Source organism: Nonomuraea turkmeniaca (genome assembly GCF_005889735.1).
GTDB lineage: Bacteria > Actinomycetota > Actinomycetes > Streptosporangiales > Streptosporangiaceae > Nonomuraea > Nonomuraea turkmeniaca.
In genome coordinates this window covers 1-48,215 of the sequence record NZ_VCKY01000056.1, presented here as the reverse complement: position 1 = coordinate 48,215, position 48,215 = coordinate 1, and the positions used below count along the sequence as shown (strand labels likewise).

Here is a 48,215-nt window from a genome sequence, read left to right as displayed (position 1 = left end):
CCCTCGACGCCGCCCCCCACCTCACGCAGGAAGATCAGCACCGGCACGGCCAGAACCAGCGGTAACGGTTCCGCTGACCACGCCGAGCAGCCCGTCCCCCACAGGTCGGACAGCCGCCGCGGGGACGGCGTAGGCGCGCACACCCGGCGGGTCAGCGGGGAAAACTGGCACCAGTCCTGGCCACGCCGTCGCGGCGTGGCTGATCCACGGCTGTCGCGATCCGGCCTCAGCCCCCAGCCGGGTCAGCAGCACCCCCGGTTGCGGTTCGTGTCGACATCGTGTTCTGCCAGCCGGCTCATGAAGGCGAGCCCGCCGCAGCCGCCGAGGAAGTCACTGCTCCCCCAGGAGACTCAGGAGGCGGGGTCTGGGCGTCATCCACTCCCGTCGGCCAGCGCGTGCCCCACGGGGGCGAACTGCCGCCGCAGCCCCATGTACGTAAGGGAGTTATCACGTACATGACCGATCATGGCGGCACGGCGACCAGGAGAGCCCCTCGCCCGAGCGGTGCGCGCCTCCGGTACGTATCCGGTACATCGCCCAGGCCGGTGCAGCGACCGCCGCCCGGCCGCTGCCCCAGGTCGGCCAGTCTCATAAGGTGGAACAAGCCGAACGGGTGATGAAACTCAACGACGGTGTCGACCGGATCACCGCCGACGTCAGCGGCGCCGCCCGCGATGCTTTTGTCATCGGAATCAGCTGACCACCTGTGCCGAAGCACGAAACCGGGTCAGGTCGGCGACGGTGCCGGGGACGGTGCCGGGGACGGTGAGCGTGGCGGCGGAGGGGATCACCTCGTGGTTCTCGCCGGTCGCGGTGATGGTGCCGTTCGCTCGGGCGCGTCCGGCGCCCGGCGAGTGGTACGGGCCCCAGGTTTGCGGTGTGGCGCCCGCGGTGCGTGCCGGGAACTCGCCACTGAGGCGGTCGCGGGATGCGCGGCCCCGGTGAGGAGTGCCGCCGTGGCGACGGTGATGGTGATGGTGAGCATGTGTCGCTCCTTGGTGGTGGTGGTGTGCGGCGGTGGGTGGCAGGAGAGTGGAGGGGTCAGGCGACGATCGAGACGACCTTCGCGGCGGCGCCGACGACCTGCAGCGCCGAGTCGACCAGGCCGGAGAGGCTCAGGGAGACGCTGTTCTTGCAGCTCCACCGGTGGCTTTGGGAGGCTCGCCAGGCGGCGGGCAGGGTCGCGATGCGTCCGGACTTGTTCCAGTCGTGGTTGCGGGAGCCGGGTTCGAACGTCCCGTGCAGGCGTCCGGAGGATTTGAAGGCGTACGCGGTCCCGGAGGAGAACCGCACGACGCAGACGCTGCTGATGTTGTAGCTGGGGGCGCCGGAGTCGCGCAGGTGCCCCGACCACGTGTAGGTGCCGTCGGCGTGGAGGGTCAGCGACGTCCGGCCGCCCACGGGGATGCCGCCGCCGAACCGGACGTCCCGGTTGATGGTGATGGGCGAGCGGATGGCGCCGGAGGCGCGCCGGCTGGCGGCTGCGGCGTTGTCGGCCCGGGCCTGGGCGCGGACGGCGGGGGTGACGCAGACGTGGTCGCCGGGGAATGCTTCGCGCCACACGTACCCCTGGACGCAGGTGTGCGGGCCGGACGGACCGGGCACCCAGCGTGAGGCCTTGACGCGGTTGTCGCGTCTGGTCTGCTCGCGGACGGCGGGGGTGACGCAGACGTGGTCGGAGGGGCGTGCCTCGCGCCAGACGTAACCGGTCACGCAAGTGTCAGGGGCGCCTGCCGCGGTGGCGGGGGTGGCCGCTACGCGCAGGGCGAGTGCGGCGAGCGTGAGGGCGGCGGCGCCGAGTTTGATGTGTCTCATGGTGTTCTCCTTGGGTGAGATCGGGTGAGATCGGGTGAGATCGGGTGAGATCGGGTGAGATCGGGTGAGATCGGGTGAGATCGGGTGAGATCGGGTGAGATCGGGTGAGATCGGGTGAGATCGGGTGTTGGGTGTGATGGCGGTCATGCGGTGGCGGGGAGTCCGTGGCCGGCGCTCGCCCGCGCCGTGGCGAAGGCGAGGCCGGCCGCGGTCAGCAGCCAGGCGCAACCGTCGAGGAGCGGGTTGGGGGCGATCGTCGCGAACAGCAGGTGCAGCGGTTGCGAGATCGACAGGACGAGGCCGGCCCAGCCGGGCAGGATGCCGCCGCGCCACAGGGCGATGCCCAGCAGCACCACGCCCGCGACGTGGCCAGCCACGAAGATCATGGTGGGGATGGCGACAGTGGGCTCGTCGAGCAGATGCCGCAGCAGGCGGGCGGTGACGTCGGCGGGCACATTCGCGCGCGTCCCCGACTGCGCCACCTGGTCGACGGCGACGATGGCGGGCAGCCCGGAGAAGCCGGCCACCGAGACGACCAGCGCGGCCGTGCCGAGGACGCGGCTGCGGCGGGCGGCGTGCAGGCCGACGGCGATCATGCCGGGGACCAGGGTGAAGCCGGCCAGCAGTGACAGCCACAGCACTGCGGCCTCGGCGCCCGGCTGGGCGGCCACCTTGGCGACGACGGTCGTAGGGGAGTCGTTGGTGCCGTACGGCAGCAGCGTGCGCAGGATGGCGATGCTGAGCGGTCCCAGCAGCACGAGCAGGGTGAGCGCCGGCCGCCGCCCCGCCGGCGGGTTCGCGGTGGGCGGCGGTGTGACCGTGGTCGCGCTCGTCCTGGTCATCATGTCTCCTTGGCGTTTCAGATGCAGCGGATCGGACGTACTGAGCGTGCGGTGCGGGCGTCACCGGCGACCAGGGAGCCGGCGGACGCGCGGCCGGGAGGGTTTCCCGCATGGTCTAGGGGCGCGCACCCAGGACGCGGCGGGGCGTGAGGCCGCATCATGTACTGCATGAGCACCGAACGCGCCGCCGGGCCCGGTGAGGCCGTCCGGCGCGGGCCGCCGCGGGCGCGGTTATGGGCCGTAGCGATGTTCGCCGTGGCGGCCGCCGAGGTCGCTGCCGCCGTGGCGGGCAGCCTGCTCAGCGGCCGCTCGTACGCGGAGGTGCTGGACTCCTTCGTTCCGCTGAACGCCACAATGGGGTTCGCGTTCGCCGCGTGCGGGCTGCTGGTCGCCTGGCATCGTCCGGGCAACGCGATCGGCTGGCTGCTGCTGGCCGACGGCCTCGGGCACGCCACCACGGCGGGCACCGCCTCGCTGGTCCTGTACGGCGGCGCCGGCTGGCCGATGCCGCTGGTGCGCGTTCTGGCCACGGTCGGCGCCTACGCGTGGCCGTGGTCGATCGGGTTGTTCCTGCCGCTGATCCTGCAGCTTTTCCCCGACGGCCGTCCCGCCGGGCCGGTGTTGCGGTGGCTGGCGTGGGCGACGGTGGCGACGGCGCCGCTGTTCGTGCTGGAGATGGGAGCCGGGCCGCAGGCGTTGATCACGGGGCTGACCGGGTACCTGACGCTGCCGGGATACCACGGCCTGGAGCCGCTGTGGTTGGTGACGGACCTGCGCGTCGCCGCGGTCGCGCTGATCGGCTTGGTCGCGCTGGTGATCCGCTACCGGCGGGGTGATGAGGTGCTGCGCCGCCAATTGTTGTGGCCGCTGCAGGCTGCCCTGCTCGTCGTGCTGGTGCTGGTGGTGTGGGGGGTGTTCGAGGCGGGACCGGTCTACCAGTTGCTGGCCGTGCCGCTCATTCCCGCGGCGGTGGTGGTGGCGATCTTGCGTCATCAGTTGCTGGACATCCGGCTGGTCTTCTCACGTACGGTGCTGTACACGTTGCTGACCGGTGCGGTCATGCTCGCCTACGTGAGCCTGGTGGCGGTGCTGGACACCGTCGTGCGGCAGCGGGCCGGGCCGGGCAACTCGATCACCGCCACCGTGCTGATCGCGATCGGTTTCAACCCGCTGCGGGTACGGCTGCAGCGCGGCGTGGACCGGATCCTGTACGGGGACCGGGCCGATCCGGTACGTGCGGTCTCCCGGGTCGGTGAGCGGTTGGGCGCAGGGCTGCCCGGGGTGCTGGAGGCGGTGCGGGAGGCGCTGCGGATGCCGTACGCGGCGCTGCGGACCACCGCCCCCGAAGGCCACGCCCCGCAAGACGGCCATGGCACGGTGGCGGTCTCGGGCACGGCGCCGCAGTCGCTCCAGTCGCTGCACGCCATCCCGCTCGTCTACGGCGATGAGCGGGTGGGCGAGCTGGTGGTCGGACTGCGCCGGGGGGAGAGCCGGCTGGCCGCCGCTGACCGTGCCATTCTGGAGCTGCTGGCCACGCCGCTGTCGGTAGCCGTGCGCGCTCTCGCCCTGTCGCGGCAGTTGCAGCACTCCCGCGAGGCGCTGGTGATGGCCAGGGAGGAGGAGCGGCGGCGGCTGCGCCGTGACCTGCACGACGGGCTGGGCCCTGTGCTCACGGGGGTGACGTTCAAGGCCGACGCCGCCAGCAACCTGATCGCCGCCGACCCCGAGGCGGCGCGCGGCCTGGTCGCCGAACTGAGGGCTGAGACCGCCGGGGCGATCAACGACATCCGGCGGCTGGTCTACGACCTGCGCCCGCCCGCCCTGGATGATCTCGGCCTGGTCGGGGCGATCCGGCAGCGCGCCGCGCACCTGCAACGCGACGGCGTCGCCATCCACGTGGCCGCTCCCGCGGCGCTGCCGGCGCTTCCGGCCGCGGTCGAGGCCGCGGCCTTCCGGATCGTCACCGAGGCGATGACCAACGCCGTGCGTCACGCCAGGGCGGGCAGCATCCACGTGCGGCTCGACGCCGGCACGGAGTTGCGGCTGCGCGTCAGCGACGACGGCGTCTCGCCGCGCGAGTGGAGGCCGGGTGTGGGACTGTCATCCATGCGCGAGCGCGCCGCCGAGCTAGGCGGGTCCTGCACGGCGGGACCGGGCGCCGGTGGTGGCGAGGTCGTGGCCATTCTGCCGCTGGGGGCATCATGATCACTGTTCTGCTGGCCGACGACCATCCCGTGGTGCGCGGCGGCCTGCGCGCGCTGCTCGGCTCGATCGACGGGCTGCGCGTGGTCGGCGAGGCGGCCAACGGCCGCGAGGCCGTGCGCCAGGCCGTTACGCACCACCCCGACGTGCTGGTCATGGACATCCAGATGCCCGATGTGGACGGTATCGCCGCCACCCGGCAGATCGCCCGCGACGCGCCGGGGGTCGCGGTGCTCATGCTGACGATGTACCACGACGACGACGCGGTGTTCGCCGCCATGCGCGCCGGAGCGCGCGGTTACCTGCTCAAGGGCGCCGAGCAGGACGAGATCGTCCGCGCCATCCGGGCCGTGGCCGCCGGTGAGGCGATCTTCGGGCCCGGCGTGGCGCAGCGGGTGCTCGGCTTCTTCTCCGCCCCGCTGCCGGCCGAGGTGCCTTTCCCCGAGCTGACCGGCCGCGAACGGGACGTGCTCGATCTGATCGCCGGCGGCCGCCCCAACGGTGAGATCGGCCGCCGCCTGGGCATCTCAGCCAAGACGGTGGCCAACCACATCTCCAGCATCTTCGGCAAGCTCCAGGTCGCCGATCGGGCCGAGGCGATCATCCGCGCCCGCGATGCCGGGCTGGGCCTTCAGGGGGAGCGGCCGCCGGGTCCTGGCCGGACGAGCACGTGATCGTGGCCGCCGGCGGGCTGTCCTTCCTGGACAGCACTGGGCTGAACGTGCTGCTCCAGGCCGCCGGTATCGCCCAGGCCGGAGCCGTGCTCGGTGCCACGGCGGGCGATGACCGGCTTGACCCCGGTGGCCCAGACCAGCGGTCGGTACTTGTCGTGGTCGTAGCCCCTGTCGGCGTACGGCACGTTAGGGCGTCGGCGGGGCCGGCCGGGCCCCCGCGCACCGGCGGGATCGAGCGGCGGCAGCGGCATGACCTGGGTACGGAAGGGCCATTTCCTGAAGTGAAATGGCTGGCCTTGCGCGGAGCGAGCGCCAGCTTCGGTCTTCGCAGGAAAGATCATCCGGAGTGGGTGGCCTGATGCTGCTGCCAGCGGTGCAGCAAGGTGGGGATCTCCTTAAGCATGAACTGGTAGAAGTCGCGCATCTGCGTCAGCCGTCGATGCGCGGGATCGTTGGCTGTGGTCGTGGCGATGCCGGTCTCGGCGGCGGCGAGCATGAGTTGGACGACGGTGTTCTGGCTGGTGAACAACGTGGCCCAGGCGTCATCGCGGAGCCGGTAGTGCTCGCGGCGGCTGCCGGGCGCGGGCAAGCGTTCGATCAGGCCGACCGACAGCAGGGACTTGACCGAGCCGGAGACCGAGCCGGCGCTGACGCCGAGCCGGTCGGCGATCTCGCCCATGGTGACCGTCTCGGCGTCGGTGAACAGAAACACCGCCAGCGTCCGGGCGGCCATGCGCTGCAAGCCGCCTTCGGTCAAGGTCAGGGCCAGCCGTTCGGCTGCCTGCCACTGCTCGTCTCTGTCGTTCACCCGCCACCTCCTAGGCGACAGGATAGCGAACCTCAGAATTGTTCAGAAACTTCTGAAGATTCGCTATATTGTTGACATCCGCTCCGTTCCGGAGATTCGATGGTGTGCCGGGAAGCCTGGTCGGCGACGTGAGTTCCTCACGTGCCGACGAGGAGATGACCCCGATGACCTTGCTCAGCCGCCTGTTCGGCGTACGTCCCGTCATCCGGCACCCGGTGCGGGTGCAGCGCGACATCGTGATCCTGGCCGCCGACGGGGCGCCCCTGCTGGCCACCCGCCACTACCCGGCCGATCTGGACCGGCCGCCGCTGATCCTGCTGCGCAGCCCGTACGGCCGGGGCAACGCGCTCGATCAGCTGCCGAAGCTGCTGGCCGAGCGCGGCTACCAGGTGCTGTATCAGAGCCTGCGCGGCACGGCCGGCTCCGGCGGCCGCTTCGACGGCTTCACCATCGACCCCGCCGACGCCGACGGCACCCTGAGCTGGCTGCGCGCCCAGCCATGGTTCGGCGGCGCGCTGGCCACCTGGGGTGCCAGCTACCTCGGCCTTGTCCAGTGGGAGCTGGCCGCCCGGCACATCCCGGAGTGGAAGATCGCGCTGATCCAGGACGCGCCGTCGGCCTTCGCCGAGCACTTCATGTACCCGGGCGGCGCGTTCGCGCTGGGCAACGCGCTGGGCTGGGTCCAGCTCGTGGACACCATGTTCAGCGGCAACTTCTCCCTCACCCGGCAATTGCTGGCCACCTTGAGCGCCGGCCGCAAGCTGCGCCGCGCCACCCTCACCCTTCCGCTGGAGCAGGCCGATCGGGCACTCACTGGGCATCGGGTGAGCTGGTTTCAGGAGTGGATCAGCAACGGCCGCGACCAGGCGTACTGGGCCCGCATGGACCACCGCGCCAACACCGAGCGGATGCCGCCCCGGGTTCACCTGCAGGGCGGCTGGTACGACTTCTTCCTGCCCAGCATGCTGGCCGACCACGCGCGCCTGCTGGCTGCCGGGCGCGAGGTGCGGCTGCTGGTCGGACCGTGGGGGCACGGCCGCGGCCTGTACACCCGCGAGGGCATGCAGGACGCGCTGGCCGCCCTGGACGCGGCCATGAACGGCGATGCCGCACCCTCCGGGGTGCGGGTGTACGTCACCGGCGCGAAGCGTTGGCGGGACCTGTCCGGCTGGCCGCCCGCCCACCAGCCCACCAGCTGGTATCTGCACCCGGGTGGGCGGCTGAGCCGTGAGGAACCCGAACGTGAGGCGAATCCCAGCCGCTACCGCTACGACCCCGGCGACCCGACTCCCACGGTGGGCGGGACGGCGGTGAGCAGGTCCGCGGGCCCGAAGGACAACCGCGCCATCGAAGCCAGAGCGGACGTGCTCACCTTCACCACCGCGCCCTTGACCGAGGACGTCGAGGTCATCGGCCCGGTACGGGTCCGCCTGCACGCCCGGGCATCCTTCCCGGACGTCGACTACTTCGCCCGCCTGTGTGAGGTGAGCCCGCGCGGGCGCTCGCTCAACCTGTGCGATGGCATCGTCCGGTTGGACCAGCCCGGCGACCTACGCGCCGCCGACATAGGCGCGATCGACATCGAGCTGTGGCCGCTGGCCCACCGCTTCGTCCGCGGCCACCGGATCCGGCTGCAGGTCTCCAGCGGCGCTCACCCCCGCTACGGCCGCAACCCGGGCACCGGCCAGCCACTGGCCACCGGGCGCGAGCTTCGCGCATCAGAGCACGAGATCTTCCACGACCTCGAACATCCGTCAGCCCTCTGGCTCCCCTTGACTCCTGGAGCGTCATGAAACTGCTCGTTCTCGGCGGCACCCACCACGTGGGCCGCGCCATCGTCGAGGTCGCGCTGGAGCGGGGGACGAGGTGAGCACGCTCAACCGCGGCCTCAGCCGCCCACCGGCTCCCGGTGTCCGGGCGCTCGTCGCCGACCGCACCGACACCGCGGCGGTCGCCGCCGCGCTCGCCGGTCAGGAGTGGGACGCCGTCATCGAGACCTGGGCCTGGGCGCCACGCGTCGTACGCGACAGCGCCCGCCTGCTGGCCGGCCGCACCGGCCACTACGGCTACGTCTCCAGCCGAGGCGTGCACCGCCGGCCGTGGCCTGCGGGCGGGGACGAGGGCGCGCCGCTCGTCGACGGCAACCCCCACAGCACCGATGACGCCGACTACGCCGCCGCCAAGCGCGGCGGTGAGCTGGCCGTCCTCGAGTCCTACGGCGAACGGGCGCTGCTGGCCAGGGCGGGGATGATCCTGGGACCGTACGAGGACGTCGGCCGCATCCCGTGGTGGCTGCGCCGCCTGGAGAAAGGCGGCCGAGTGCTCGCACCTGGCCCGGCTGATGCGGTGGTGCAGTACATCGACGTCCGCGACATGGCGGCCTGGATGCTGCAGTGCGCCGAACGCCGGCTCGGCGGCGCCTACACGGTGACCGGCCGCCCCGGCGCGGCCACGATCGGGCAATTGCTCCAGACGGCGCTGGAGGTGACCGGCTTCGACGCCGAGCTGGTGTGGGCGAGCGAGGACCTGCCGCGCCGGGAAGGCGTGTGGCTGGGCATGGAGTTCGGGCTGCGCTTCCCGCACGACCCGACGCCGACCGGCATGCACGACGCCGACGTCAGCGCCGCCTTCGCCGCCGGGCTGAGCACCCGGCCGCTGCGCGACATGCTCGCCGGCACCTGGGCCTGGCTGCAGGCCGAAGGCGACCCGGCCCCGCGCCCGGACGCCCCCTCACCCGGCACCTGGCTCGACTCCGCCGCCGAACAGCGCGTCCTCGACCAGCTCTGACCCCTCCACCAGCTCTTCAGCAAGGAACCTTCTATGCGCGCCATCATCATCGGAGCCGGCATCGCCGGCCTGGCCGCCGCCCTGCGGCTGTCCCAGATCGGCTGGCACAGCCTCATCATCGAACGCGCCCCCACGCGCCGCAGCGGCGGCTACGGCGTCACCTTCGGCGGCATCGGCTACGACGCCGCCGAACGCATGGGCATCCTGCCCGACCTGCTCCAGCGGGCCTTCATCACCGAAGAGCTCGTCTACCACAAGCCCAACGGTGAGCGGCGCTTCACCCTCACCGGCGAGATCATCGCCGCGACCATGGGCCCCCGCTCGATGAACATCCTGCGCGGCGACATCGAGACCGTCCTGTACGAGCAGGTCCGCGACAGCGCCGAGATCCGCTTCGGCACCACCATCACTGCCGTCGACCAGGACACCCGCGCCGTGCACGCCACCCTCAGCGACGGCACCGTGGAGCACGCCGACCTGCTGATCGGCGCCGACGGCCTGCACTCGGCCACCCGCGCCCTGGTCTTCGGGCCTGAGGAGGACTACCTGCTCGACCTGGAGCACATGGTCGCCGTCTACATGCTCGACAAGCGCCCGGACGCGATCGCCCCCGGCACCACCGGCACCCTGTCCTCGCGCGGCCGCACGGTCGCGGTCATCAACGTCGGCGACGGCCGCACGGTCGCCTTCTTCGGCTACCGCACCGAAGCCGGCACCGGCACCCGCGCCGACGACCCCGCCACGGTGCTGCCACAGGTCTACGGCGACCTCGGCTGGATCATCCCCGAAACGCTCGCCGGCATGGCGAGGACCGACTCGGTCTACTTCGACACCATCAGCCAGGTTGTGGCCCCCACCTGGAGCCGCGGCCGTGTGGTCCTGCTCGGCGACGCAGCCTGGTGCGTCACCCTGTTCGCCGGCTACGGCTCCGCCCTGGCCGTCGGCGGCGCCGACCGGCTCGGCACCGAGCTGGAACGCCACCCCGGCGACATCGCCGCCGCCCTGGCCGCCTGGGAGACGGCTCTGCGGCCGGAGGTGGAGGCGAAGCAGAAACTCGGTCGCCGGGTCAAAGGCGTCTACGCCCCCGCCAACCCGCTGGTGCTGTGGCTGACCCAGCTGCCGCTGCGTCTGGCTGCCCTGCCGCCGGTGCGCCGGTACATGATCCGCCGCTTCATCAAGGGCTGAACCCGCCGGAAACGATCCGGCCCAACTCCCGGGGCGGCAAAGGGCCGCTCCGGGTCAGTGGCGGGTGGTCGGCGACGGCAAGTGCGGCGGCTGCCACCGCCAGGTGGGGTTGCCGTCGGCGGCGATGCCCTTGCGCCACAGCGGTGCGGGCATCAGCCGGATCATGGTCACCAGCGCCCGGTAGGCGGCCGCCGACGTGGTGCGGCGGCCGTCGGCGCGGGCGCCCCGCGCGGTGGCCTGGGTGCGCGGGCGGCGCTCGGCGTCGTAGCGGCGCAGCGCCGCCTCAACCGTGAACGCACCGGCGGGCTCATCAGCGAGGGCGGCAGCGAGCACGACGGCGTCTTCGATTGACTGCCCCGCGCCCTGACCGCGATCGGGGCTCATCGCGTGCGCGGCGTCGCCGAGCAACGCCACCCGGCCGCGAACGTAGGTGGGCAGCGCGTCCAGGTCGCAGATGTCGATATGGATCACCGCCTCGGCCGTGGTGGCCGCGATCAGCGCCGGGATCGGCTCGTGCCAGGAGGCGAGGCGGCGGGCCGTCTCGCTCTTCTCCTTCGGGTAGCGGACGCCGGCCTGGTCGGCGGTGGTGACGTAGGCCCAGTAGGCGCGGCCGCGGCTGATCGGATGGATCAGGAAGTAGCCGCCGGGGCCCATGGTGACGCTGCCGGACAGCCCGTCGGCGTCCGCAAAGGCGCCGGTGCCGACCTCGGCGATGCCCAGCCAGGCGGTGCGGCCCAGGAAACGCGGCGGCGGCGCGTCCGGCCACAGCAGCCGGCGCACCGTGCTGCGGATGCCGTCGGCGCCGATCAGCAGGTCGGCGCTGGCCTGGCCGCCGCTCCAGGTCACTGTCACCGCGTCCTGGTCGTGCTGGATGCCGGTGACCTCCGCGCCGGTGCGCACCCATCCGGCGGGCACCGCTTCCAGCAGCACCCGGTGCAGGTCCGCGCGGTGGAAGGCGGTCAACGGGGTCGGGTCGCCGGGGCGGGCGCGTTGCAGATAGCGGCCGTCCGGCAGGCGCAGGTTGCCGGCGGAGTAGGTGGGCACCCCGGCCGCGCGCGCCTGCTCGCCCACGCCGAGCTCGGCCAGCGCGCGCATGGCGTTCGGGGCCTGGGACATGCCGGCGCCGATCTCGCGCAGCTCGGCCGCCCGCTCCAGCACGACGGCCTGCCAGCCGATCCGGTGCAGAGCTAAAGCAGCGGCTAGGCCGCCGATGCCGCCGCCGACCACGATCGCCCGTCCGGTCATGGTGTCTCCTCATCGTCAAGATCGCCTGCGGGTTCGTCGCCGGCATGGTCGTTGTCGGGGCCCACGTTGGCGAGGTTGGCGGGGTCGGCGTGCAGGGGCGGCGCGCCCTTGAACACGCCTGCCATCCATTCGAAGGTGGCGTGCGCCTGCCGGATGCGCGCGGCCCTCCCGTCGTCCGGGCCGACCAGGTTCAGGCCGTCGCGGGTGATGTCGAGGAAGGAGGTGATGCCGGCGATCTGCTGGCGGGCCACCACCGCCCAGGCGTCATCGGCCATCCGGTAGTAGACCGTCCGCTCGCCCGGCCTCGTGCGCCAGGTCAGGAATCCCATGCCGGTCAGCAGTCGCAGGTTGGAGGTCAGCGAGGCGCGGCTGGCGCCGATCGCCTCGCTGATCTGCCCCGCCGACTGCTCCGGCGGATCGCACACCATTAGCCAGCCCAGCACCCGCCCGGCGATCGGCGGCACCCCGTCGCGCGCCAGATACATGGCGACCCGCTCCACCCACTCCAGCAACGGCTCCTGCTCGGTCACGCGGCTCCGCCTCCTCTTGCAGTTGTTTCAGTATGAGCTAAAGTCGCTGTATCAGGATATGCCCCGGCCGGGGCGTGCTGTGGGAGAGCCGGGAAGTCTGGTCGGCCCGCGACGATCCGTCGCGGAGAAACAGGAGGACTCTCCCCGATGTCATCTCGCACCCTGCCGGTGCTGCTCGGCAGCGGCATCGCCGCCGGCGTCCTGGTGCCGGCGCTGCTGTGGGCCGACGGCGCCACCCGGCCCGGCTACAGCCTGTGGCACCACGGCGCCAGCCAGCTCGGCACCGGCGAACGCGGCTGGCTGCAGACGATCAACTTCGTGCTCGGCGGGCTGCTGCTGGCCGCCTTCGCCGCCGGCGTGCGAGGTACTCTTCGGGGTGGGCGCGGCGGCACCTGGGGGCCGCTCTTGCTCGCGGCGACCGCGGCGGGGCTGCTCGTGGCCGGTCTGGTGCCCACCGATCCCGCACTGGGCTACCCACCCGGGCAAGCCACGGCCATCACCGCCAGCGGCCGGATCCATCAGGTGGCCGGATTCCTGCTGTTCTTCGGTCTCAGCGGGGCCGCGTTCGCCCTGGCCCGGCGGCTGGGTGAGACGAGCCGCGGCTGGGCCGTCTACTCCCGGCTGTCCGGCGCCATTGTCATCGTCGCCGCCTTCGCCGCCGGCATCGCCTACCGCCTGGACATCCTGAACCTGTGGCAACCGGCGCCCGCCGGCCTGCTCGAACACCTTTCCCTGCTGGCCGGCTTTTGCTGGCTCATCGCCGTGAGCATGCGCCTTCGGGGTATGGGCCGCTCTCGTCTGCGTGTCCACACCGGCACGGACAGTTCGGGTGCTACGGGATCGCCGCCCGCGGCGCGGTGAGGGCGGCAACTGAGGAGTCCGGCCGCACGATCGTCGGCGACCGCAACCGCGTGTACAGCGCCACAGCAGATGGAGCGGTAGGTGCACTCGGTCCGAAGCCGACCGCCATGCCGACAGCGCACTCGCGTGCGGGCCGCAGCAGCAGAGCGATGCGGCGCATCCCTCAGTAGTCCGACAACTTCTCCAGGCGGGTGACGGCGGCGGCGACACCGTCCTCCGTCACCAGGCGCGCCGCCAGTGTGTGGGCGGCCGGGGCGCGTTCGGACGCGGCGGCGATGGCGGCGGCCAGCCGCTCTGGCCGGAGCCGACGGGGCAGCGGGGGCGGAGCGAGGCCGAGGTGGTGCAGGCGGGCGGCCCAGAACGGCTGGTCACCGAGGAACGGGCGGACGACCTGCGGGACGCCCGCGCGCAGCGCGGCCGCGACCGTGCCGATGCCGCCGTGGTGCACGGCGAGCGCCACCCGCGGCAGTAGCCAGTCGTGCGGTGCCTCCTCGATCACCAGGACGCCGTCCGTCTGCCGTCCCGGCCGCAGCGCGCCCCAGCCGGTGGCCAGCACGGCCCGCCGGCCCGACATCCGGACCGCCTCCAGCACCGTGGCGGCCAGCTCTTCGGGATCGCCGCCGACCGAGCTGCCGAAGCCGACGTACACCGGCGGGTCCCCGTCGGCCAGGAACCGGGCCAGCGGCTCGGGCGGCGTCCAGACGTCGTCGGCGGGCAACGTCCAAAAGCCGGTCGGGTGGGCCGCGGCGGGCCAGTCGCCGGGGGCGGGCAGCAGATGCGGGCTCCACGCGTGCAGCACCTCACCTGCCCTGACCAGGCCGGCCATCGGCCGGTAGGTGCCCGTCAGGCCCAGCTTCTCGCGACGCCAGGTCCGTACCGTCCCGCGGTAGGGGGCCTCGATGGCCGAGGAGATGCGCCAGCTCGCCCGATTGAGCACGGACGGCACCCGTACCGGAAGGATCGAAGAGGAGAAGGCGGAGGTCGGCAGGTAGAGCGGCAGCAGCAGGCCGGCGAGAGCGGGGACGCCGAGTCTCTCGGCGATGTACGGCCCGCCGAGGGACTTGGGATGGTAGACGACCACGTCGAACTCCCGCCGGGCGGCGAGCTCGGCCTGGTCGTCGAGGAGGCGGCGCAGCATCGGCGTGACGGAGCGGGCGGCGGTGATGGCGGCGCGCACGCCCTGGCCCTTGACGGAGTCCTGCAGGGAGAGCATCTCGTCGTTGAGCGGCGCGAACTCCACGCCGCGCGCGGCGGCGAGCGGCGCGAAGCGGCGGGGCGCGGCCAGCAGCGGCCGATGCCCGGCGGCCAGCAGCCCGCACGCCAGGGCCAGGTACGGCTGGACGTCGCCGCGGCTGCCGGCGGTGATCAGCAAGGGTCTCATCGCAGGGCCTTCAGCTCGTCCCATTCGTCCAGCAGGCGGGGGAAGCGATCCATCATGAACGCGTACATGTCGCGCATGAGCTCCAGTCGTCGCCGGCGCTCCGGGTCGTCGCCGACCGCTTTCAGCCCTTGCTCCGCCAGCGCCCGGAAGCCCTCGAACTCGGCCATCTTGGCCCGGAAGGCGCGGGCGAAGACGTCTTCGGCCAGCCGGTAGCGGTCGCGGCGCTCACCCCGCACCCGGAACCGCTCCACCAGCCCCGCCTGCTCGAGCTGCCGCAGCGCGACGCTCATGCTGCTCTTGGCCACCGCCAGCGCCTCGGCCAGCTCCGGCGCGTCCGCGTCGCCGGACTCGGCGGCCAGCAGCCAGCCCATCACCCGCCCGGCCGTGCGGCTCAGCCCGAGCCGCTCGTAGAACAGCCCAGCATCTTCAACGAACCTGACCACACTCACGACGGCGACTATATCGGATTGTTCGGATCGATCCGAACAAGCATGTGGCCGTTCGTGGCGCAGCCGGCTCTCCGCCGCGGTTGTACTGGCGCAACACCGCCGAGGCGTCGGCACCGACGGTATGGACCTGGTCGACACCTCACTCGGCGGCAGCCGCACCCGCAAGAATCTCGAGCTCAGCTCTGCCCGTCCTCGGGCAGGCGCCCCCGGAGCCGGCGGGCCTTGCCGAACCAGGCCGGGACGTCGCGCTCGTCGTCGAAGCCGCGCGCCACCACGATGTCGGTCGAGGAATGCAGCAGGATCGAGGCCACGATGGTGACGGCGACCAGCTGGAAGACCTGCTGGGCGGCGGCGATGCCGGAGCTGAGCACGATCAGGGCGTACACCACCGAGGCGAAACCCTTCGGCCCGAACCAGGCGACCGCCGCCTGCTCACGCACCGACAGCCCCGAACCGAGGAACGACAGCCAGATCGCCGCCGGGCGGGCCAGCACCAGCGCCAAGATCGCGAACAGCCAGCCGGTCCAGCCGACCGAGCCGAGCAGGGCCGGGGTGATCAGCGCGCCGAAGACCAGCAGCGCGGCCAGCTTGAACAGCTCGGTGATGAGCTCGCCGAAATGCTCGAACGATTCGCGCTGCCGCTCGCCGAAGGTGGCCACCGTGATGCCGGCGGCGAACGCGGCCAGGAACAGGTTGCCGTGCGTGGCCTTTCCGAGCGCGAGAACCAGCAGGCCGATCGCCAGTGCGTTGAGCGGCTCGTATGGGGTGGAGGCGGAAAACCAGCGCGTCTGCTCCAGCTTGATCGCCGCCCACGGCACCGCCACTCCGATCACGACGCCCAGGCCCAGCTCCAATCCCAGCTCACCTAGATGCAGGTCCTGCGACCCGGCGGCGATGGCGAGGAAGACCATGACGAAGGGCAGCGCGAGCCCGTCGTTGACGCCGGACTCGACGTTCAGCAGCCGCCGCAGCCGGGGCGGCACCTTCTCGTTGCCGACCAGCGCCGCGGCGAACACTGGGTCGGTCGGCGCCAGGATCGCGCCGATCAGCAGCGACTCGATCCAGCCCAGACCGACCAGGTAGTGCGCGCCCACCGCGGTGATGGCCAGGGTGAGCGGCAGCCCCCAGCCGAGCGCCCGGCCCGGCAGCCGCCACGCGCTGCGCAGCTCCGCCCAGCCCACCCGCATCCCGTCGGTGAACAGCACGGCGAACAGCGCCAGCTCCGCCAGCGTGCCCACCAGCTCATCGCCGGGCGCCAGCGACACCACGCCGAGCGCGCCGTCGCCGAGCACGAACCCGGCAATGAGGAACAGCGCCGCCGTCGACAAGATCGTGCGGTGGGCCAGGCTGGACAGCAGCACGGCCAGTAACAGCATGCCCGCGAACGCGAGCAGCAGCGAGCCCATCAGACGGCCTCTCCTTCGTCATGGGTCGCGGGAGGCAGGCTCTCCGCCGACCGTGGGCCGGTCGCACTCATCGGCTGCCTTTCGCTCCGGTGGGTCAAGTCAGATCAGGCCAGGTAGCGCAGCCACAGGTACGGCGTCACCAGCGCCACGGTGACGACCGTGACGATCAGGCCGTACTTGGTGAACTGCCAGAAACTGATCGGGTGCCCGTTGCGGGCGGCGATGCCGATCACGACGACGTTGGCGGCGGCGCCGACGGCGGTGGCGTTGCCGCCCAGGTCGGCGCCGAAGGCCAGCGCCCACCACAGCACCTGCCCGGGGCCGTCGCTGCCATTGGCCTGGACCAGGTCGGCGACGATGGGACTCATCGTGGCCACATAGGGGATGTTGTCCACGATCGCCGACAGCCCGGCTGAGGCCCACAACAGCACCATCGTGGTCAGCCCGAGCTGTCCTGAGGTGGCTTCCACGGCCAGCCGGGAGACCTGGCCGATCACGCCGGTCTGCACCAGCGCGCCGACCATGACGAACAAACCCATGAAGAACACCAGGGTGGGCCACTCGACCTCGGCGATGGCCTGCTCGGTGGTCACCTTGGTGGCCGCCACCAGCACTCCCGCCCCGAGGATCGCCACCACCGACGGCTCATAGTGCAACACCGGATGAGCCACGAAGGCCGCCATCACCAGCGCCAGCACCGTCAGGCTCTGCCACAGCAACCTGCGGTCGGCGATCGCCTCCCGCTCATCCAGCGCCATGATCTCCTCGGCGCGGGCGGGATCGTAAACGAACGCCTTACGGAACAGCAGCCAGCACAACGCGACGAACACGACCATCAACACGACGACCATCGGCGCCATGTGGACCAAGAAATCGTTGAAGCTCAACCCGCCCCGGCTGGCGATGATGATATTCGGCGGGTCGCCCACCAGAGTGGCCGCGCCACCGATGTTGGACGCCATCACCTCCGCGATCAGGAACGGCACCACCGGCAGCGCCAGCCGCTCACACACCAGAAACGTGACCGGCGCGATCAGCAGCACCGTCGTGACGTTGTCCAGCAACGCCGACGCGCTCGCGGTGATCACCACCAGCAGCACCATCAGCCGGTACGGCCGGCCGCGGGCGCGTTTGGCCGCCCAGATCGCCAGAAACTCGAACACGCCGGTCTGCTTCAGCACCCCGACGATCACCATCATGCCCAGCAGCAGGAACACGACGTTCCAGTCGACGCCGCTGGTCTCGGAGAAGAACGCCGCTCCGGCGTCGGTCGCGTGGATGGCCAGCATGATTCCGGCCCCGCCCAGCGCGGCCGCCACCCGATGGATCTTCTCCGAGGCGATCAGCGCATACGCGCCGAGGAAGACCGCGACCGACAGCCAGGCCAGCACCGTCATGCGGCCAGCACCCGGTCCAGCAGCGCCTGCAGGGTGACCGCGCCCAGCAGCCGCTCCTGCTCCACGACCGCGACCAGCGGGCTGTGCGTGCGCGCCATCAACGCGGCCAGTTCCAGCACGGTGGCGTCCGGATCGGTGACCGGCAGCTCCCGCCGATCAGGTGGTAGCGCCTGGCGCACGGTCCGGTCAGCCAGTGCGGAGGCGAACGCGTCGGCGTGCGCCTCATCCACCACCCGGGCCAGCGCCGGGTCGTCCAGGCAGTAGCCGGGCACGGCCAGGCGCAGCACCTGGGTGCCGGGCAGGATGCTGACCGGCAGCCCGCGCTCGTCAACGACGATCAGGCCGGGCAGGTCCTGGCCCGCCAGCAGCCGGGCAGCCGCGATCACCGGGGTGTCGGCGGTGACGGTCGGGAAGGCGGCAAGCAGGTCACGAGCGCGCACGGCGGGCCCCATTTTCACGGTCGGCGATAAGACTGCCGACCAGACTTCCCGGCGCACCTGCAGAGAACCTATCAACACGCGTCAAGATCAGACACAGTGGGCGTGTACCGGTCAGCAACGTGGCGACCCTGCGATGACACCCCGCTCGGGTCCGAAGCAGCCTTGACATCGGCATGCCGGGCCGGTGGTCATGGGCCGTCATGAGCGGGTGGATAGAGCCCGGCCTGGCGGTAGACGGCGGTGAGGTAGCGCAGCATCTCGGCGGCGTCCGGCGGGTCGGGCTGCAGCACACGGTAGGTGACCGCGCCGGCCATCATGTCGATCAGCACGTCCAGGTCGGTGTCCGGGGCCAGGGCGCCGTCGGCCTGAGCGCGCTGGAGCATCGCGGCGGCCAGTTTGCGGCGGGGCACGATGTAGTGCCTCCAGTAGACGGCCATCAGCGAAGGGTGGCTCACGGCGGAGCCCATGATGCGGGCGACCAGCGCGCGGAAGGCAGGGCTGGCGGCGGTCTCGGCCGCCGCGGGCAGGACGCGTTCGACGAGGTCGCGCAGCGGCAGGGCGTAGACGTCGGCGGCCGAGGGGGTGACCTCGGTGGCGACCCACTGCTCGATGGCCTGGGCGATCAGGTCCTCCTTGGTGCTCCAGCGGCGGTAGAGGGTCGGCTTGCCCACCCCAGCCCGTTTGGCGACCTGTTCGATGCTGATGCCCTCAACGCCGCGCTCGACGAACAACTCCAGCGCGGCATTCAAGATCGCGGTATCGGTCTGGGGGTCGCGCGGGCGTCCGCGTCCCCGGGTGGCACTCACGCGAGGGCTCCATCCAGCCAGCGGGCCAGGTCGGCGGGGCCGCCCTTGCAGGCCAGGTGCGCGTCCGGGCGCACGAGCAAGGCGGGACTGGCGGCGGCACCGTCGACGGGACCGGCGGCGTGGAGCCTGACCACCCGGTCGCCGAGCCGCTGCCGGGCCGCCTCGAAGGCGGCGTCGCACTCGAGGCCGTCGCCGAGCACGGCCCACCTGCCGCGCAGCTCGGCGTGCAACCGCGTCCGGCTGCCGTCAGGGCGCCGGCAGGCCAGGTCGCCGATACGGTCGCCGGGGCGGGGCTTGCGGCCTCGCCCGCCGAGCGGGCCGCGCCGGTAGCTCACCCACAGCTGCGAGGTGGTGTAGGTGGTCCAGCGCTGGACCCACGCCTGGTTGAACACCCGCACCAGCACCTGGTCACGCAGGAACCGGCCGAGCGGGCTGCCCGCGATGTTGACCTTGGTCGCGGCGGTGCTGCCGCGCAACACGGCGGTGGCCAGCGGGCGGCGTTCGGCCTGGTAGGTGTCGAGCAGGCGCTCCGCAGCCGCGCCCTCGGCGACGCCGTGGACGACCAGCGCGAGCTTCCAGGCGAGGTTCTCGGCGTCGCCGAGCCCGGTGAGCATGCCCTGCCCGCCGAACGGGGCGTGCACGTGAGCGGCGTCGCCGGCCAGCAGGACGCGCCCGTCGCGATAGGCGTCGGCCAGGCGGCGGTGCACGCTGAACAGCGACGCCCAGGTGACGTCGTGCAGGCGGATGCCGGGCAGGCCGGTGCGCTCGGGCAGGATCTGCCGCATGCGCTCGGCGATCTCCTCCTCGCTCGGCTTGTCGGCCGAGAAGGCGGCGTCGTAGGCGAGCAGCCGCCACTGCTCGCCCGGCATCGGCATCGCGCCGAGCACGCCGTCGGGGTGCGTCCAGCCGCTGGTGCCCGAACGGTCCAGGCCAGAGCCTGAGCCGGGGTCAAGGCGGCCGTCGACCAGCAGGAACCGTTCGCTGACCTTGACGCCGGGAAAGCCGATGCCGGCCAGCTTGCGCACCGCGCTGCCGGTCCCGTCGCAGCCCGCCAGCCAGCCCGCCCGGACGGTACGGCCGTCGCCCAGCACCGCGGTGACCCCGTCCGCGTCCTGCTGGAATCCGGCCAGCGCCGCGCCCCATTCCGGCCGGCCGCCCAGGTCCGCCAGCCGCTCGCGCAGGTGCGCCTCGACGCGCGCCTGGGAGATCACCATCGGCGGGGCAGCGGTGCCCAGGCCGGGGTCGCCGAACCGGATCCGCATCATCGGACGGTCACCGGCATAGGTGGTGATCGTCATCGCCCGTACCGACTCCTCGGGGAGGTTGACGAGGGCGTCCAGGCGGTCCAGCACTTCCGAGCCGCGGGCGTGCACGAAGTTCGCCCTCGACGTTGTCGCCGGGCCGGCGGCTTTGTCGACCACGCGGACCGTGACGCCGTGCTGCAGCAGCGCGCACGCCAGCGCGAGGCCGACCGGGCCCGCACCCACCACCAAGACAGCAGTCTCCGCTTCCACGGTTCCGACCTCCTATTTATTTAACGAAACGGGATCGTAAACATATAATGCACTTGGACGTGGTTCTGGTCCAGGGGGAACGACGATGGCAGGTCAGGGCTGATGGCAGCTAACCCCTCATGCGATCAGAGACCGCATGCCGCCGAACGCGAGACCGTGTGAACCGACGGGGCCGAGGGGGAGGGAAGTGTGTTCCCCTCGACGGGTGAAGCCGTTGTACGGTGAACCTGGTGCGCCGGGAAGTCTGGTCGGCAAAGGTCCGATACGACGACCCCGGAGACGCAGATGAGCGGTATCCCGCGACAGCACCGTGCAGACGAGATCACAGACGCCACTGCGACGCGAACGGGCCGGCGTGCACGTCGGCTCACCCCCGTGGGAGAGCGGGGTCTGACCCTGGCCCGCGTTGGGGCGCAGACGGTGGAATACCGGATGCACGGCGACGGCCCCGGCACGGTCCTGCTCTTCCACGGCGGCCACATGCGGGCGCAGCTGGCCCTCGGTGAGGACGTCTTCACCGATGCGGGATTGCGGGTGCTCATTCCCTCGCGTCCCGGCTACGGGCGCACACCCTTAACCGGGCCATCGACCGGGGCTGCCCCCGTGACGGACTTCACCGACACCATGGCCCGCTTGTGCCGGAACCTGGGAGTCGATCAGGTGGCCGCGGTGGTCGGCATCTCCGCCGGCGGACGTACCGCTCTGACCATGGCGGCCCGCCATCCCGACCTGGTGCAGCGGGTGATTCTGCAAAGCCCGGTCGGTTTCCTGCCCTGGCCCGACCGGCGCACCCACCTCGGCGGACGGATCCTGTTCCACCCGGCGGTCGAAGCCGTCACCTGGGCACTCGTGCGCGCGGCGATCCGCTTCGCGCCCGGGCAGGCCCTGCGGCTGCTCACCCGCGACCTGTCCCTGCTGCCCGTCGGCCAGGTGCTGGCGCAGCTGAGCGCCGCCGACCGCGCCACGCTGACCGGCCTGTACACCTCGATGCGCTCGGGCCGCGGCTTCGTCGCCGACATGCTCCCGGTGGCCGACTGCACCGCGCATATCAGCCAGCCCGCCCTGGTCATCGCCACCCGCAACGACCGCTCGGTGCCCGTCGCCCACGCCCAATCCCTGACCGCGGCGATGCCACGGGCCGAACTGGTGGAAAGCCGCGCCGACAGCCACATGATCTGGTTCGCCCCCGACTACCCCGCCATCGCCGCCCAGATACGCGCCTTCCTCCTCACCGACCACCACACCGCTGGCGGGCACGTGAACGCCTAGCGGGGCACCGCAGTCGATCGGCGACAGCAATCGCCGACAGCAGTTGCCGGCCAGGCTCCGGCACACCTGCCGGGCAAGCCATCAAGAAGCGTCAAATCAGGCACACAAGAACGACGGTGGAGCGATGCCGGTCATCGAGGTCGACGGGGTCGTCAAGCGCTACCGCGACGTCACCGCGGTCGACGACGTCAGCCTGCATGTCGAGCAGGGGCAGATCTACGCCCTGCTCGGCCTCAACGGGGCAGATCTACGCCCTGCTCGGCCTCAACGGCGCCGGCAAGACCACGCTGATCCGCATGCTGCTCGGCATGATCGCCCCCACCGCCGGATCGGTAAGCGTGCTGGGTGCCGCCGTGACGGCCGGCGAGCGCTCGGCCTGGGCCAGGGTCGGCTACCTGGTCGAGGTACCCGTCGCCTACCCCGAACTGACCGTACGGGAGAACCTGCACCTCGTACGCCGGCTGCGCCGCCTGCCAGGAGGAACCGACGAGGTCATCGAACGCCTGGCCCTCACCCCGTACGCCGACCGCCGCGCCCGCACCCTGTCCATGGGCAACCTGCAACGCCTGGCCCTGGCCAAAGCGCTCATCCACGCCCCCGACCTGCTGATCCTGGACGAGCCCGTCAACGGCCTGGACCCCGCCGGCGTCGTGGAGATCCGCACCCTGCTGGCCGGCCTGGCCCACCAGCACGGCACCACCGTGCTGCTGTCCAGCCACCTGCTGACTGAGGTCGCCCGCCTGGCCACCCGCATCGGCATCATCCACCACGGCCGGCTGCTCGGCGAGCACGACACCGACGCCCTGGAGCAGCACCTAGGGCGCCGCTTGAACATCACCACCCGCGACGACACCAAGGCCCACGACGTGCTCCACGCCCACGACTACCACCCCGGCCCAGCCCCCGGCGGCGGGCTGCTGCTCACCTGCCTTCGCTGCAGCTGAGCCTGCCGGTGACCCCCAGCCGACGCAGGGAAAGCGCCGTCGCACCCGGGTTGGACAACGTCCCACCGTCGAGGTTGACCGATCCGCGGACCTGGGTGGAGTCCAGAAAGACCTCTCCGTTCGCCACAAAACCCGGTGTGAGCCGCAGTCCGCTGCCGATCTCCATCAGCGGCGCGTTCAGCGCGCGTCTTCCCGGATTGGCGAGGCCCGCCTGCGCGAAACGGAGCGAGCCGGCTACGCGGGCTCCGCGCAGAAGGACTTCACCTTCGGTAGAGAAGCCGTCATCGATGCGCAGCCCGCCCTCGACACTGAGTCTCTCCGCGTTCAGGGCGATGCCGTCCGGGTTGGACAGCTGGGCTCCGCTGAAGACGCACCGGCGCCCTATCCGGGCGTCCTGCACGCTCAGCTCCCCCCAGGAGCGGAAACCGCGGGCACACGACAACCCGCCGTCGATGACGACCCCCTCGGCGGTGAGGCTGAAGCCGCCTGACCGCCCGACCCGTGCGCCATCGAGGGTCATCGTCCCGCCGATCCTGGCGCCAACAACGCGTAACTCACCGTCGATGACGGCGTTCGCGCACAGAAGATCACGGTCGACAATCAGGCCGTCGGCATGGACCGCCTGAAGTGCGTGGATCGCTGCGCCGCTGAGATTCAGTGTCCCGGACACGTGGGCCCCGGTGAGCTGGATCGGGCCGGCCATCTCGCAGCCTTCCAGGCGCAGTGCCCCGCGGATCACAGCGTCTACGGCCCGCAGTCCGGGCGCCCGGGAGGCAGCGAGGTCGACCAGGCCAGTGCGGGCTCCGGTGAAGACCGGCGCTTCCTCGAACTCGCACTTGGTCAAGATCAGAGGATGTTGTACCTCGGCGTACGACAGGTCCAATCGGCCGGTGATCCGGGCGCCGGACAGGTGCATGCCGGGCGTCTGCCCTGCAAGGCGTTCCCGGGCGCCGAGCAGCATCCTTGCGATGATCGCAGCCCGAACGGGGGTGCCGGGAAGATCCACAGGGCGCGCTGTGGGAAACGCCTCCCAGAGGGCGAGTTCCGGCTCGGACAGATCCTCGATGATCACAGGGGCACTCCTGGAAGGTCGCACGCGTCGGCAAGGAGAGCCTCCAAGGTCACCACCTGTCTTAGCAACCTTTATGCCCGGCCCATTCGCGTATTGAAGACCTTCTCGTTCGCCTTGGCCTCGGCGATGATGTCGGCCAGCGTGCGCTCGCCCACCACCGGATACAGCGCCTTACGGACGATCTCCTCCGGCAGCTCCAGCGCCGCAGTGGCCAGTTTCACCAAGATGTTGTTCTTGCCCTGCACCCGCCGGAACTCACCGTTGAGCTCGCCCTCGGCCTTCTTCTCCGCCCGCACGCTGATCTTGTGGACGAGGTGGATCAGCAGCTCGGCTAAGACGTCGGTGATCTCGGCCTGCCGCACGTGGCAAAGCGCAGCCAGCAAGGTGATGCCCATCGGCACCTCCGCCGCCTTGAAGTCGGAGGGGTACAGCTTCATCGCCCGCGCCCGCCAGCCGGCCACGACCTTCTCCGAGACTCCGTCGAACAAGGTGGCCGGCAGGTCGATCGCCTCGACCCGATCCAGCTTCACGATCTCAGCCAGCAGCGTGTCCAGTTGGAAGGAGCCCGGATCCTCCTTCAGCTCCTGCAAGAACGCGCGCCGCCGACCTTCATCAGCGGCTGCTGCGGTGGCGGCCTGAGTCCGTCCCTCCTGCTCAGCAGCGCCCTGGCTTGAGGCCGAATCCTCACAGGTCACAGTGGGCGGAGGCGGGGGCGCGGTGATGACCTCCTCCAACTTGCCCACCGACTCCAGCGACAAGCGCTCCAGGGTGGTGTGGGTGAAGTTCCGCTCGGACATCGCCTCGGCGGTGCTCAGAACGCGTTCGATCCGGGTCGTCTTCGGTGGCTCGATCCGGTCCTCGCGGCAGCGCGTCAGCAGCGCGCCGCGCAGCCGGTCCCGCGACATCTCTACCGGGCAGATCTTGGTGGCCAGCCAGTCGGCGAGCTTGTCCTCATCGCCCAGCGTCGGCTCACGGAAGTCGTGGAACTCCCGGACCTGCGCCCGGTGGTCCTTGATGGTGCGCCCCGACCAGTCGTATGAGGCGAACAAGGCCGCCTCGACCTTGACTTGCCCGGCCATGAAGTCCACCGCGGCCCGCGGGGTGTCCTCGCGCCGGGGAAAGCGCGCCTCCAGCTCGAAGAACTTCAGCATCAACGCGAACCCCAGCCGCGTCGTTCCGGACTTGTTCGCCAGTAAGGCTGACTCCTCCTCATCCAGCGTCCAGCACTCGATCAGGTCCTCTAGCTCCCACTCGCGCCGCATGCCCCGCACCCCTACTTCTCCGCGATCTCGCTGAAGTCAGGAGAAACATGGTTTGTAACCGTTCGGCTACCGACCGGTATAGCGGACCCGCGATCATGACGTACCGGCTTTGAAATGCAACACTCCGTCACATTCCCCTGCATCGGGGCCGGCCATCGGCCTACCAACTACCCAAACAGTGATTACACTGAGTTACTTTGCCCCTGCTGGCGCCGACCCGAGTGAGGGGCCTTGTTTGTCGATGCCTTCTACGACCGGGCAACGGCGTCCAGGTTCACCACGCGGACGCCGCCGTCCTGCGTCCAGAAGATGACACCGCTTCCTGACGGGGGCCCGGACTGATGGAAATCCAACGGATATGGTCCTGACCTCCGGAATCCATGGGACGGGCACGGCCGCGAACGCTCGCGCCACTAGCGAATTCACCGCGCGCTCCTTAACCGGGCTCGCGTTCAGCTTCCTGGAGTTGCTGCCACTTCGCCATCGACCGCTTGATCTCCTCGCGTACGAACGCGAAGAACCGTCGGGTCTCGTCCAGCCGCCGTCCGGCGGGAGAGTCGGGACCCAAGACCGCGATGCCCTCGCCGGCGCCTTCCTGCAGCCGGACCAGCACAGGGTCGGACTGGCTGATGTAGTGGCTCCAGGTGTGCTCGTGGATGCGGCAGAAGTCGTGTCGGCTACCGGGTTCGCGGCCGCGTTCGACCAGCCGCACCTGCACCAGGTACTTGACCGCCCCCGAGATCGCTGACGCGCCGACGCCCAGTCGCTCGGCGAGTTCGGCGGCCGACAGCTTGCCGGAGTCGGTGACCAGCAGCGCGGCGTATACGCGCGAGGCCATCCGGGGCATGCCGGATTCGACCATGATCTGCGCGAACCGTTCCTGGTAGCCGGCAATGGCATTCTCGTCCCCTCGTGTCACCGAAGCTCCCTATCTGCCCTTGATTGTTGAAGTGTCCGCGAACTTCACGAAATTTATGAAATGAGTCTAGTGTAGCTGTATGGGAGACACGGAACTCGTCGGAGTGCAGCAGGCCCTAAGCCCCGTCCTCAAGGCCAAAGCGCTGGACAACCGACTACCGGACCCGATCCTCGGTGACGAGTACGCCGAGCAGGCGATGCGCCGCCTCGACCCCGGCTACGACAAGCGCAGATTCGGCACCAGCCAGATGGGCCTCGTCGCCGTGGTGCGCGCCAAGGCCCACGACGACTGGGCGCGAAGCTTCCTCACCGATCGCCCTGACGCGGTGGTGCTGCACCTGGGCTGCGGTCTCGACGCCCGGGTGTACCGGATCGACCCGCCCGCCACCGTCGACTGGTATGACCTGGACTATCGATCCGTCATCGACCTGCGGCGGCAATTCCTGCCGCCACGCGAGCACTACACCCTGATCGACTCCAGTGTCACCGACCTGACCTGGCTGGAACGCATTCCCCGCGGCCGGCCGGTGCTGATGATCGCCGAGGGATTGGTGCCCTATCTGACCGAGACTGACGTCCGGCGGCTGCTGGTCAGCGTCGTCGATGCCTTTCCCGCTGGACAGATACAGTTCGACACGGTGGCAGTCTGGGCGTGGCGCACCTCGAAATGGGATCCCACGCTGCGCAAGTACGGCGCCCAGTTCCACTGCGGCTTCAACGACCCGGCAGAGCTGGCCGATTGGCACCCGCGGCTCGAATACGTCGATGAGGCGCCGATGAACGACTCGCCGGTGCTGATGGCCAAGGCGCCCGCGAATGTACGCCGCATGTACCGCATCATGAATCTGCTGCCGGGCATGAAGCGGTCCACCCGCATCGTGCGGTTCCGCTTCTGACACGGGCCGCGCCCGTCTGTACGTGTGAGATCGACTCACGGGAGGCTGGCACGATGCGGAAACTGATCTTCGGCATGAACGTGACCCTGGACGGCTACATCGCCGCGCCCGGCGACGACCTCGGCTGGAGCGGAGGGGACGGACCGGACTCATCGCCGAGCGCCGAGCTGTTCCAGTGGTGGTACGAACAGATGCGGGCGAGCGAGCTGTCGCTGTACGGGCGCAAGCTGTGGGAAGCGATGAGTTCCCACAGGCCGACCGGCGACCAGCAGCCCAACGCCACCCAGGCGGAGATCGAGTTCGCGCGCCTGTGGCGGGACATGCCGAAGGTGGTGTTCTCATCGGCGATCGACAAGGTCGACTGGAACACCCGCCTGATCACTGGCGACGCGGTCGCCGAGATCACCCGGCTCAAGGCCGAGGTCGGCGGCCCGATGGACATCGGCGGCGCGACGCTCGCCGGGGCGGCCATGCGGGCCGGGCTGATCGACGAGTACGCGATCGTCACCCATCCGGTCCTGGTGGGCGGCGGCACGCCGTTCTTCACCGCGCTGGACAGCTGGGTGAACCTGAACCTGGTCGAGACGCGGACATTTCCCGGCGGCATGGTGATGACGCGATACGAGAGGAGGCGATGAGCACGGGCCACATGCTCGGCTCGTCAGGCCAGGTCGAAAGCCTTCCTGGCGTGCTCACCGTGACCATCGGCGAGCGTTTCGAGTGAGCTGTTGACCGACTCGCTGAAGATGAGAACAAACGGTGCCGCCTGCCCGTGCGCTGGACTCGTCGACGATGCGTACTTGTCTGATCACAGCGTCGCGGGCAGGCTCAGCCATGGTTTGTCGGTGGCGTCGAATCCGGTGAGCTCGGCGATCTTCCCGTCGACGATGTGCAGGACCGCGATGGCGAACAAACGGTATTCCGGGTCGCCGGGGCTGCGGAGGTACAGCACGGCGGCAGGCATGCGGTTGACCGTCGTGGCGATGCAGCGCCAGTCGTCGTAGCCGCGCTGGAAGAGCCCACTGGAGACCCAGCCGTCCACCGCGTCCTTGGCCGTGACGACCAAGGTGCCCGGATCGGGCAGCATCGTGAAACGCAGGTCGTCGCGCAGCAGGGCCATCAGCCCGTCGAGGTCGTTGCGCTCATGGGCGTCCATATACGACTTCACCACGCTGCGCTCGTCATCCGACAGCTCGCGCGTGGCAGGGCTCCGCCAGTCGAGGCGACGGTCGGGCAGCTGCTCGCGCATCGTCACGCGCGCCCGCTGCAGCGCGCTGGTCACCGATGCGACGGTCAGTTCGAGGGCGATGGCGGCCTTCGACGCCGGCCAGCCGAGGACATCGCGCAAGATGAACACCGCCCGCTGTCGCGGCGGCAGATGCTGCACGGCGACGATGAACGCCAGCTCGATCGTCTCCCGCGCCACCACCGATTCCTGCGGGTCCTCCGGGAGCATCCGGTCCGGGTAGGGCCGCAGGTAGTGCACTTCCGAGCCCCCGCCCGGCAGCTCGGCAGGCACGGGTGTGCGGTCGTTGCGCTTCTCCAGGAAGTCAAGGCAGGCGTTCGTCGCGATCCGGTACAGCCAGGTCCGCAGCGCAGCGTGACCCTTGAACGACTCCCGCTTGTTCCACGCTCGCAGGAACGTCTCCTGCGTCATGTCCTGGGCGTCCTCGTAGTTGGCGAGCATCCGGTAGCAGTGCACCTGCAGCTCACGCCGGTGGCGCTCCGTGATGAGTGCGAACCGCGCCGTGTCGCCTGAGCGGACCGCCGCGATGAACGTGGCCTCGTCGGCGCCCAGCAGTCTGGCGTCGGTCATGGTCATCAATCCTTCCACCGGTGCGAGAGGGCTGACAGAACTGACGGCGTGGCGGAGGATTTCTGATCGGTGAAGCCGCTGACACTGGGCCGTTCGCCAGACCGGATGGGTCGGGGTCGATCCAGGGTACGTGCTCCGGGTCGGGCACACCCTCGATGTCGAGGTGGGGCCAGCACGGCCAAGCGTTGGTTTCGGCGCCTGCTACTTAGGGGCCGCATCGGCGCGCCTCCGACCACGATGCCAAACCAGACGCCGCCTCGGCGAGGTCAGTCACCCGCGCGGCCTCGCCGAGGTCGGACAGGACGCCTAACCGACGGTTCAGACCGGCGGTGGCGCGCTCACAGCGTCGCGCTGAGCTTGGAGTTGCTTCATGTCGGCGCGCTCCTCGGCCTCGCTGGCCGGACTCCAGCTGAGCAGCTCGCGGTCCGACCGCGAGGTCATCGCGCCACCGCCCTTTCCTGGACCACTCTTAGGCTTAGTCTTAGGCGGCACGGCTGGAATCTGCACGACCTGCGCCATTCCCGACTCACCCACGCCGGCGAGGACGGCGCTTCCCCGACGACCGCGTCTGACCGTTCTCACCAATGGGAACCCCGAGCAGCAGCGTGCCAAGCTACGTGAACGCAGCCGCCCTCGCCGGGCTCACCGGCATCTGGCTGGACCGCGGCATCTACTTCGTCACCGGTGGACCATCGCCGACACCAGACAAGACGGTGCTCCGCATCGAACGGCTCACCGACCTCCCCGACCACCTGCCACGCACGAACGCCTGACCGATTTCACGGGCGAGAAGCGGATCTGGCCCTACCTCGCTGCCGACAACGGCCGCCGCTCGCCGCAGGCCAACGTCAGGACAGCGCAGGCCAGACGGCGATGGCCTCGTTGCACGGGAAGATGCCCGACCACGCCGCTGAGGAGCCGTTGTACGACCCGCAGGTGAAGAAGCTCCGCGTCAGCGCTTGCCGAGGACGCAGAACTCGTTGCCCTCCAGGTCGGCCAGGACCGTCCACGGCACATCGCCCTGGCCGACGTCGCTGTTGGTGGCGCCCAGTGCCCGCAGCCGGGTCACCTCCGCCTCCTTGTCGTCAATGGGGTACGGCAGCAGGTCGAGATGGACGCGGCTCCGCATGGTCTGCACGCCGGGGGAGCGAAGGAACTCCAGATACGGCCCGACGCCCTCGGCGGAGCGCAGCATCGCGTGATCGTCGCTCACTTCGTGCAGGGTCCAGTCAATCGCCTGGTCCCAGAACCGGGCCATGGCTCGCGGGTCCGCGCAGTCGACCACCACGGCGGCGATGGGCCCGGTGTCCCGGTAGATCTCCCGAGGCTCCAGCACGCAGAACTCGTTGCCCTCCGGGTCGGCCAGGACCGTCCACGGGACGTCGCCCTGGCCCACATCGGCGGGTGTCGCGCCGAGCTCTTTCAGGCGCGCGACCAACTCGGCCTGATGGGCCGCCGAGGTGGTGGCGAGTTCGAGGTGCACGCGGTACTTCACCGTTTCGGGGTCCGGGACGGTGACGAAATCGATGTAGAAGCCGGCGGGGTCCGGCCAGTCCAAGCCCTCGGGTTCGAGGTTGGTCACGCCGGGTCCCTCGCTGGACATACCCCAACCGAGCGCGTCCGCCCAGAACCGGCCGAGCGTCGAGTCATCCCGAGCCTTAAAGTTCACCTGAACAGGTCGCAGTGCCATGCCGCCCATCGTAGGCCCAGGTAGATGAGGGACCGCGCCTCACCGCGCTCGCCGGGAATCGGGCTGCAGCCATGCTCACGCCCGAGGACTACGCCGCGGCGATGGACCAGCGCGGCCGCCGTGGCCTGGAACGGGCACCTGTCCGCGCTGACCTCGTCACCGCCTGGGCCGGGCGGCGGGAGATCCTCGCCACCAACCCGGAAGGCCGATGGGAGCGGCGTAAGCCCGCCCGCCGCGGCGACTGCTCGATCCCGCGCTCCCGCCTGGACAAGCTGTTCACCGACAACCAGCGCGGTCTGCGCGAACGCGTTCTGTGGCGGATGCTGTACGAGACCGCCGCCCGCGCCGAAGAGATCCTTTCCCTCAACATCGAGGACCTGTAGCTGGAATTCCGGTACGGCCGCGTCACCTCCGAGGGCGGCGCCAACGAGTGCGTGCACTGGGCCACCGGCACCGCCCCATCCTGCCCTGCCTGCATCCCCCGTAGGTTCGTGAATTCTGGAGGGTCGTTGAGCGAGAACTGAAGGGTGCTGAAGGGTGAGGGCCGACGGAAAGCTAATTCGGACGCGCTCGTTGATGATCGATCGGCTGCGGTTCGACGACTGTCATCGTTCCATGCTCGCAGGCAGGCCCGGTGGAGAACCACGAGGGCGTTCGGGCCCCTGCTGGCAGCAGCGTTGCTCCCTTTTGTCCATAATCGCGGGGTCGAATGACCCCTCCCGGGAGCGGGCCGGGCCGGCCGGTCAGGCGTTGAAGATGGCCTCGGATCGGTCGCGGTTTTCGTGCAGGTCCCAGTACAGGGGGGCGATCTGCTCGGGCGTGGCCGTCGGGCTGCCGTCCGGGCCGCCCCCGCCGATCCAGACGTTGATCGCCACGTGCGCGGCGTGCACGCCGCTGCCCGCCAGCTCCTTGTTGAGGTTGATCACCCAGTTGCGCAGAGCTGCTTGGGCCGGATTGACGTTGCCGAACATCGGCACCGGGTCCACAGAACCGCCGCCCGCGGTGAACAGCAGGGTTCCGGCGTCCGCCTCGCGCATCGCGGGCAGCACCGCCTGGGCCGCCGTGATGGCGCCGTAGAAGGCGTACTCGATCATCGGCTGCAGATTGTCCACCGTGACCTCCGAGGGAGCGGCCAGGGTGAGGCCGGGCACCGGTGAGTGCGGGGCCGGCGAGTACTCCAGTACGTCGATGCCGCCGAAGCGCGCCTTGGCCGCGTCCAGGGCATCGGTCAGTGAGGCGCGGTCGAGGATGTCGGCGGGGAACGCGGCGGCCGTGATGCCTTCGTGGCCGAGCTGGGCGACCAGCGTTTCCAGCTTCTCCTTGGTACGGGCGATCAGAGCGACGTCGAAGCCGCGGTTGCCGAAGGTGCGGGCGATGGCCAGGCCCATGCCGGGGCCGGCGCCGACGATGGCGAGAGTGGGCACGTGAGGTCTCTTTCGTGTTGTGACCGCCGGGACATGCGGAGAGCGGACGCCCGGCTGGCGGGTGGATCAGGTGTCTAGATCAGGCGTGGGCGACGTGGTCGGCGGGAACCGCGCAGCCGTCCTGGCCGCAGATCGCCGCGTCGTTGTCGGCGACGAGAACGGTCGGGTGGGTCTCGTCCCAGACCTGGCGCAGGATGCCGAGCAGGGTGTCGGTGTCCTGCGCTCCAGGAAGGGCGTATCGGCCGTCGACCACGATGTACGGCGTGCCGGTGGCCCCCAGACGCTGCGCCGTCTCCATGTCGTCCTGGACCTGCCGCCCGAAGCGGCCCTCGGTGAGCACGCGCCGGGTCTTCTCGCGCTCCAGGCCGATCTCGTCGGCCAGGCCGAGGAGATCGTCGAGGTCGAAGACGGGCCGAGCCTGGCCGAAGTAGGCCCGGAAGATCGCGTTCCACGCGACGCGGTTCTTGCCCTCCGCCGAGGCGTGGGCGAGGAACTCGTGGGCAAGCCGGGTGTTGCCGACCTGATGGTCCAGCACCCGGTAGGGGCTCAGGCCCTCCTGCTCGGCCATCGCCTCGATCTGGCGGGTCGACGCCTCCAGGCGGGCGCCGGCCAGGCCGTACCTCCGCAACAGGACCTCGCGGACGCTGATCGTGCTGCCGACGGTGAAACCGTCGCTCAGCGGGAACGAGCGGTGGATCACTTCCACCTCGGCGCCGTGCTCGAACCGCTCCACGGCGCGGTCCAGGCGGTGGCTGCCCAGGCCGCACCAGGGGCAGGCGATCTCGGACCATATCTCGACTCTCATGGCGCACCTCGAATTCCTACTTTTTGTGCGTAGCGCCATGATGGACCAGTATGGAAGGCCGTACAAAAGGCACATCGATGTGCGTGCCGGAAGGGAATGTGCGCCATGGACGTCGCAGCCCGGTCAGGTGCCGCAGCAGACCGAGGACCGTGCGCCGGCATCCCCGCCGAGCAGATGGACTTCATCCGCCAGGTATTGGACCGCGTCGGGGATAAGTGGAGCCTGCTGGTGATCGCCGCACTTGAGGCCGGCCCGCTGCGCTACACCGACCTGCAGCGCGACGTCCCCGGCATCTCACAGCGGATGCTCACCCTTACCGTGCGCCAGCTCCAGCAGGACGGCTTGGTGACCCGGACCGCCTACGCGGAGGTGCCGCCGCGTGTGGAGTACGCCCTCACCCCCCTGGGCCACAGCCTCCACCACATCGTCACGTCCCTGATCACCTGGGTCGCCGACCACCACGACCAGATCCGCGAACACCGGGCCCACACCGCCACCAGGCCCTGATGCCCGACCCGTTTCGGATGCCTTCGGTGTCATGGGGCACATCCTCCTGATGGTGGGCTCAGCTGCCTGGTGGTGCTGCCGTTCGGCAGAGGTGATGCGAGTGGCGTACACCCGGTAGGCCTTGCGCGGCCGGGTCGGTGCCGTCGACGAGGGCAACGCTTTGCTCCAGCGCTGCGCGGTGGAGCAAAGCGGGGCCGCGAGGCGCACCGAGTGGCCCTGGCCGCGAGGGATGTCCTCGGAAGCGGCGGGATGTAGGCGCTCATCGCGGAGGAGTCGCGCGGCGCGCCGCGTCCGCTCCATCCGCGCCCGACCCCCGCCGCCCGAAAGGCGCTCCAATATCTGCGGGACAAGCACGCGGAGGAACGCCGCGCCGCGGATCACCTCTACGGCGCCATCGGGGTGGCGGCCGCGGCATCCTATGCCGGGGCGGGCTGCTGGTCGACGCCATGGGCGCGCCGTACACGCTGATGGTCGCGGGAACGGGTGGTCTGGCGTCCACATTGCTGGTGGCCGTCATCTTGCCGTGGGCCGTAGGTGCCCATATTCGCCTCCCGCATTCGCCTCCCGCCCAAGCCGGCGCTGGAACGCTCGCAGGCCGAGGAGTGATCCGGCGCCCGGGGGCGGGTCGCGACCGCGATCACCGGCCTGTACGCATGCCCGCATATAGCTAGTCCAGGTCTAACTATAGACTTGGACTAACTTTTGTCTTAGTCTAGGTATGGGAGGCATGATGTCACTGCGCGAGATGAAGAAGGAGCAGACCAGGCAGCTCATCGCCGACACGGCGTGGCGCCTGTTCGCCGAGCAGGGCTTCGACGACGTCACCGTCGCCGAGGTCGCCCGTGAGGCACAGGTCGCCAAGGCGACCGTCTTCAACTACTTCCCGACCAAGGAGGATCTGTTCTACGCGCCGTTCGACGCCTTCGGCACACGGTTGATCGAGGCGATCGCCGGGCGGCCTGCCGGAGAGTCTGTGCTCATGGCCTTCCAACGCTTTCTGCTCAACGCCAACGGCCTGCTCGACCAGGTGGAAGCCGGAGACGAGGCCGCTCTGCAGGCGGCACGGACGGTCGCCCGTGTGATCGCCGGCAGCGCCGCGCTGCAGGCGCGCGAGCAGCAGGCGATGAAACAGCACACCGACTCCCTGGCGCGGCTCCTGGCGACGGAGACCGGGGCGGCGGAAGACGATCCCGGTCCTCAGGTGGCGGCGAACGCGCTGATGGGAGTGCACCGCACCCTGACCGAGCACGCGCGCCGCCGCATCGCCGAGGACCGGACCGCCCGGCTCGGCACCGACATCCGGACCCTTTGTGTGCGGTCCTGCGCCCTCCTGGAACGCGGCCTGGCCGACTATGCCCCGGCCCTGCCCCAGAGCTGAACGTTCGGCGCCGCACACGAACAAGCACCCCTTACCTGTCCCTGGAAATGGAGACGCCACCATGAATCCGCGCGCCTTACCGAGGTTCCTGGCAGCAACGACCACGGCTTTGCTCATCGCGGTATTGGGCACACCCATCCCTGCCGTCGCCGCGCCCGGTCCGGTGATCGAACCGGTACGTGAGTGCGGCGACGAATTGGAGCAGCGTTTCGACCTGCCCGGCGCGACGACCCATGTCACGAGCGCCGAGGAGGTCCAGGCGAACGACCAGAGCGAGCCGGCCTACTGCGACGTGCACGGCTACGTCGAACCCGCGGTGACCTTCCAGCTCAGGCTACCGTTGCAGACGTTCACGGGCCGTTACGTGCAGCATGGCTGCGGCGGATTCTGCGGGCGGATCTCGAAGCTGCCGTTTCCCGACTGCGGAGGCGATCTCGGCGGGGACGTCGCCATCGGAGCCACTAACGACGGTCATGTGTCGCAAGGGCTGGAGGAACAGTGGGCGGCGAACAACCAGGCGGCGCGGAACGACTACTTCTATCGGGCGCCGCATGTGCTGTCGGTGGCGGCCAAGCGGATCATCACCGAGTTCTACGGGACACCGCCGAAGCGGTCCTACTTCAGCAGCTGCTCCAACGGCGGGCGGGAGGGACTGCTACTGGCCCAGCGCTATCCTCACGACTTCGACGGCATCATCGCCGGCGCACCGGCCCACGCCATGGGCCCGCTGTTCGGCGTCTACGCGCCCTGGCTGGCCCGGACGAACACCGCTGCCAACGGTGAGCCGATCATCACAAGCGACAAGCTGCCCGCGTTGCACAAGGCCGTGGTGGCGGCCTGCGATCGGCGTGATGGACTGGCCGATGGACAGATCGATGATCCACGCGACTGCCGGTTCGACCCGGTGCAGGTACAGTGCCCGGCCGGCACCGATCAGCCGCACTGCCTGACGCCGCGTCAGGTCGCGGTCGCCCGCGCCTTGTACGCAGGGCCGAAGGACCCGAACGGGCGCCGGCTGTACCCCGGCTGGCAAACCCACGGCTCCGAACTCGGCTGGGACGGGATCATCACGCCCTCTGCCGGACTGGGCGGTAACTCGTTCGCCGCATGGCTGGGGGACAACTACCTCAAGTATGTCGGATTCCCGATCGGCACCCCGCACTCCTCGCTGGCCGAAGCCTCCTTCACCGCGGCCGAGTTCCACCGGCTGACCGCCGAAGGCGTCAAGGGCAACGCCATGAGTCTCGATCTCGGCGCGTTCCGCCGGGCCGGAGGCAAGCTCATCTTGTGGCACGGCTGGGCCGATCCTCAGCTGCCGGCCACCGCGACGGTGGACTACTACCAACGGCTGTCCGAACGCAACGGCGGCCTGCGGGAGACCCAGCGGTGGGCGCGGTTGTTCATGGTGCCCACGATGTCGCACTGCGGCGGCGGCTACCGGCTGAGCGAGTTCGACCCGCTCCGTGAGCTTGTCGCATGGGTCGAACGGGGCGCGGCGCCCGACCGGGTCATCGCCGTGGGCAGGGACGCGCAGGGCGCGGTCTCCCGGTCACGACCGGTCTTCCCCCATCCGCTGGTGGCCACCTACGACGGCACCGGCAGCATCGACCACGCGGCCAACTTCGTCCCCACACCACCGCGGCGTCCGTCATCGGACACCATCCGCTGGATCGGCAGCCACCTCCACGAGCTGCCCGGACCCGTAGCGCCCTAGCCTGGGCCTCTCCGTCTTGGTGGCCCGGTGCAATCTCCCTGCCGGCGGCACTTCCCTTCGGAGGCAGCCCAGCTGAAGTCCATCTCCCTTGCGTCGCCCTCCCGGACCCCACAAGATGAGGGCCGCAATCGCTGGACCACCCGCTGGCGGGGGAGGGCGAAGCCGCTCGGCCCTACGTATGCGGCTCGATGAGTTCCACCTCAGTGTTGGTCCCTGCCACGGGACCGTTGCCACATGCTCGACTATCACGGCAGCCCGTGGCGGGACACGCATATCTCAAGATCGCAGAGTCACACCGCGATCGCACTACGCACAGCGCCTCTAAAGCCGTTCTAAAGCCCGGAAGAAAGAGACCATGTCAGTCTCCGACGGAAGCACCGGAACCGAACCAAGAAGAGCGAGCGGGTTACAGCTACTACGCGACAGCACTGGATTCCGCTCACTGTGGTCGGCACGAGTCATCTCGGTGGGCGGTGACGCGCTCAGCCTTGTCGCGCTGATGCTCCACGTCGCCGACACCACGGGGCAAGCGATCGCGGTCTCACTGCTGCTGCTCGTCGGCGATTTCGTTCCCTCACTTCTCAGCCCGATCGCCGGCGCGATCAGCGACCGTTTCGATCTCAAGCGGGTGATGATCGCATGTGAGCTGGCGCAGGGGATGGCGCTCCTGCTCATCGCTCTCTCGTTGCCGCCGCTCCCTCTGCTGCTGGTGCTGGTCGGGCTGCGCGCGATTGCGGGACAGGTGTTTCTGCCGGCCTCACGCGCGGCGATACCGGGACTGGTACGAGACAAGGACCTGGAGACCGCCAACGCCACGCTGGGCTTCGGCACCAACTCGGCCGAGGCTCTCGGGCCGCTGGCCGCGGCCGCACTATTTCCCTTCGTCGGAATACGGGGCGTGCTCCTGGTCGACGCCGCCTCCTTCCTGCTTGCGGGCGCGGTACTGCTCAGGCTGCGGTCGCTTCCCCCAGCGCCCTCCCCGGAAGGAACGAAAGCCTCGCTCCTGGCTGATGCGAAGTGCGGGCTCGGCTACATCAGGTCAGCCAAGGTGGTCCAGGTCATCGCCCTGGGCTTCTGCGCCATCGTGGCCTTCAACGGAGTGGACGACGTCGCCTTGGTGCTCCTGGCCACCGAATCATTCGCGGCCGGCGAGTCGGCAGTCGGCCTCCTTCTGGGCGCCGTCGGCATCGGTCTGCTCCTCGGGTACGCGCTGACGGCCCGTTACAGCGCTCGAATGTCGCTGGTGACCCTGCTGGTCGCCGGCTTCGCGGTGAACAGCGCCGGCAACCTCCTCACCGGGCTGGCCTGGGCCGTCGCCGCCGCGTTCACGACCCAGTTCATCCGCGGATTCGGTATCGCGGCGATGGACGTGGCCACCAACACCATGCTGCAGCGCCTGGTCCCTCAAGGAATGCTCGGCAGAGTCTTCGGTAACCTCTATGGAGCAATCGGAGTAGCCGCCGCGCTGTCATATATAGCGGGCGGGTTCCTGCTGGACGCCACCTCAGCACCGACAACGCTTCTCATCGCGGGTGGCGGTGGCCTGCTGACCACCACGCTTGTCGCATTGACGCTGCCAGGAGTGCTGCGCAAGCACACTGCCGGCCAGGACAAGGACGCCACCGAAACACAGGGCGGCACGCAGTGACGATCTGCCGGACCCCGATCGGTGAGCGCCACCTCGCCCCTGTGCGGTGTCGGAACCTCGAAGCCACGAGCGAGCTGCGTGAGGTGACACAGGGCGTGGATGAGGTCGCCCAGGAGAACGCGGCTGCTCTGGTCCGCGCCGTCCGTCATCTGGCTCACCTGGGCTACGACCAGTACGCCGATCTCGGATGCGGGAGGCCGATGCAAGGCATGGACGCGCTCAACCTGCCGGATCTGGCCGATCTCGCCGAGGAGATCCAGTCCGGCTGCCAGTGGCTCGCGCTGGACTGCGATGAGCTCGACCTGGCCAAGCCGCTCGTGGTCTTCCTGGGCGCGGTGCTGCACTTCGTCGTACCTCACGGCCGGATGCTCAGCCGGTTCTGATGCGGGTAGGCGCCAGTCTATTCGATCGACAGCGGCAACCGGCCCAGCTCGCGCACCAGCTCGACTGGCCCGCCCAAACCCTCAGACTCGCCGACGCCCGCGCGCCGGACGGCCCTGATCACACGTCCGGCACAGCTCGCCAGGCCGCGCCCCCACCGGCGCAGGTCCACGACATGAGCACCGTCTGCCCGCAGCGGGACAGGGCGGCACCCCCCGAGCGCTACGACTGCGAGCGCGGTCGGCGGCTGATGACGGCGGCGGCCAACGCCGTGGTGCAGGGGGGTCGACGCCAAGCCCGCGGCCGAGGTGATGATGGCCGACGCTCACGGCCCCTACCGCAACATCTTGCCCGAGCACCTGGACCGGCGGACCCGGCTGGTCCGCGGCAAGCCCTGCGAGCTGGTTATGATCGCGGACGGTGGCCAAGATTGGGCAGGCATGGGTGATGGTGTCCGGTTGCTGCCGTTCCTGCGCGCAGATATGGGCTGGGTTGCGCAGAGCCAGCTGGTGACCTTGCGAACCGTTGGTGGAGCCGGCTGTCCGGGTACGGCCGCGCCGCGCCGTGTCCGTCCACCCAGTAGCCGGCGGCGCCGGACCGTGAGGCCCGGCGCCGCCGCGGGTGGCCAGGTCAGTCGCGCGTGGAGCCGCCCGTGGCCGATGTGTTCAGCTGCGCGCTCGTCCGGCCGGTGAGCTCCTCGAGGGAGACGTTGTGCCGCGACCCGTCCTGGAGGATTGCCGTGACGCTCTTGACGCCGCCACGAGGTGAGGCGTTCTCGCGCTCCTCCGTCGTCGGCGCGTCCGGCCACCAGGCCGCGAAGTAGCCGCCGGTGACGGTCGCGGTCACGCTGCCTTTCGCCTCCGTGGAGAGCTCCAGACCCAACACGCCGGCACCGACCCGGCCGGTCACGATACGCACGCTCTCCTCACTCGTGCTCATGACCGCGCCGAGGGCGGCCCGCGCCGACCCCGCCGGAACCGGCGGAAGCGGTTGTGCGTCGGGCCCCGGCGTGCTGCCCTGCGAGGCGATGAGGTCGCCATCGCGGAGCAGGCAGGTGATCTCGGCCAGGTGGCTGCTGCCGTCGTTGACGTAGACGAGCGTCCATGGCCCCCGGCCCTCGGTCACCACGGGGCGGAAGCCGAGCTCGCGCCCGGTTGTCCTCTTGGCGGTGTCCTGGGCGCTGTCGAGGCACTTCTCCTGGGCGTCGGCGGCCCGGTCACCGCTCACCATGTGCGGAGTCGCGGTCCACGCGGCCATCGCCGAGCCGCCGCCGAACACGCCGGGCAGCAGTAGCGCTGCCGCGATGCCGGCGGCCACCCCTCCGCCGACAGCGGTGACACGCCCGGCGGTGAGCAGGCGAGGGCTGCTGCTCGTCGGTGCGGGCGCCTCCATCGGGTCGGTGGCCACCACCCGGGCCAGCAGGGCCCGAGCCTTGGGGTCGGTGCTGGTGTCCAGGTCGGTGGGGGTGACGGCCGGGTCGAGGTCGCGCAGGGCGTGGTCGAGGGTGTCGTTCATCGCATGCTCCGGGAGTCCACGGTGGCGGTCGCCACGGGCTGGGTTGTAGTGGCGGGGGCCGCGTCGGCGTGGTGGCGCAGGGCACGCCGGGCCCGGGTGAGCCGAAGCCGGAACGCGACGGGGGAAATGCCGAGCACCCGCGCGGCCTGTGGGGCTGTGAGGCCGTCCCACACGGCCAAGGCGAGCGTCTCCTGGTGGCGCGGGCTGAGCCGCCGCCACGCCTGGACGAGGTCGAGCCGGCGTGCCACCAGCTCGGGGTCCAGCCCGGCCGCCGCGGCGCCGGTCAGCTGGCGGTCGGCGATGCGGACGGTGAGCGCCTGCCGCCGCTGGTCGGCCCGCAGCCCGTTGCGGAGAGTGCGGTGCGCCACGCCGAACAGCCAGGCCCGCGCCTCGTCCGCCGCCAGCGGCACGTCGTCCAGGCGCCGCCAGGCGACGAGGAACACGTCGGCAACCACGTCCTCGGCGTGGGAGGGGTGGACGCGACGCTCGACGAACCGCAGCAACGCGGCATACGTCTGCTCGTAGAGGTGGGCGAAGCGCTGGGTGCGTGGTGGCCCGGTGTCGGTGACGTTCATGCCTAGGTCATGTCCGGCAGGCCCACAGGTGTGTCGTGAACCGTCACGACGAGGCGTCGGCCACGGCTTCCTCCGTGCCCTCGCCAGTGACCTCGTGCGCCGCCCCAGCGAGCAGCGTCGACCCACATCCGGATCGCCATGACGTCCGCAGACGGCGCGCAACGCCGCGCGGCCACCACCGGCACGTCCAACCCGAGCGGCGCCGCGGTGAACTGGGTGCGGACCAGGCGGGAAGGCGTAGACACCACCGATCCGCTTCTCCCCCCGCTCTGCCGTGACGGGGCGCGCCTGGGCCTGGCGCAGGACGGTGAGTCCGGCACCGGGGAGGCGGCGTCGCGCTCGCCCGCGACGTAGGCCGGGGTCTGGCCATGTCGGATCAACAGCAAGCGCATCCCCGCAGCCTACGCGGGAGGAGCCGCCGTTCTTGGGCGCCGCCCCACTGCGGACGGACTCCGGAACCGCCATGACCAGCGAGTCGCTCTTTCCTGCTTGAGCCCCTGCTCGAGCAGGTCAGCAAGCCCATCCAGTACGTCTGGGGCGAGGTCAACCGGCGATCTCCGCTCGCGTGCCGCGCGCCGGCCCCGGCGCTGGCAACGTTGATCGTTGCCGGGTTAATCACACCGTCCTCGCTCACGCGGGCTTCACCGGCCACGAGGACACCGACGTCCTGGAAGGCCGCTGCACCTTCGGCCTGGAATGCATACTGAGCGGCCTGGCCGTCCGGCACGACCCCAGTCCATCCGGAAAAGCATAGTTTGGCGCGCCCTGCCTGCGATGAGATCCGGCGCTCCATCGGGTCTCCACTCTGGACGACCGCTACGACCAAGGAGGAGTTTATGGGCAAGGTCATCTACTGGATGAACACCTCGATCGACGGCTACATCGAGGATTCCGACGGTGGCATGGACTTTCAGGACCCGGCCGAGGACTTTCAGCAGGCGGCGAACGACCATGTTCGCGGGACCGCGGCGTTCCTGTTCGGGCGGCGGCTGTATGAGGCGATGGAAACGCCCTGGACGCAAGACCTCGGCAAGGAAGGCGCCCCGGCCGTCGCGCGGGAGTTCGCCCAGTTCTACAGGAGACGCCACGGTACGTCCTCCGACACCCTCCAGACCGTCCCCGAAGGGTCACGATCGTCCGTCGCAAGGACGCCCTATCCGTGGTGACGCGAAAGCAGGAGATCGACGGCACCCTCCAGCGGCGGCCTCGAGCCGGCCACCTCCCTGCTGGACCTTATCGACGAGTTATGGGTGTACGCGTTCCCCGTGATCGTCGGGGGCGGCAAGCCGTACCTGCCCGTGAGAGAAGAACTGCGGCTGCGTTTGGTCGAGCACCGTTCCTTGGCCTCAGGAACCATGTTCCGGCGCTACGTACGGTCCTGACTGACCAGGAGCGGGCCCCGGGTGTAGCACGAGGGGCCAGTGGCCGTACGCCCATGCGCGATCCTAGACGACGTGGCGCCCGCGTCACTGAACCCGTGACCTGCACCTCCTTGCACAGGTTTGGAGGACCATCGAGCTGAACAACGTGCACTGCGGCTGAAACTTCTTCTGACTAGGCCGAGTGCGTCCCCAGATGGGGTGCGGGAGGCACCCCGTCTCTGCGCGCTCGCGGTCGTCCGACCCTGATTTTTGATCTTCCGCTGATATGCAAGCACTTGCGGGCATGGCGACCTGGGATGGCGTGGCCGTGCGCCAGGGCTTCCGAACGCGCCACACGATCGGTAGTCCTCGGCCATGGTGCGGACGTACCCGGCGCCCAGGAACGCTCCGGAGATCTCCATGCCGGTGCCCACGCGGCTCGGTCGTCACCGACCCCACGCCGAACGAGTCCGGCGGTTAAAGAATTTCCGAATAAGGGTCATGACCGGAAACCGGGAAAGCATTATTCTTGGGCGCGAGAGGGCTGTTCCGGACCCGGCCGAAATCTGGAGCCACGATGCGATTCCTTGCCATCGTCCTGCTGCTGTTACCGCTGCTTCCGACCCCCGCTTACGCCGCCGAACTCCCCGGCGGCAAGGCCAACTACGTCGTCACCCTGGGCCGGCTGCGCGCCGACGTCCGGGACAACTGGGTGCGCCTGGGCACGTACCAGTTCGCGACCGACGGCACCGTCACAGCGCGCACGTACCTGTGGCGGCAGACCGCGCCTGCCGCCCGTGAGGGCACCGGCACCACACCCGACCTCGACAGCTGCTCGACCGTCAGCGGCGCGGTCGGCCACACCCGCGCCCGCCACTGCGAGGTGCTGACGGCGGGCGGGTTCAGGGGCTCCCCGCCCGAGTCGCGCACCGGGACCTTCAGCGTCGCCGGCGATGTCCTGAACATCACGTGGAACTTCGCCCAGGCCTGGTCCGAACAGTGGTACCTGCGGCCCAACGCCGACGGCACGCTCGTCCGGCTGGAAAGCAAGTACAACACCTTCGCCACCTACGCCTACGGCTACGGCAGCAACGCGGCGCTGGCCACGCGCCGGGCGATGAGCACCGTGCAAGCCTTCCCCGGGACGCTCAAGCAGGATCTCGCGTCCTGGGCGAAGGAGAACGTGACCACCTCGAACGGGCAGGTGTTCGCCCACCCGGCCTTTCGCACGTGCCCCACGACGACATGGTGCCTGACCTACGCCCAGCCGTCGTCAGCGGGAGCGTGCCAGGCGAGCGGCGGCTGCCCCAACTACGGCGGTGGCACGGCCACCAACGACAGCTCGATCCAGTACTACTTGGTCAAGGTCTCCAGCTACGACCGGCGCGACACCCTCTGGCACTGGTGCACCTGCCTGGCCAGGGAGCGCGGCGAGTTCTGCTACACCGGCAACTCCCACGTCAAGCCGCTGCTGCAGATCATCGACGACAACGGCGGCTTCCACGGCTGGGTGGGCGCCGAGGCGTCCTTCTACCCTTCCGGCAGCGATCCGCGCTACTCCGACATGCTCGGCGTCTTCCGCATCACCGACACCCGGTAGCCGCACGTCGAGAGCAGGATCAGGTCACCGTTCCCGGCTGGGCCGACAGGAGGGTCTGGACCCAGCCGCCGGTATCGATGGCGTCCAGAAGGTGTCAGGTCCTGCCGGGTCGAATCGCGCAACTCATGCCGCCGGTAGGGACTGCCGTCGATGCGATATGAGATCAACAGACCGCTGCTGGTGGTGCTCAGGTGGTGCCCGGCGGCTGCGGCACCAGGCTGACCGGCAGGTCGCCGGAGCCGATGGCCTCGACGAAGGTGTTGCGCCGCTCGATCTCCTCCTCCATCCGGTCCAGCCACGGCAGCAAGAGGGCGGCCCGGATCTCGGTGAGGCGGAGCATCAGGCCGTCCTCCTCCGCTGTCATCGCCTTGCTGGACTGGAAGCTGTAGACGCGGGCGCCCGATCGGGCGCCCGCGTTACGTCACGCCATGCGCGTGGACGTCGAGGGTCCGCTGCCACGTGCCGCAGACCAGCTCATGGGCGGCTACATGTCCTCATCAGGCGGTGGTCAGTACCAGCGGGACCGGTACAGATGCTGCCCGCTGATCCAGTACTTGTCGCCGTCGGGGTGGGAGACGAGCTGTGCGCCCGCGGTACCCGGCGGGGCGGAGTCCGTGAAGGCCTGAGGGTCGAGTCGGTGGAAGCGGCCTCGCGCCGTCACGTACAACTGCCCGTCGCTGGCGTCGAAGCGGACCTTCGCCGCCAGCGGGTTCCATTCGCTGACGCTCGACCAGTCGAACGGGGCGACTTCGTGGGTCCGCACCGTTTCCCGCGTCGCCGGGTCGAGTTCGAAGAGCTTGCCGGCGGTGATGCCCCACAGATGCCCCTCGGCGTCCACGGTGAGCCCGCTGATGGCCCGCTCGCCGGGAAGCGGCTCCGCCTCCCACAGTTTGGTGCCGGAGGCGACGTCGAAGGCGAAGACCTTGGCCGTGGTCTGGGTGGGAGTCGAGCCGTTGCCGCCGTAGACCATGGTGCCCCCGTACAGGACACCGCCCGCGTATGTGAGCGCGGTGATGCTCTGATCGGTCACCAGGCCGGGGTAGCGGTGGAGGCTGTCGTCGGCGGGATCGTACAGCGCGAGGTCGCCGCCGAGCTTGCCGTAGTCGGGCTGCGTGCCCACCGCAAGGTAGCGGCCGGCGGACTCCATCGCCCACGGCCGGCTCTGCGCGTGGTCGCGCAGGGAGAACACCGGACGCGGATTCGACGTACTCCAGGGCGCCGCCGGGTCGTAGGCGAAGATGTCCGCGCCCGTGTAGGTGCCGAGGTAGAGCTTGCCGGCGTGGGTGACCATGCCCTCGGCCTGCTTCGGGAATCCGCGGAACCACCAGGCGCCGGTCGCCGGATCGTACGAGGAGAGCCCGCCGGAGAAGTATCCGCCCTGGTAGACCTTGCCGTCCGGCCCGACGGCCATCGCGCGGGGCGTCACGGGAGTGCCCGCGAGGCCTTCGACATAATCCAGGGAGCCCGTGTCGGTGGCGGGGTCGTACTGCCACATCCGCCCGTCGCTGAGCGCCCCGACCACCAGAGTACGGCCGGAGCCTGGATCGAGGACCCGTTCCACACCGCGGCTGCCACCGGTCGCGAAGCCGGTCGGCGTGAGTGTGTCCTTGCGGACGTCGTAGCGCGACAGCCGATCGCCGCTGACCAGGTAGACCTCGCCCTTGGCGTCCTGGCTGGAGACCGACTGGCCGCTGTAGGCACCGAGCGACCCGGTCCAGCGGCCGCGCAGCGTGTCGTAGACGTAGCCGCCACCGGGCGACCACCTGACGTAGACGTAGCGGTGGTCAGCGTCCATCTCGTAGGTGAAGCCCGTCCCGTCGGGCACCTTGTCGGGGACGGCGATCTGCCATTTCTTTCCGGTTGCGAGATTGACCGCCCACATCTCCTTCTTGACCGACCCCGTACCGATGTATGCGGTGTTCCCGACGACGGCGGTGGACCGCACGTAGGTGTTGTGGTCGCCGAAGGTCCCGTAGTCACGCCACTGCCCGGTCCGCGGGCTCCAGCAGGCCAGGTGAGCCGGCGGGAGCACGCCCGGGCGGGCGCCCTCGAACGTGCCGGTGCAGGCGACGCCATCCGGCGTGGTGTCGACCTGCCACAGGAAGCTGGTGTCGGGTGTAGGCGCTCCGAGGTTCTCGGCCTTGGCCGCGCCCCACGCCAGGCGGTAGAGCTCTCCGGCTCCGTACGTGGCCGCGTAGACCGTACCGTCACGCGCGACGTCGACGCCCCAGCCGCCTTGCGCCCGAGCCCCGAGCGGGTGCGCCTTGACCAGGCGGCGCTGGACGGGGTCGATCTCGGCCAGGTAGGCCGGTGCGCCGCTGACGACCAGCCACATCCGTGTCGAGCCGTCCGGCATCCGAGCGGTGGCGCCGCCTGCCGTCGTGGTAGCGGTCAGCGGGATCACTCCGGTGTCCCGGATCCAGGGCACGGGCTCGTCCGCCGCGACCGCCGGCTGCGAGTGGAGCGACCCGCTCACCAGGATGCCGCCCACGCTGACGGCCAGCACGCGCCGCAGGCGTAACCAATGTCTCGATGCGTTCGTCAACACTCCGCTGCCTCCTGGATATCGGGGTCGGTGATCGCTCAGAAACGTGTCAGGACGGTGTCGTTGGCGAGGAAGAGGCGGCCGTCGGGATGGACGGCCAGATACTGGGCCGGCCGGTCGAGAAGCAGCCGGCTGGTGCGCGTGGCGAGGTCGACTTCGAACAACAGGCGCCCATGAACCAGGGCGTAGATCTGGTCACCCCCGTCGCGGCGGCCGAGCTCACCGACGGTGGCGCCGACGTTCTGGGCGAGTTGCAGCCGGTGCACCACCTGCCGGGTGGTGACGTCGAAAGCGAAGAGCTGCCCGTCCGCGAGCCCCCAGAGGAGCCCGGCGGGATCCACCACGAGTGCCGGGATGGCCTGCGCCTGTGGCACCGGGGTCACCTCGAAGACCGTGCCGGTGCCGGACACCGCCCATCCGAACAGGCGGGCCTCGGTCTGGGTCGGCGTGGGCACTGAGTAGCCGCCGCGTATCGACGTCCCCCCGATGATCATCCCGCCCGCATAGGCGAGACTGACGATGGACTGGTCGGTGACGACCGGCCGATGCACGGTCGCCTCCAGGGTGGCCTTGTCCACGATGACAAGGGCGCCGCTCAGCGTCGTCGCGTCCGGCATGGTGCCGTAGGCCACATGGGCGCCCGCGTCGGTCATCGCCCGGGCGCGCACCTGGTGGTGCGCCTTCAGGTCGACGACCTTCACCGGATTGTCGGCCGTTCCCGGCGGCCCGGGGTCGTACTCGGGACTCGACCACGGCAGGGCCGGGTCATAGCGGTACAGCCGGGAGTCCGGGTAGGCGCCGATCCAGACGGTGCGGCCGATCTCGCGGATGCTCTCGATCTGCGCGAAGCGATGGAAACTCGCCTGCCCCGTGCCGGGATCGACCTCGGCGATGCCGCCGCTGAGGAACCCGCCGGCGTACACGGCCCCGCTCGGGCCGGCATGGAGAGCGGCGATCGGGACCGGCTCGCCGGGTATGTCCGTCTGGACGATCTCGCTGTGCTCGGTGATCGGATTGTGCCGGAAGAGCGCGCCACGCCACAGGAGTCCGGTGACGGTCTGGCCTGGCCAGCCGCGCAGGTCGAGATCGCACCACCCGATGCCGCGGTTGTTGGCCACCCGGCCGGGGATGGCGGGACCGACCGGAGTGAGCTCCCCGGTGCGCGGCTGGTATCGGGTGAGGCGATTGTCCTTGGTGAAGTAGACCTCGCCGCGCCGGCCCGGTGGCGTGACGTCGAGTCCGGCGACCCCGTCGATGAGGTCGGTCCATTTGCCCGCCGAGATGTCGTAGACGCCGAGTCTGCCCTGGACCGCGCTGCCGAACCGCACGAAGAGCCGGCCGGCGTAGGCGTTGAGGTCGTAGGCGGTGACCCCGACTCCGTCGCCGATCTCTTCAGGAAGAGGGAGTTCGTGCATCGCGCCGGTATCTGTGTGGATCGCGATGACGTGCGCGTCTGGCTCGGTCCCCGCGTAAATGAAGTGGCCCCAGACGGCGATGCTGCGCACGTACCGGAGCCCGGGCCGGAGTTGGCCGTAGTCCCGGGTCTGGCCGGTGCGCGGTTCGTAGCCGAAGACCCGACCGCCGGGAGAGGTGCCGCCGTAGAGGCGGCCTGCGTCGTCGACGGCCAGCCGCCAGATGTAGGTCTCCGAGGGGAGCGGCCGGCCGAGGTTCTCCGGCGTGCTGTCCGGCCCCGGTCGGCGGCGGTAGAGGAAGCCGCTGCCGTAGGCGCCGACGTAGAGGGTGCCGTCGGGAGCGGCGACGACCGCGTACGATCCCGGTGATCCTGGCAGCGGCTGGCTGAGCAGCGTCTTGCCGGTGGCGGGGTCCACCGCGTTGAGTTTGGCCGGCTCGCCAGTGGAGACCGACCAGAGCGTTCGCCCGCCTTCAGGTCCGGGGGCGACCGTGCCACCGATGAGCAGGACGTCCTTGAGCGGAGAACCGAGCGGCTCGACGGCCGCGGCCGCAGCAAAAGCGCTTCCCACGTTCGGGATCAGTGCGGCACCTGGCGCCAGGGCCGCGGCGGCTAACAGGCGACGACGGGTGAGCATAGCGAGTCCTCCCTGAACGCACCACTTCGGTCAGGACCGAATCCGGGACTTGAAACGATGGAAAGGGGTCACCACGAGCCTCGATCCCGAGGCAAGCCAGTCGTTCGATGGCATCCAGGTCACATATCGGTCTAGACCGATATGTGACCTGGAATTTAGACGATCAGTTTCCGTGCGTCAATAGTGGCTCCGGTGGCAACGAAGAGGTTTCCGACGATATGCCGCTGACCTGCTATAACGACGTGAACGCCGGAGAAGGTTGTTGATCGCTCTCGCTGTGTTCCGTTCAGTTCCATCCGGTCCAGAACTCGAGGTGGCGCGTGTCCGAGAAGACGCCCGCGCGCACCTCGGCGAGGTGCGCGGTATGCCGCGGGTATGTCGGGCCGATGTTCACGGCATGATCGCCTTGACGGCTGGACCGGCGGCTGGCGGAATAGACGTCCGCGTCTTGGAAGGAAACCCGTGCGTCTCGCTCGTCCTCTTGCTGCCGCCATGCTCGTGGTCG

The 48,215-nt window shown here is 70.0% G+C and carries 48 protein-coding genes and 1 pseudogene; 22 read left to right on the top strand and 27 right to left on the bottom strand.

What is annotated here, in order from left to right; genetic code table 11:
* Positions 1 to 1,041 precede the first annotated feature (1,041 nt).
* Entirely contained in the window at positions 1,042 to 1,815 is a 774-nt protein-coding gene (locus tag ETD86_RS18640; protein WP_138667425.1) for a hypothetical protein, read from the bottom strand.
* A gap of 143 nt (positions 1,816 to 1,958) precedes the next feature.
* Complete coding sequence (locus tag ETD86_RS18635; protein WP_138667424.1) at positions 1,959 to 2,660, bottom strand: hypothetical protein; 702 nt, start codon at positions 2,658 to 2,660, stop codon at positions 1,959 to 1,961.
* A 165-nt stretch (positions 2,661 to 2,825) separates the two neighbouring features.
* Here ETD86_RS18635 and ETD86_RS18630 point away from each other — a divergent pair, with 165 nt between their 5' ends.
* Both ETD86_RS18630 and ETD86_RS18625 read left to right on the top strand, forming a co-directional pair.
* Positions 2,826 to 4,862 (top strand): sensor histidine kinase, encoded by a 2,037-nt coding sequence (locus ETD86_RS18630; RefSeq protein ID WP_211370141.1) that lies wholly within the window; start codon positions 2,826 to 2,828, stop codon positions 4,860 to 4,862.
* Complete coding sequence (locus ETD86_RS18625) at positions 4,859 to 5,533, top strand: response regulator (protein ID WP_138667423.1); 675 nt, start codon at positions 4,859 to 4,861, stop codon at positions 5,531 to 5,533. The genes ETD86_RS18630 and ETD86_RS18625 overlap by 4 nt, the downstream gene beginning before the upstream one ends.
* Here ETD86_RS18625 and ETD86_RS60100 read toward each other — a convergent pair.
* Both ETD86_RS60100 and ETD86_RS18615 read right to left on the bottom strand, forming a co-directional pair.
* The gene (locus ETD86_RS60100; RefSeq protein ID WP_170223143.1) at positions 5,491 to 5,784 is read right to left on the bottom strand and encodes a hypothetical protein; all 294 of its coding nucleotides are present in this window, start codon (positions 5,782 to 5,784) and stop codon (positions 5,491 to 5,493) included. The two genes, ETD86_RS18625 and ETD86_RS60100, sit on opposite strands and share 43 nt — an antisense overlap.
* Positions 5,785 to 5,870: 86 nt before the next feature.
* Positions 5,871 to 6,341, bottom strand: coding sequence for a GbsR/MarR family transcriptional regulator (locus ETD86_RS18615; RefSeq protein WP_211370140.1), 471 nt, complete (start codon positions 6,339 to 6,341; stop codon positions 5,871 to 5,873).
* 128 nt (positions 6,342 to 6,469) lie between these two features.
* Between ETD86_RS18615 and ETD86_RS18610 the strand changes: the two genes are divergently transcribed.
* The 3 genes from ETD86_RS18610 (at position 6,470) to ETD86_RS18600 (ending at position 10,313) form a co-directional block, all read left to right on the top strand.
* A complete protein-coding gene (locus tag ETD86_RS18610; protein ID WP_138667422.1) occupies positions 6,470 to 8,134 on the top strand; it encodes a CocE/NonD family hydrolase in 1,665 nt (554 codons plus the stop codon).
* 73 nt (positions 8,135 to 8,207) lie between these two features.
* On the top strand, positions 8,208 to 9,128 hold the full coding sequence (locus ETD86_RS18605) for an NAD-dependent epimerase/dehydratase family protein (protein ID WP_246147986.1): 921 nt from the start codon (positions 8,208 to 8,210) through the stop codon (positions 9,126 to 9,128).
* Between the two features lie 33 nt (positions 9,129 to 9,161).
* Positions 9,162 to 10,313 (top strand): FAD-dependent monooxygenase, encoded by a 1,152-nt coding sequence (locus ETD86_RS18600; protein ID WP_138667421.1) that lies wholly within the window; start codon positions 9,162 to 9,164, stop codon positions 10,311 to 10,313.
* A gap of 54 nt (positions 10,314 to 10,367) precedes the next feature.
* Here the strand turns inward: ETD86_RS18600 and ETD86_RS18595 are convergent, their stop codons facing one another.
* Together ETD86_RS18595 and ETD86_RS18590 are read right to left on the bottom strand one after the other, a co-directional pair.
* Positions 10,368 to 11,558, bottom strand: a complete 1,191-nt coding sequence (locus ETD86_RS18595; RefSeq protein WP_138667420.1) for an FAD-dependent monooxygenase — start codon at positions 11,556 to 11,558, stop codon at positions 10,368 to 10,370.
* Positions 11,555 to 12,088: a GbsR/MarR family transcriptional regulator gene (locus ETD86_RS18590; protein ID WP_211370139.1), complete on the bottom strand. Its 534-nt coding sequence runs from the start codon at positions 12,086 to 12,088 to the stop codon at positions 11,555 to 11,557. Before ETD86_RS18590 ends, ETD86_RS18595 begins: the two co-directional genes overlap by 4 nt.
* A 147-nt stretch (positions 12,089 to 12,235) precedes the next feature.
* Here ETD86_RS18590 and ETD86_RS18585 point away from each other — a divergent pair, with 147 nt between their 5' ends.
* Positions 12,236 to 12,949, top strand: coding sequence for a DUF998 domain-containing protein (locus tag ETD86_RS18585; protein WP_138667419.1), 714 nt, complete (start codon positions 12,236 to 12,238; stop codon positions 12,947 to 12,949).
* Positions 12,950 to 13,112: 163 nt separating this feature from the next.
* Here ETD86_RS18585 and ETD86_RS18580 read toward each other — a convergent pair whose 3' ends face one another.
* The 7 genes from ETD86_RS18580 to ETD86_RS18550 all read right to left on the bottom strand — a co-directional run bounded on the left by ETD86_RS18580 (position 13,113) and on the right by ETD86_RS18550 (position 20,342).
* Entirely contained in the window at positions 13,113 to 14,330 is a 1,218-nt protein-coding gene (locus ETD86_RS18580; RefSeq protein WP_170223142.1) for a glycosyltransferase, read from the bottom strand.
* Positions 14,327 to 14,779 carry a GbsR/MarR family transcriptional regulator gene (locus ETD86_RS18575; protein ID WP_138667417.1) on the bottom strand — a complete coding sequence of 151 codons (453 nt, stop codon included), beginning with the start codon at positions 14,777 to 14,779 and terminating at the stop codon, positions 14,327 to 14,329. The genes ETD86_RS18580 and ETD86_RS18575 overlap by 4 nt, the downstream gene beginning before the upstream one ends.
* Before the next feature lie 176 nt (positions 14,780 to 14,955).
* Positions 14,956 to 16,185, bottom strand: a complete 1,230-nt coding sequence (locus ETD86_RS18570) for a cation:proton antiporter (RefSeq protein WP_138667416.1) — start codon at positions 16,183 to 16,185, stop codon at positions 14,956 to 14,958.
* Between the two features lie 104 nt (positions 16,186 to 16,289).
* A complete protein-coding gene (locus ETD86_RS18565; protein ID WP_138667415.1) occupies positions 16,290 to 17,582 on the bottom strand; it encodes an ArsB/NhaD family transporter in 1,293 nt (430 codons plus the stop codon).
* Entirely contained in the window at positions 17,579 to 18,022 is a 444-nt protein-coding gene (locus ETD86_RS18560) for a CBS domain-containing protein (RefSeq protein ID WP_138667414.1), read from the bottom strand. The genes ETD86_RS18565 and ETD86_RS18560 overlap by 4 nt, the downstream gene beginning before the upstream one ends.
* A 188-nt stretch (positions 18,023 to 18,210) precedes the next feature.
* Positions 18,211 to 18,828 (bottom strand): TetR/AcrR family transcriptional regulator, encoded by a 618-nt coding sequence (locus ETD86_RS18555; RefSeq protein WP_138667413.1) that lies wholly within the window; start codon positions 18,826 to 18,828, stop codon positions 18,211 to 18,213.
* Positions 18,825 to 20,342, bottom strand: coding sequence for an FAD-dependent monooxygenase (locus ETD86_RS18550; protein ID WP_170223141.1), 1,518 nt, complete (start codon positions 20,340 to 20,342; stop codon positions 18,825 to 18,827). The genes ETD86_RS18555 and ETD86_RS18550 overlap by 4 nt, the downstream gene beginning before the upstream one ends.
* A gap of 375 nt (positions 20,343 to 20,717) precedes the next feature.
* On the opposite strand from ETD86_RS18550, the gene ETD86_RS18545 reads away from it, so the two are divergent.
* Together ETD86_RS18545 and ETD86_RS18540 are read left to right on the top strand one after the other, a co-directional pair.
* Complete coding sequence (locus tag ETD86_RS18545; protein ID WP_246147985.1) at positions 20,718 to 21,611, top strand: alpha/beta fold hydrolase; 894 nt, start codon at positions 20,718 to 20,720, stop codon at positions 21,609 to 21,611.
* 197 nt (positions 21,612 to 21,808) lie between these two features.
* Complete coding sequence (locus ETD86_RS18540; RefSeq protein ID WP_211370138.1) at positions 21,809 to 22,555, top strand: ABC transporter ATP-binding protein; 747 nt, start codon at positions 21,809 to 21,811, stop codon at positions 22,553 to 22,555.
* On the opposite strand, the gene ETD86_RS18535 is transcribed toward ETD86_RS18540, so the two are convergent.
* From ETD86_RS18535 to ETD86_RS18525, 3 genes are all read right to left on the bottom strand, one after another.
* Positions 22,533 to 23,627 (bottom strand): hypothetical protein, encoded by a 1,095-nt coding sequence (locus ETD86_RS18535; RefSeq protein WP_138667411.1) that lies wholly within the window; start codon positions 23,625 to 23,627, stop codon positions 22,533 to 22,535. The two genes, ETD86_RS18540 and ETD86_RS18535, sit on opposite strands and share 23 nt — an antisense overlap.
* Positions 23,628 to 23,698: 71 nt before the next feature.
* Positions 23,699 to 24,889 (bottom strand): DUF4158 domain-containing protein, encoded by a 1,191-nt coding sequence (locus ETD86_RS18530; protein ID WP_138667410.1) that lies wholly within the window; start codon positions 24,887 to 24,889, stop codon positions 23,699 to 23,701.
* Between the two features lie 436 nt (positions 24,890 to 25,325).
* Positions 25,326 to 25,808, bottom strand: a complete 483-nt coding sequence (locus ETD86_RS18525; protein ID WP_138667409.1) for a GbsR/MarR family transcriptional regulator — start codon at positions 25,806 to 25,808, stop codon at positions 25,326 to 25,328.
* A gap of 79 nt (positions 25,809 to 25,887) precedes the next feature.
* Between ETD86_RS18525 and ETD86_RS18520 the strand changes: the two genes are divergently transcribed.
* Positions 25,888 to 26,703, top strand: coding sequence for a class I SAM-dependent methyltransferase (locus tag ETD86_RS18520; RefSeq protein WP_138667408.1), 816 nt, complete (start codon positions 25,888 to 25,890; stop codon positions 26,701 to 26,703).
* Between the two features lie 53 nt (positions 26,704 to 26,756).
* Positions 26,757 to 27,341: a dihydrofolate reductase family protein gene (locus tag ETD86_RS18515; protein ID WP_138667407.1), complete on the top strand. Its 585-nt coding sequence runs from the start codon at positions 26,757 to 26,759 to the stop codon at positions 27,339 to 27,341.
* A gap of 170 nt (positions 27,342 to 27,511) precedes the next feature.
* Here the strand turns inward: ETD86_RS18515 and ETD86_RS18510 are convergent, their stop codons facing one another.
* Both ETD86_RS18510 and ETD86_RS59150 read right to left on the bottom strand, forming a co-directional pair.
* On the bottom strand, positions 27,512 to 28,519 hold the full coding sequence (locus tag ETD86_RS18510; protein ID WP_138667406.1) for an RNA polymerase subunit sigma-70: 1,008 nt from the start codon (positions 28,517 to 28,519) through the stop codon (positions 27,512 to 27,514).
* 318 nt (positions 28,520 to 28,837) lie between these two features.
* Positions 28,838 to 28,960, bottom strand: a complete 123-nt coding sequence (locus ETD86_RS59150) for a hypothetical protein (RefSeq protein ID WP_281286928.1) — start codon at positions 28,958 to 28,960, stop codon at positions 28,838 to 28,840.
* A 176-nt stretch (positions 28,961 to 29,136) separates the two neighbouring features.
* On the opposite strand from ETD86_RS59150, the gene ETD86_RS55200 reads away from it, so the two are divergent.
* Positions 29,137 to 29,292 (top strand): hypothetical protein, encoded by a 156-nt coding sequence (locus ETD86_RS55200; protein ID WP_170223140.1) that lies wholly within the window; start codon positions 29,137 to 29,139, stop codon positions 29,290 to 29,292.
* A gap of 179 nt (positions 29,293 to 29,471) precedes the next feature.
* Here ETD86_RS55200 and ETD86_RS18505 read toward each other — a convergent pair whose 3' ends face one another.
* Positions 29,472 to 30,209: a VOC family protein gene (locus ETD86_RS18505; RefSeq protein ID WP_138667405.1), complete on the bottom strand. Its 738-nt coding sequence runs from the start codon at positions 30,207 to 30,209 to the stop codon at positions 29,472 to 29,474.
* Positions 30,210 to 30,280: 71 nt separating this feature from the next.
* Here ETD86_RS18505 and ETD86_RS57030 point away from each other — a divergent pair, with 71 nt between their 5' ends.
* Positions 30,281 to 30,592, top strand: coding sequence for a site-specific integrase (locus ETD86_RS57030; RefSeq protein WP_211370137.1), 312 nt, complete (start codon positions 30,281 to 30,283; stop codon positions 30,590 to 30,592).
* A gap of 360 nt (positions 30,593 to 30,952) precedes the next feature.
* On the opposite strand, the gene ETD86_RS18495 is transcribed toward ETD86_RS57030, so the two are convergent.
* Together ETD86_RS18495 and ETD86_RS18490 are read right to left on the bottom strand one after the other, a co-directional pair.
* Positions 30,953 to 31,633: an SDR family NAD(P)-dependent oxidoreductase gene (locus ETD86_RS18495; protein WP_138667404.1), complete on the bottom strand. Its 681-nt coding sequence runs from the start codon at positions 31,631 to 31,633 to the stop codon at positions 30,953 to 30,955.
* Positions 31,634 to 31,712: 79 nt separating this feature from the next.
* Positions 31,713 to 32,438 carry a DsbA family oxidoreductase gene (locus tag ETD86_RS18490; RefSeq protein WP_138667403.1) on the bottom strand — a complete coding sequence of 242 codons (726 nt, stop codon included), beginning with the start codon at positions 32,436 to 32,438 and terminating at the stop codon, positions 31,713 to 31,715.
* A gap of 105 nt (positions 32,439 to 32,543) precedes the next feature.
* Between ETD86_RS18490 and ETD86_RS18485 the strand changes: the two genes are divergently transcribed.
* The 6 genes and pseudogenes from ETD86_RS18485 to ETD86_RS60095 form a co-directional block, all read left to right on the top strand.
* Entirely contained in the window at positions 32,544 to 32,945 is a 402-nt protein-coding gene (locus tag ETD86_RS18485; RefSeq protein WP_211370136.1) for a winged helix-turn-helix transcriptional regulator, read from the top strand.
* A gap of 727 nt (positions 32,946 to 33,672) precedes the next feature.
* Positions 33,673 to 34,323 (top strand): TetR family transcriptional regulator, encoded by a 651-nt coding sequence (locus ETD86_RS18480; protein ID WP_211370135.1) that lies wholly within the window; start codon positions 33,673 to 33,675, stop codon positions 34,321 to 34,323.
* Positions 34,324 to 34,384: 61 nt separating this feature from the next.
* Positions 34,385 to 36,037: a tannase/feruloyl esterase family alpha/beta hydrolase gene (locus ETD86_RS18475; RefSeq protein ID WP_138667401.1), complete on the top strand. Its 1,653-nt coding sequence runs from the start codon at positions 34,385 to 34,387 to the stop codon at positions 36,035 to 36,037.
* A 355-nt stretch (positions 36,038 to 36,392) separates the two neighbouring features.
* Entirely contained in the window at positions 36,393 to 37,685 is a 1,293-nt protein-coding gene (locus tag ETD86_RS18470; protein WP_138667400.1) for an MFS transporter, read from the top strand.
* Positions 37,686 to 37,780: 95 nt separating this feature from the next.
* Positions 37,781 to 38,068 (top strand): hypothetical protein, encoded by a 288-nt coding sequence (locus ETD86_RS18465; protein ID WP_138667399.1) that lies wholly within the window; start codon positions 37,781 to 37,783, stop codon positions 38,066 to 38,068.
* Positions 38,069 to 38,353: 285 nt separating this feature from the next.
* Positions 38,354 to 38,758 (top strand): annotated as a pseudogene (locus ETD86_RS60095) (M55 family metallopeptidase); the annotation flags it as partial.
* Here the strand turns inward: ETD86_RS60095 and ETD86_RS18455 are convergent.
* Positions 38,697 to 39,581: a hypothetical protein gene (locus ETD86_RS18455; RefSeq protein ID WP_138667398.1), complete on the bottom strand. Its 885-nt coding sequence runs from the start codon at positions 39,579 to 39,581 to the stop codon at positions 38,697 to 38,699. The pseudogene ETD86_RS60095 and the gene ETD86_RS18455 sit on opposite strands and share 62 nt — an antisense overlap.
* The gene (locus tag ETD86_RS18450) at positions 39,578 to 40,156 is read right to left on the bottom strand and encodes an RNA polymerase sigma factor (protein WP_138667397.1); all 579 of its coding nucleotides are present in this window, start codon (positions 40,154 to 40,156) and stop codon (positions 39,578 to 39,580) included. The genes ETD86_RS18455 and ETD86_RS18450 overlap by 4 nt, the downstream gene beginning before the upstream one ends.
* A gap of 138 nt (positions 40,157 to 40,294) precedes the next feature.
* Between ETD86_RS18450 and ETD86_RS18445 the strand changes: the two genes are divergently transcribed.
* From ETD86_RS18445 to ETD86_RS18430, 4 genes are all read left to right on the top strand, one after another.
* Positions 40,295 to 40,510 (top strand): hypothetical protein, encoded by a 216-nt coding sequence (locus ETD86_RS18445; RefSeq protein ID WP_138667396.1) that lies wholly within the window; start codon positions 40,295 to 40,297, stop codon positions 40,508 to 40,510.
* Positions 40,511 to 40,992: 482 nt separating this feature from the next.
* A complete protein-coding gene (locus ETD86_RS18440) occupies positions 40,993 to 41,322 on the top strand; it encodes a dihydrofolate reductase family protein (protein WP_138667395.1) in 330 nt (109 codons plus the stop codon).
* An 84-nt stretch (positions 41,323 to 41,406) separates the two neighbouring features.
* The gene (locus tag ETD86_RS18435; protein ID WP_170223139.1) at positions 41,407 to 41,538 is read left to right on the top strand and encodes a dihydrofolate reductase family protein; all 132 of its coding nucleotides are present in this window, start codon (positions 41,407 to 41,409) and stop codon (positions 41,536 to 41,538) included.
* Positions 41,539 to 42,094: 556 nt separating this feature from the next.
* On the top strand, positions 42,095 to 43,117 hold the full coding sequence (locus ETD86_RS18430) for a hypothetical protein (RefSeq protein ID WP_138667393.1): 1,023 nt from the start codon (positions 42,095 to 42,097) through the stop codon (positions 43,115 to 43,117).
* Positions 43,118 to 43,304: 187 nt separating this feature from the next.
* On the opposite strand, the gene ETD86_RS18425 is transcribed toward ETD86_RS18430, so the two are convergent.
* The 4 genes from ETD86_RS18425 to ETD86_RS57025 all read right to left on the bottom strand — a co-directional run.
* Entirely contained in the window at positions 43,305 to 43,481 is a 177-nt protein-coding gene (locus tag ETD86_RS18425) for a hypothetical protein (protein WP_211370132.1), read from the bottom strand.
* Between the two features lie 144 nt (positions 43,482 to 43,625).
* Positions 43,626 to 45,665: a ligand-binding sensor domain-containing protein gene (locus ETD86_RS18420; RefSeq protein ID WP_138667392.1), complete on the bottom strand. Its 2,040-nt coding sequence runs from the start codon at positions 45,663 to 45,665 to the stop codon at positions 43,626 to 43,628.
* 35 nt (positions 45,666 to 45,700) lie between these two features.
* Positions 45,701 to 47,710, bottom strand: a complete 2,010-nt coding sequence (locus tag ETD86_RS18415; protein ID WP_138667391.1) for a ligand-binding sensor domain-containing protein — start codon at positions 47,708 to 47,710, stop codon at positions 45,701 to 45,703.
* Positions 47,711 to 47,996: 286 nt separating this feature from the next.
* Positions 47,997 to 48,215, bottom strand: a 219-nt coding sequence (locus ETD86_RS57025; protein ID WP_211370131.1) for a hypothetical protein, incomplete at its 5' end; no start/stop codon positions are given.

Bases quoted from the DNA above. Each gene is read 5' to 3' on its own strand.
- ETD86_RS18640 (WP_138667425.1), bottom strand. From the start codon at position 1,815: ATGAGACACATCAAACTCGGCGCCGCCGCCCTCACGCTCGCCGCACTC.
- ETD86_RS18635 (WP_138667424.1), bottom strand. From the start codon at position 2,660: ATGATGACCAGGACGAGCGCGACCACGGTCACACCGCCGCCCACCGCG.
- ETD86_RS18630 (WP_211370141.1), top strand. From the start codon at position 2,826: ATGAGCACCGAACGCGCCGCCGGGCCCGGTGAGGCCGTCCGGCGCGGG.
- ETD86_RS18625 (WP_138667423.1), top strand. From the start codon at position 4,859: ATGATCACTGTTCTGCTGGCCGACGACCATCCCGTGGTGCGCGGCGGC.
- ETD86_RS60100 (WP_170223143.1), bottom strand. From the start codon at position 5,784: ATGCCGCTGCCGCCGCTCGATCCCGCCGGTGCGCGGGGGCCCGGCCGG.
- ETD86_RS18600 (WP_138667421.1), top strand. From the start codon at position 9,162: ATGCGCGCCATCATCATCGGAGCCGGCATCGCCGGCCTGGCCGCCGCC.
- ETD86_RS18595 (WP_138667420.1), bottom strand. From the start codon at position 11,558: ATGACCGGACGGGCGATCGTGGTCGGCGGCGGCATCGGCGGCCTAGCC.
- ETD86_RS18585 (WP_138667419.1), top strand. From the start codon at position 12,236: ATGTCATCTCGCACCCTGCCGGTGCTGCTCGGCAGCGGCATCGCCGCC.
- ETD86_RS18580 (WP_170223142.1), bottom strand. From the start codon at position 14,330: ATGAGACCCTTGCTGATCACCGCCGGCAGCCGCGGCGACGTCCAGCCG.
- ETD86_RS18570 (WP_138667416.1), bottom strand. From the start codon at position 16,185: ATGGGCTCGCTGCTGCTCGCGTTCGCGGGCATGCTGTTACTGGCCGTG.
- ETD86_RS18565 (WP_138667415.1), bottom strand. From the start codon at position 17,582: ATGACGGTGCTGGCCTGGCTGTCGGTCGCGGTCTTCCTCGGCGCGTAT.
- ETD86_RS18540 (WP_211370138.1), top strand. From the start codon at position 21,809: ATGTCGAGCAGGGGCAGATCTACGCCCTGCTCGGCCTCAACGGGGCAG.
- ETD86_RS18530 (WP_138667410.1), bottom strand. From the start codon at position 24,889: ATGCGGCGCGAGTGGGAGCTAGAGGACCTGATCGAGTGCTGGACGCTG.
- ETD86_RS18520 (WP_138667408.1), top strand. From the start codon at position 25,888: ATGGGAGACACGGAACTCGTCGGAGTGCAGCAGGCCCTAAGCCCCGTC.
- ETD86_RS18515 (WP_138667407.1), top strand. From the start codon at position 26,757: ATGCGGAAACTGATCTTCGGCATGAACGTGACCCTGGACGGCTACATC.
- ETD86_RS18510 (WP_138667406.1), bottom strand. From the start codon at position 28,519: ATGACCGACGCCAGACTGCTGGGCGCCGACGAGGCCACGTTCATCGCG.
- ETD86_RS59150 (WP_281286928.1), bottom strand. From the start codon at position 28,960: ATGACCTCGCGGTCGGACCGCGAGCTGCTCAGCTGGAGTCCGGCCAGC.
- ETD86_RS18505 (WP_138667405.1), bottom strand. From the start codon at position 30,209: ATGGCACTGCGACCTGTTCAGGTGAACTTTAAGGCTCGGGATGACTCG.
- ETD86_RS57030 (WP_211370137.1), top strand. From the start codon at position 30,281: ATGCTCACGCCCGAGGACTACGCCGCGGCGATGGACCAGCGCGGCCGC.
- ETD86_RS18490 (WP_138667403.1), bottom strand. From the start codon at position 32,438: ATGAGAGTCGAGATATGGTCCGAGATCGCCTGCCCCTGGTGCGGCCTG.
- ETD86_RS18485 (WP_211370136.1), top strand. From the start codon at position 32,544: ATGGACGTCGCAGCCCGGTCAGGTGCCGCAGCAGACCGAGGACCGTGC.
- ETD86_RS18480 (WP_211370135.1), top strand. From the start codon at position 33,673: ATGATGTCACTGCGCGAGATGAAGAAGGAGCAGACCAGGCAGCTCATC.
- ETD86_RS18475 (WP_138667401.1), top strand. From the start codon at position 34,385: ATGAATCCGCGCGCCTTACCGAGGTTCCTGGCAGCAACGACCACGGCT.
- ETD86_RS18470 (WP_138667400.1), top strand. From the start codon at position 36,393: ATGTCAGTCTCCGACGGAAGCACCGGAACCGAACCAAGAAGAGCGAGC.
- ETD86_RS18455 (WP_138667398.1), bottom strand. From the start codon at position 39,581: ATGAACGACACCCTCGACCACGCCCTGCGCGACCTCGACCCGGCCGTC.
- ETD86_RS18450 (WP_138667397.1), bottom strand. From the start codon at position 40,156: ATGAACGTCACCGACACCGGGCCACCACGCACCCAGCGCTTCGCCCAC.
- ETD86_RS18445 (WP_138667396.1), top strand. From the start codon at position 40,295: ATGACGTCCGCAGACGGCGCGCAACGCCGCGCGGCCACCACCGGCACG.
- ETD86_RS18440 (WP_138667395.1), top strand. From the start codon at position 40,993: ATGGGCAAGGTCATCTACTGGATGAACACCTCGATCGACGGCTACATC.
- ETD86_RS18430 (WP_138667393.1), top strand. From the start codon at position 42,095: ATGCGATTCCTTGCCATCGTCCTGCTGCTGTTACCGCTGCTTCCGACC.
- ETD86_RS18425 (WP_211370132.1), bottom strand. From the start codon at position 43,481: ATGACAGCGGAGGAGGACGGCCTGATGCTCCGCCTCACCGAGATCCGG.
- ETD86_RS18415 (WP_138667391.1), bottom strand. From the start codon at position 47,710: ATGCTCACCCGTCGTCGCCTGTTAGCCGCCGCGGCCCTGGCGCCAGGT.